This window comes from Streptomyces echinatus, assembly GCF_014203595.1.
GTDB lineage: Bacteria > Actinomycetota > Actinomycetes > Streptomycetales > Streptomycetaceae > Streptomyces > Streptomyces echinatus.
The window spans coordinates 509705-566904 of the sequence record NZ_JACHJK010000004.1; the positions used below are offsets into that span (position 1 = coordinate 509705).

The 57200-nt window shown below is 71.6% G+C and carries 52 protein-coding genes and 1 pseudogene (2 of these 53 running past the window's edge); 29 read left to right on the forward strand and 24 right to left on the reverse strand.

All coding sequences use genetic code 11. The features are described from left to right. The 5 genes and pseudogenes from FHS34_RS14835 to FHS34_RS14855 all read left to right on the forward strand — a co-directional run. Positions 1 to 197: the 3' portion of a hypothetical protein gene (locus FHS34_RS14835; protein ID WP_184965173.1), read on the forward strand. It extends 148 nt beyond the left edge of the window; 197 of the gene's 345 nt are visible here — the last part of the coding sequence; its start codon lies off the left edge, out of view; it ends in the stop codon at positions 195 to 197. A gap of 285 nt (positions 198 to 482) precedes the next feature. Continuing rightward, on the forward strand, positions 483 to 1727 hold the full coding sequence (locus FHS34_RS14840) for a L,D-transpeptidase (protein WP_184965175.1): 1245 nt from the start codon (positions 483 to 485) through the stop codon (positions 1725 to 1727). 347 nt (positions 1728 to 2074) lie between these two features. Continuing rightward, a pseudogene (locus FHS34_RS42570) lies at positions 2075 to 2692 on the forward strand (ABC transporter ATP-binding protein); the annotation flags it as partial. A 241-nt stretch (positions 2693 to 2933) separates the two neighbouring features. Then, positions 2934 to 6233, forward strand: a complete 3300-nt coding sequence (locus tag FHS34_RS14850; protein ID WP_184965177.1) for a S8 family peptidase — start codon at positions 2934 to 2936, stop codon at positions 6231 to 6233. 82 nt (positions 6234 to 6315) lie between these two features. Continuing rightward, positions 6316 to 7086, forward strand: coding sequence for a group II truncated hemoglobin (locus FHS34_RS14855; RefSeq protein WP_184965179.1), 771 nt, complete (start codon positions 6316 to 6318; stop codon positions 7084 to 7086). A 9-nt stretch (positions 7087 to 7095) separates the two neighbouring features. Here the strand turns inward: FHS34_RS14855 and FHS34_RS14860 are convergent, their stop codons facing one another. After that, positions 7096 to 8007, reverse strand: a complete 912-nt coding sequence (locus tag FHS34_RS14860) for a helix-turn-helix domain-containing protein (RefSeq protein WP_184965181.1) — start codon at positions 8005 to 8007, stop codon at positions 7096 to 7098. A gap of 170 nt (positions 8008 to 8177) precedes the next feature. Here FHS34_RS14860 and FHS34_RS14865 point away from each other — a divergent pair, with 170 nt between their 5' ends. Next, complete coding sequence (locus FHS34_RS14865; protein WP_184965183.1) at positions 8178 to 9221, forward strand: NAD(P)-dependent alcohol dehydrogenase; 1044 nt, start codon at positions 8178 to 8180, stop codon at positions 9219 to 9221. A gap of 116 nt (positions 9222 to 9337) precedes the next feature. Here FHS34_RS14865 and FHS34_RS14870 read toward each other — a convergent pair whose 3' ends face one another. Then, on the reverse strand, positions 9338 to 10060 hold the full coding sequence (locus FHS34_RS14870; RefSeq protein ID WP_184965185.1) for a type 1 glutamine amidotransferase family protein: 723 nt from the start codon (positions 10058 to 10060) through the stop codon (positions 9338 to 9340). Between the two features lie 240 nt (positions 10061 to 10300). Here FHS34_RS14870 and FHS34_RS43450 point away from each other — a divergent pair, with 240 nt between their 5' ends. Further along, the gene (locus FHS34_RS43450) at positions 10301 to 10423 is read left to right on the forward strand and encodes a hypothetical protein (RefSeq protein ID WP_280528489.1); all 123 of its coding nucleotides are present in this window, start codon (positions 10301 to 10303) and stop codon (positions 10421 to 10423) included. 45 nt (positions 10424 to 10468) lie between these two features. On the opposite strand, the gene FHS34_RS14875 is transcribed toward FHS34_RS43450, so the two are convergent. Next, on the reverse strand, positions 10469 to 10717 hold the full coding sequence (locus FHS34_RS14875) for a hypothetical protein (RefSeq protein WP_313149132.1): 249 nt from the start codon (positions 10715 to 10717) through the stop codon (positions 10469 to 10471). A gap of 170 nt (positions 10718 to 10887) precedes the next feature. Beyond that, positions 10888 to 12006, reverse strand: a complete 1119-nt coding sequence (locus FHS34_RS14880) for a hypothetical protein (RefSeq protein ID WP_184965187.1) — start codon at positions 12004 to 12006, stop codon at positions 10888 to 10890. A gap of 163 nt (positions 12007 to 12169) precedes the next feature. Between FHS34_RS14880 and FHS34_RS14885 the strand changes: the two genes are divergently transcribed. Then, positions 12170 to 13324, forward strand: a complete 1155-nt coding sequence (locus FHS34_RS14885) for a cystathionine gamma-synthase (protein ID WP_184965195.1) — start codon at positions 12170 to 12172, stop codon at positions 13322 to 13324. Between the two features lie 13 nt (positions 13325 to 13337). Here FHS34_RS14885 and FHS34_RS14890 read toward each other — a convergent pair whose 3' ends face one another. From FHS34_RS14890 to FHS34_RS14900, 3 genes are all read right to left on the reverse strand, one after another. Continuing rightward, positions 13338 to 13586 (reverse strand): hypothetical protein, encoded by a 249-nt coding sequence (locus tag FHS34_RS14890; RefSeq protein ID WP_184965336.1) that lies wholly within the window; start codon positions 13584 to 13586, stop codon positions 13338 to 13340. Between the two features lie 163 nt (positions 13587 to 13749). After that, positions 13750 to 14253: a sigma factor-like helix-turn-helix DNA-binding protein gene (locus FHS34_RS14895; RefSeq protein WP_184965197.1), complete on the reverse strand. Its 504-nt coding sequence runs from the start codon at positions 14251 to 14253 to the stop codon at positions 13750 to 13752. A 130-nt stretch (positions 14254 to 14383) separates the two neighbouring features. Then, on the reverse strand, positions 14384 to 14890 hold the full coding sequence (locus FHS34_RS14900) for a MarR family winged helix-turn-helix transcriptional regulator (RefSeq protein ID WP_184965338.1): 507 nt from the start codon (positions 14888 to 14890) through the stop codon (positions 14384 to 14386). Between the two features lie 162 nt (positions 14891 to 15052). Here FHS34_RS14900 and ilvA point away from each other — a divergent pair, with 162 nt between their 5' ends. Beyond that, positions 15053 to 16282 (forward strand): threonine ammonia-lyase, encoded by a 1230-nt coding sequence (gene ilvA / locus FHS34_RS14905; protein WP_184965199.1) that lies wholly within the window; start codon positions 15053 to 15055, stop codon positions 16280 to 16282. Positions 16283 to 16741: 459 nt separating this feature from the next. Here ilvA and greA read toward each other — a convergent pair whose 3' ends face one another. After that, positions 16742 to 17242: a transcription elongation factor GreA gene (gene greA / locus FHS34_RS14910; RefSeq protein ID WP_184965201.1), complete on the reverse strand. Its 501-nt coding sequence runs from the start codon at positions 17240 to 17242 to the stop codon at positions 16742 to 16744. Positions 17243 to 17432: 190 nt separating this feature from the next. After that, positions 17433 to 17831 carry a DUF4307 domain-containing protein gene (locus tag FHS34_RS14915; RefSeq protein WP_184965203.1) on the reverse strand — a complete coding sequence of 133 codons (399 nt, stop codon included), beginning with the start codon at positions 17829 to 17831 and terminating at the stop codon, positions 17433 to 17435. A gap of 154 nt (positions 17832 to 17985) precedes the next feature. On the opposite strand from FHS34_RS14915, the gene mca reads away from it, so the two are divergent. Both mca and FHS34_RS14925 read left to right on the forward strand, forming a co-directional pair. Beyond that, a complete protein-coding gene (gene mca, locus FHS34_RS14920; protein ID WP_184965205.1) occupies positions 17986 to 18867 on the forward strand; it encodes a mycothiol conjugate amidase Mca in 882 nt (293 codons plus the stop codon). Further along, a complete protein-coding gene (locus FHS34_RS14925) occupies positions 18860 to 19108 on the forward strand; it encodes a hypothetical protein (protein WP_184965207.1) in 249 nt (82 codons plus the stop codon). Before mca ends, FHS34_RS14925 begins: the two co-directional genes overlap by 8 nt. Before the next feature lie 9 nt (positions 19109 to 19117). On the opposite strand, the gene FHS34_RS14930 is transcribed toward FHS34_RS14925, so the two are convergent. Beyond that, entirely contained in the window at positions 19118 to 22321 is a 3204-nt protein-coding gene (locus tag FHS34_RS14930; RefSeq protein ID WP_184965209.1) for a tetratricopeptide repeat protein, read from the reverse strand. Between the two features lie 155 nt (positions 22322 to 22476). Then, a complete protein-coding gene (locus tag FHS34_RS14935; RefSeq protein WP_221508892.1) occupies positions 22477 to 22863 on the reverse strand; it encodes a hypothetical protein in 387 nt (128 codons plus the stop codon). A gap of 167 nt (positions 22864 to 23030) precedes the next feature. Here FHS34_RS14935 and FHS34_RS14940 point away from each other — a divergent pair, with 167 nt between their 5' ends. The 3 genes from FHS34_RS14940 to FHS34_RS14950 all read left to right on the forward strand — a co-directional run bounded on the left by FHS34_RS14940 (position 23031) and on the right by FHS34_RS14950 (position 26539). Further along, on the forward strand, positions 23031 to 23657 hold the full coding sequence (locus FHS34_RS14940) for an ArsR/SmtB family transcription factor (protein ID WP_184965211.1): 627 nt from the start codon (positions 23031 to 23033) through the stop codon (positions 23655 to 23657). A gap of 123 nt (positions 23658 to 23780) precedes the next feature. Continuing rightward, positions 23781 to 24470: a hypothetical protein gene (locus FHS34_RS14945; protein WP_184965213.1), complete on the forward strand. Its 690-nt coding sequence runs from the start codon at positions 23781 to 23783 to the stop codon at positions 24468 to 24470. A gap of 35 nt (positions 24471 to 24505) precedes the next feature. Continuing rightward, a complete protein-coding gene (locus FHS34_RS14950; protein ID WP_184965215.1) occupies positions 24506 to 26539 on the forward strand; it encodes a thioredoxin domain-containing protein in 2034 nt (677 codons plus the stop codon). An 88-nt stretch (positions 26540 to 26627) separates the two neighbouring features. On the opposite strand, the gene FHS34_RS14955 is transcribed toward FHS34_RS14950, so the two are convergent. Both FHS34_RS14955 and FHS34_RS14960 read right to left on the reverse strand, forming a co-directional pair. Beyond that, complete coding sequence (locus FHS34_RS14955) at positions 26628 to 27845, reverse strand: glycosyltransferase (protein ID WP_184965217.1); 1218 nt, start codon at positions 27843 to 27845, stop codon at positions 26628 to 26630. Beyond that, complete coding sequence (locus FHS34_RS14960; protein WP_184965342.1) at positions 27842 to 29068, reverse strand: glycosyltransferase family 2 protein; 1227 nt, start codon at positions 29066 to 29068, stop codon at positions 27842 to 27844. The genes FHS34_RS14955 and FHS34_RS14960 overlap by 4 nt, the downstream gene beginning before the upstream one ends. Before the next feature lie 464 nt (positions 29069 to 29532). Between FHS34_RS14960 and FHS34_RS14965 the strand changes: the two genes are divergently transcribed. Further along, positions 29533 to 31014, forward strand: coding sequence for an ArnT family glycosyltransferase (locus FHS34_RS14965; protein WP_184965219.1), 1482 nt, complete (start codon positions 29533 to 29535; stop codon positions 31012 to 31014). Positions 31015 to 31050: 36 nt separating this feature from the next. Beyond that, positions 31051 to 33573 (forward strand): galactose oxidase early set domain-containing protein, encoded by a 2523-nt coding sequence (locus FHS34_RS14970; RefSeq protein WP_245002256.1) that lies wholly within the window; start codon positions 31051 to 31053, stop codon positions 33571 to 33573. Between the two features lie 140 nt (positions 33574 to 33713). Here the strand turns inward: FHS34_RS14970 and FHS34_RS14975 are convergent, their stop codons facing one another. The 4 genes from FHS34_RS14975 to trhA form a co-directional block, all read right to left on the reverse strand. Continuing rightward, positions 33714 to 34445, reverse strand: coding sequence for a Mut7-C RNAse domain-containing protein (locus FHS34_RS14975; protein WP_184965221.1), 732 nt, complete (start codon positions 34443 to 34445; stop codon positions 33714 to 33716). Between the two features lie 33 nt (positions 34446 to 34478). After that, on the reverse strand, positions 34479 to 35111 hold the full coding sequence (locus FHS34_RS14980; RefSeq protein ID WP_446697025.1) for a TetR/AcrR family transcriptional regulator: 633 nt from the start codon (positions 35109 to 35111) through the stop codon (positions 34479 to 34481). Between the two features lie 5 nt (positions 35112 to 35116). Next, on the reverse strand, positions 35117 to 36688 hold the full coding sequence (locus tag FHS34_RS14985; RefSeq protein WP_184965225.1) for a DHA2 family efflux MFS transporter permease subunit: 1572 nt from the start codon (positions 36686 to 36688) through the stop codon (positions 35117 to 35119). A 135-nt stretch (positions 36689 to 36823) separates the two neighbouring features. Next, positions 36824 to 37537, reverse strand: coding sequence for a PAQR family membrane homeostasis protein TrhA (gene trhA / locus FHS34_RS14990; RefSeq protein WP_184965234.1), 714 nt, complete (start codon positions 37535 to 37537; stop codon positions 36824 to 36826). Positions 37538 to 37905: 368 nt separating this feature from the next. Between trhA and FHS34_RS14995 the strand changes: the two genes are divergently transcribed. Then, positions 37906 to 39729, forward strand: a complete 1824-nt coding sequence (locus tag FHS34_RS14995; protein ID WP_184965236.1) for a phosphoenolpyruvate carboxykinase (GTP) — start codon at positions 37906 to 37908, stop codon at positions 39727 to 39729. 261 nt (positions 39730 to 39990) lie between these two features. After that, positions 39991 to 41049, forward strand: a complete 1059-nt coding sequence (locus FHS34_RS15000; protein ID WP_184965238.1) for a glycosyltransferase family 2 protein — start codon at positions 39991 to 39993, stop codon at positions 41047 to 41049. Between the two features lie 36 nt (positions 41050 to 41085). Here the strand turns inward: FHS34_RS15000 and FHS34_RS15005 are convergent, their stop codons facing one another. Beyond that, complete coding sequence (locus FHS34_RS15005; RefSeq protein WP_184965240.1) at positions 41086 to 42390, reverse strand: putative hexosyltransferase; 1305 nt, start codon at positions 42388 to 42390, stop codon at positions 41086 to 41088. A gap of 113 nt (positions 42391 to 42503) precedes the next feature. Between FHS34_RS15005 and rfbA the strand changes: the two genes are divergently transcribed. The 5 genes from rfbA to rfbD all read left to right on the forward strand — a co-directional run bounded on the left by rfbA (position 42504) and on the right by rfbD (position 47056). Beyond that, a complete protein-coding gene (rfbA, locus tag FHS34_RS15010) occupies positions 42504 to 43424 on the forward strand; it encodes a glucose-1-phosphate thymidylyltransferase RfbA (RefSeq protein WP_184965242.1) in 921 nt (306 codons plus the stop codon). 52 nt (positions 43425 to 43476) lie between these two features. Further along, positions 43477 to 44067, forward strand: coding sequence for a dTDP-4-dehydrorhamnose 3,5-epimerase family protein (locus FHS34_RS15015; protein WP_184965243.1), 591 nt, complete (start codon positions 43477 to 43479; stop codon positions 44065 to 44067). A 213-nt stretch (positions 44068 to 44280) separates the two neighbouring features. Continuing rightward, positions 44281 to 45054 carry a hypothetical protein gene (locus tag FHS34_RS15020; protein WP_184965245.1) on the forward strand — a complete coding sequence of 258 codons (774 nt, stop codon included), beginning with the start codon at positions 44281 to 44283 and terminating at the stop codon, positions 45052 to 45054. A gap of 122 nt (positions 45055 to 45176) precedes the next feature. Continuing rightward, entirely contained in the window at positions 45177 to 46151 is a 975-nt protein-coding gene (gene rfbB, locus FHS34_RS15025) for a dTDP-glucose 4,6-dehydratase (RefSeq protein ID WP_184965247.1), read from the forward strand. Continuing rightward, positions 46148 to 47056 carry a dTDP-4-dehydrorhamnose reductase gene (gene rfbD / locus FHS34_RS15030; RefSeq protein WP_184965249.1) on the forward strand — a complete coding sequence of 303 codons (909 nt, stop codon included), beginning with the start codon at positions 46148 to 46150 and terminating at the stop codon, positions 47054 to 47056. The genes rfbB and rfbD overlap by 4 nt, the downstream gene beginning before the upstream one ends. Before the next feature lie 58 nt (positions 47057 to 47114). On the opposite strand, the gene FHS34_RS15035 is transcribed toward rfbD, so the two are convergent. Both FHS34_RS15035 and FHS34_RS15040 read right to left on the reverse strand, forming a co-directional pair. Beyond that, positions 47115 to 48389: a glycosyltransferase gene (locus FHS34_RS15035; RefSeq protein ID WP_184965251.1), complete on the reverse strand. Its 1275-nt coding sequence runs from the start codon at positions 48387 to 48389 to the stop codon at positions 47115 to 47117. Then, on the reverse strand, positions 48386 to 48907 hold the full coding sequence (locus FHS34_RS15040) for a tetratricopeptide repeat protein (protein ID WP_184965253.1): 522 nt from the start codon (positions 48905 to 48907) through the stop codon (positions 48386 to 48388). The genes FHS34_RS15035 and FHS34_RS15040 overlap by 4 nt, the downstream gene beginning before the upstream one ends. A 353-nt stretch (positions 48908 to 49260) precedes the next feature. Between FHS34_RS15040 and FHS34_RS15045 the strand changes: the two genes are divergently transcribed. After that, a complete protein-coding gene (locus FHS34_RS15045; RefSeq protein ID WP_184965255.1) occupies positions 49261 to 50376 on the forward strand; it encodes a glycosyltransferase in 1116 nt (371 codons plus the stop codon). A gap of 40 nt (positions 50377 to 50416) precedes the next feature. On the opposite strand, the gene FHS34_RS15050 is transcribed toward FHS34_RS15045, so the two are convergent. After that, on the reverse strand, positions 50417 to 51016 hold the full coding sequence (locus FHS34_RS15050) for a tetratricopeptide repeat protein (RefSeq protein WP_184965256.1): 600 nt from the start codon (positions 51014 to 51016) through the stop codon (positions 50417 to 50419). Between the two features lie 167 nt (positions 51017 to 51183). Here FHS34_RS15050 and FHS34_RS15055 point away from each other — a divergent pair, with 167 nt between their 5' ends. Then, on the forward strand, positions 51184 to 52302 hold the full coding sequence (locus tag FHS34_RS15055; protein WP_221508893.1) for a glycosyltransferase: 1119 nt from the start codon (positions 51184 to 51186) through the stop codon (positions 52300 to 52302). Positions 52303 to 52423: 121 nt separating this feature from the next. On the opposite strand, the gene FHS34_RS42575 is transcribed toward FHS34_RS15055, so the two are convergent. After that, entirely contained in the window at positions 52424 to 52759 is a 336-nt protein-coding gene (locus tag FHS34_RS42575; RefSeq protein WP_280528492.1) for an SDR family oxidoreductase, read from the reverse strand. Here FHS34_RS42575 and FHS34_RS42580 point away from each other — a divergent pair. Beyond that, the gene (locus FHS34_RS42580; RefSeq protein ID WP_313149144.1) at positions 52649 to 53149 is read left to right on the forward strand and encodes an MmyB family transcriptional regulator; all 501 of its coding nucleotides are present in this window, start codon (positions 52649 to 52651) and stop codon (positions 53147 to 53149) included. The two genes, FHS34_RS42575 and FHS34_RS42580, sit on opposite strands and share 111 nt — an antisense overlap. A gap of 123 nt (positions 53150 to 53272) precedes the next feature. Here the strand turns inward: FHS34_RS42580 and FHS34_RS15070 are convergent, their stop codons facing one another. Next, positions 53273 to 53692, reverse strand: a complete 420-nt coding sequence (locus tag FHS34_RS15070; protein WP_184965264.1) for an SCO4983 family protein — start codon at positions 53690 to 53692, stop codon at positions 53273 to 53275. A gap of 89 nt (positions 53693 to 53781) precedes the next feature. Beyond that, entirely contained in the window at positions 53782 to 54993 is a 1212-nt protein-coding gene (locus FHS34_RS15075) for a pyridoxal phosphate-dependent aminotransferase (RefSeq protein ID WP_184965266.1), read from the reverse strand. Positions 54994 to 55119: 126 nt separating this feature from the next. Between FHS34_RS15075 and FHS34_RS15080 the strand changes: the two genes are divergently transcribed. From FHS34_RS15080 to FHS34_RS15090, 3 genes are all read left to right on the forward strand, one after another. Then, entirely contained in the window at positions 55120 to 55821 is a 702-nt protein-coding gene (locus tag FHS34_RS15080) for a hypothetical protein (RefSeq protein WP_184965268.1), read from the forward strand. A gap of 445 nt (positions 55822 to 56266) precedes the next feature. Further along, positions 56267 to 56737: a LiaF domain-containing protein gene (locus tag FHS34_RS15085; RefSeq protein WP_184965270.1), complete on the forward strand. Its 471-nt coding sequence runs from the start codon at positions 56267 to 56269 to the stop codon at positions 56735 to 56737. A 142-nt stretch (positions 56738 to 56879) separates the two neighbouring features. Then, positions 56880 to 57200: the beginning of a S1 family peptidase gene (locus tag FHS34_RS15090; RefSeq protein WP_184965272.1), read on the forward strand. The gene runs 537 nt beyond the window's last position; only the first 321 of its 858 coding nucleotides appear in the window; it begins with the start codon at positions 56880 to 56882; its stop codon lies off the right edge, out of view.

Below are 57200 nucleotides of genomic sequence, written 5' to 3' on the forward strand. Positions count from 1 at the left end.
GCGCTGTGACGGAAGACACCGCGGAGGCCCTGGCGTATCTCGTGGATCCGTTCGACCTGGTCAGTGACGTGCCCGGGGTGGAGCTCCAGCAGGCGTCCTGGTCCAGTGAGCGGATCGACTACGACCCCGACTCGCCCGACTGGGAACTGGACGAGGATGATGGGGTCGACGACGAGGAAGAGGACGGCATCGGCTGAGCGTCCCGGGGCACCCATGACCCCGGACGGCAACCGCCGTCCGGGGTTTCGTCGTCCCAGGGGGGCGCACGGCCGAATCCCGCAGCACACGCACCATCAGCACCCCGCGCGGACCGCTTTCCGGCGGATGTGGGGTGGCTCACAGTCACGGACCGGCGGTCCGGGAACGTGGGATGGCCCACAGGGGCATGGAGCGTGGAAAGGGACGACCCGGCCGTAGCGTTGAAGGTTCTCGGCGGGGGACCCTCGGGGTTATCGCGACTCGGCAACGATGGAGAGGCATTGATGACGGACAGTAGGCGGCGCAGGAACCTGATGGCCGCGTCGGCTCTGCTCGGCGGTGTTCTGCTGCTCACGGGCTGTTCCGGCGGCGACGCCGACGCCTCGGGCGGCGGCGACACCTCGCAGGCGAAGGTCGACGAGGCGGCGGCCAAGAAGTCGTCGGAGGCGCAGATCACGATCACGCCCAAGGACGGCTCCAACAACGCGTCGATCAACAACGCCGCCGGTGTCACGGTGAGCAAGGGCACGCTCACGGACGTCACGATGACCAGCCAGGACGGCAAGTCCGTCGCCGGTCAGCTGTCCGCCGACAAGAAGAGCTGGAAGCCCAGCGTTCAGCTGGAGCGCTCCACCACCTACAAGCTCGCGGCGGAGGCCAAGGACTCCGAGGGCCGCATAGCCCACGAGAACGCCTCCTTCACCACGGTCTCCCCGGCCAACAGCTTCATCGGCACCTTCAACCCGGACAACGGCGCCAAGGTCGGCGTCGGCATGCCGGTGTCGATCAACTTCGACAAGGCGATCACCAACAAGACCGCCGTGCAGAAGGGCATCACGGTCAGCACCAGCAGCGGCCAGGAGGTCGCCTGCCACTGGTTCAACGCCAACCGCATGGACTGCCGTCCGGAGACGTACTGGAAGGAAGGCTCCACCGTCACCCTGAAGCTGGCGCTCGACGGGGTCGAGGGTGCCAGCGGCGTCTACGGCGTCCAGCAGAAGACGGTCACCTTCCAGATCGGCCGCAACCAGGTCACCTACGTCGACGCGAAGACCAAGCAGATGAAGGTCACGCAGGACGGCAAGGTCGTCAAGACCATCCCGATCTCCGCCGGCTCGCCCGAGAACAAGACGTACGAGGGCCAGATGGTGATCTCCGAGAAGTTCAAGCAGACCCGCATGAACGGCGCGACGGTCGGCTTCACGGACGACGACGGCAAGGGCGAGTACGACATCAAGGACGTGCCGCACGCCATGCGCCTGACCAACTCCGGCACCTTCATCCACGGCAACTACTGGGGCGCGCCGTCGGTGTTCGGCAACGTCAACACCAGCCACGGCTGTGTCGGCCTGCAGGACAAGAAGGGCGCCAAGGACTCCAGCACGCCGGCGGCCTGGTTCTACGACAACACCCTGATCGGTGACGTCGTGGTCGTCATGAACACCGGCGACAAGACCGTGGCGCCGGACAACGGCCTCAACGGCTGGAACATGGACTGGGCGCAGTGGAAGGCCGGTTCGGCCGTCTGACGCCCCCTCCCACCCGATCCGATGCCGCCCCCAGGGGCGGCATCGGCGTTTCCGGGGCCGGCTCCGGCCTTCTCATCCTTCTCTTATGTCGGCCTTATGGTGTCATCACGGTCCGTCCCTGGCTTGCGGGCCATGTTCTTCACCTGTCTGAGGCGCGAACTGCGCCGCCGCAGACAGGCGGCCCTCGTCGTCGCCTCCGGACTCGCGTGGGCATAGCGCTGGTCATCGTGGTCGATTCCGTGTCCAACGGCATGGGGAAGGCACAGGACAAGGTCCCCCTCTGCTCGGAGCCGTCGTCGTCGCCGCGCGCGTCGAACTGGAAGCGGGGCCGCTGGGCGTCGCCGGTGGACGCCGACGCCGTCTTGGTGACCGCGCCTCGCGGTGGCGGGCGGCCTGATCGCCGGCGCCTTCGGCGGCTGGCGGGCCTCCCGGCTCCGCCCGGCGGACGCCCTGAGGCGGGTGGAGTAGCGGCCACCTGACGGCCCGGCAGCCGAACACGACGCGCCGACAACCCGAACCGATCCCGGAGCCACCATGTACGAACTGAAGAACGTCACCAAGCGCTACCCCCGGGGCAACGTCGAGACGGCCCTCGTACCGCTCGGCATCAAGGTGAAGGAGCGCCGCGAACTCGCCGCGAACTCGCCGCGGACGCGCTGACGTCCGTCGGCCTCGGCGAGCGCCTCGGCCACCTGCCCGGCGAGATGTCCGGCGGGCAGCAGCAGCGCGTCGCCATCGCCCGGGCCGTGGTGAAGAAGCCCAAGGTGCTGCTGGCCGACGAGCCGACCGGCAACCTCGACGAGGGCACCCGGGACGAGATCATGGACGCCCTCGAACGCCTGTGGCCGGAGCACGGGCTGACCTTCATCATGGTCACCCACGACTCCGCGCTGGCGAAGAAGGCACCCCGCCTCGCCACCCTGCGCAGGGGAAGGATCACGGTGACGGAGAACGCCGGCGCCTGACCTCGTGTAACTCCTCCTAAACACACACCACTTCGCGGTTTCGCAACGGTGTCCCCGCCGAGGCGCAACAGTTTTCGGACGCGCTCTCCCACCGTTCTCTCATCTATTGAGCCGTGTGATCGCCCCCCGGCATACTTCGTGATCCTGGGGGTGGCGCGCAGCTGTGCGAGTCCACCCCCGTCCGGGTGAACGGGGAATTCGCCCGGTACCTCATCTCCAGGGGGAGAACTTGCGCAGACAAGTGAAAAGAGCAGCTGCGGCCGGCGTGGCGACGGCCGCAGCGGTCGCCCTCGCAGCGGGTATGACCAGCCCGGCGTCGGCGAAACCCGCAACCGCCCCGGCGGCTGCCTCCGCACTCACCGCCAAGCAGCACGTCACCCTGATCACCGGCGACCGCGTCGCCCTCGACGCCAAGGGCCGCGTCGTCGGCCTGCAGCGGGCCGAAGGCCGCGAGCACATACCCTTCCAGGTCCGCAAGGCCGCCGGGCACACGCTGGTCATCCCCGCCGACGCGGCCCGCCTGGTCGCCTCCGGCACGCTCGACCAGCGCCTGTTCGACGTCACCGAGCTGAACAAGGCCACCACCCGCAAGGCCCAGAAGAACGGCCTGAAGGTGATCGTCGGCTACCGCGGCGCCGCCACGGCCGCCAAGGCCGACGTCCGGGACGCGGGCACCCTGCGCCGCAGCCTGAAGGCGCTCAACGCCGACGCCGTGCAGGCTCCCGCCAGGGACACCGCCGAGCTGTGGAACGCGGTGACCGACGGAGACACCACCGCCTCCGGCATCGCGCACGTCTGGCTCGACGGCGTCCGCACGGCCAGCCTCGACAAGTCCGTGCCGCAGATCGGCGCCCCCACCGCCTGGAAGGCCGGCTACACCGGCAAGGGCGTGAAGGTCGCCGTCCTCGACACCGGTGTCGACACCAGCCACCCGGACCTCAAGGACCAGGTGGTCGACTCCAAGAACTTCACCCCCGCCGCCGACGCCACCGACCACTTCGGGCACGGCACACACGTCGCCTCCATCGTGGCGGGCACCGGCGCCAAGTCGGGCGGCAAGTACAAGGGTGTGGCCCCGGACGCCAAGCTCCTCAACGGCAAGGTCCTGGACGACTCCGGCTCCGGCGACGACTCCGGCATCATCGCCGGCATGGAGTGGGCGGCCGCGCAGGGCGCCTCCGTCATCAACCTGAGCCTCGGCGGCTCCGACACCCCCGGGGTCGACCCGCTGGAGGCCGAGGTCAACAAGCTGTCCGCCGAGAAGGGCGTCCTGTTCGCGATCGCCGCGGGCAACGACGGCCCCCAGGCGATCGATTCGCCGGGCAGCGCGGACGCCGCGCTCACCGTCGGCGCCGTCGACAAGAAGGACAAGCTCGCCGACTTCTCCTCCACCGGCCCGCGCGCCGGCGACGGCGCCGTCAAGCCGGACGTCACCGCGCCCGGCGTGGACATCACCGCCGCCGCGGCCAAGGGCAGCGTCATCGACCAGGAGGTCGGCGAGAAGCCCGAGGGCTACCTGACCATCTCCGGCACCTCGATGGCCACCCCGCACGTCGCGGGCGCCGCCGCCATCCTGAAGCAGGAGCACCCCGACTGGGGCTACACCGAGCTCAAGGGCGCCCTGACCGGCTCCACCAAGGCCGGCAAGTACACCCCCTTCCAGCAGGGTTCGGGCCGCATCCAGGTCGACAAGGCCATCAAGCAGTCGATCGTCGCCGACCCGGTGTCGGTGAGCTTCGGCGTGCAGCAGTGGCCGCACACCGACGACAAGCCGGTCACCCGGAAGCTGACGTACCGCAACCTCGGCGACCAGGACGTCACGCTCACCCTGGGCAGCACCGCCACCAACCCCAGGGGCGCGGCGGCCCCCGCGGGCTTCTTCGCGCTCGGCGCGACGAAGGTGACCGTCCCGGCGCACGGCAGGGCCGCGGTCGGCCTCACCGTCGACACCAAGCTGGGCGGCACCGTCGACGGCGCCTACTCCGCGTACGTGACGGCGACGGGCGGCGGCCAGACGGTCCGCACGGCCGCGGCGGTGGAGCGCGAGGTGGAGTCGTACGCCGTCACGCTGAAGTTCATCGGCCGCGACGGCAAGCCGGCCCCGTACTACGGCGCCGACCTCACCGGGGTGGCCGGCCTGGCCAACGGTGCCGGGTTCCACCCGTACGACAAGTCCGGCACGGTGAAGGTGCGCGCGCCCAAGGGCACGTACATCCTCAACACCGCCGTCTACCGTGACCCGGAGGACGCCACCAAGGGCGTCGACTGGATCGCGCAGCCGAAGCTGACCATCGGCAAGAAGCAGACGATCACCGTCGACGCGCGCAGGGCCAGGCCGGTCGACGTCACCGTCCCGGCCACGGGCCTGAAGCCGCAGTTCGCCTCGCCCGGCTTCGACGTCACGATCGGCGACGGCGAGTACGGCTACGGCTGGTTCCTCGACACGTACAAGAATTTCCGCACCGCCCACCTGGGCCCGCAGCTGCCCGCGGGAACCCTGCGGCAGCAGTGGGACGCCCACTGGACCAAGGGCACGGGCGAGCAGTACGACGTCACCTCCGGCGGCCCGGTCAAGCAGCTGGCCACCGGCTACACCAAGCACTACAGGGCGGCCGATCTGGCCACGGTGAAGGTCCGCATGGGCGCGGCGGCGCACGGCAAGAAGGGCGCGCTCGACGCGTTCGGCTGGCTGCCCGGCACCTCCGGCGCCTCCTCGTTCGCGGTCCCGCAGCCGCTGCCCGGCACCCGCACCCTCCACCTGTCCGCCACGGGCGGGGTGCAGTGGGAGCTGTCGTTCTCGCAGGAGGGCGGGGTGGACCCGGACGGCTTCCCGGTCGCCGACGCCGGCTACGCCCTCGGCCAGTTCGCCTTCAAGGCCGGCCGGACCTACACCAGGACCGTCAACACCGCGGTCTTCGGTCCGCGCATCGGCGGGGACTTCGGTCTCTTCCGCGACGGCGACGAGATCTCCGGTTCGCTGCCGCTGTTCGCCGACTCCGCCGGGAACGCCGGGTACTCGGACCTCACCTCGGTGACCACCACGCTGTACCGCAACGGCACCAAGGTCGGCTCCAACGACGACCCGCTGGCGGGCGACCAGCCCTTCAAGGTCCCGGCCGGTGACGCCGCGTACCGGCTGACCACCTCGGTCAAGCGGTCCGCGAAGGTGGCCGAGGCCTCCACCCGGATCGACGCGTCCTGGACGTTCCGCTCCCGGCAGTCGTCGAACGGCGTCGTCCGGCTGCCGGCCTCCACCCTGCGCTTCGGCGCCACGACCGGCCTGGACAGCCGGGTCCCGGCCGGCCGGAAGGTCACCTTCCCGGTCACCGTGGAGGGCGCGGCCGCGGGCCGCAACCTGAAGTCCCTCGCCGTCTACGTCTCCTACGACGGCCGGAACTTCACGAAGGTGGACGTCCGCGGCGGCAGGATCACCGTGAAGAACCCGGCGAAGAACAAGGCCGTCTCGTTCCGCGCCAGGATCACCGACAAGTCGGGCAACACGTCGACGATCACGATCCACGACGCGTACTACGGCAAGTGAGCCGCCGTACCTGAATAGGCCATGAGCGAACGGCCCGTCGGAGGAGCAGCTTCCGGCGGGCCGTTCGTGCTTGTGTGCTCCCATGACGGCTCACACGGTCGAGTACATCCGTTACCGCGTTCCCGAGCAGCAGTCGGCGGAGTTCCTGGCCGCCTACACCCGAGCCGCGGCCCAGCTGGCCGCGGCCCCCCAATGCGTCGACTACGAACTGGCCCGCTGCGAGGAGGAGCCCGAGTCCTTCATCCTGCGGATCACCTGGACGTCCATAGCGGACCACCTGGAGGGCTTCCGCCGGTCGGAACTGTTTCCGCCGTTCCTCGCCGAGGTCAGGCCGTACGTGGAGCGGATCGAGGAGATGCGCCACTACCGGCCCACGCCCGTGCGGGGCACGGGAGCGGCGGTCCCGACCCTCTACGACTGGGCGGGCGGCGACGCGGCCTTCTCCCGGCTGACCTCGATCTTCTACGACAAGGTGGTCAAGGACGACCTCCTCGCCCCGCTCTTCGCCGGACTGCCTCCCGAACACGCGGAGCACGTCGCCCTCTGGCTGGGCGAGGTCTTCGGCGGCCCGGCCCGCTACTCCGAGAACCAGGGCGGCCACGGGCACATGGTCGCCAAGCACATGGGCCGCGACATCGGCGAGGCCCAGCGCCGCCGGTGGGTGGACCTGATCCAGGACGCCGCCGACGAGGCGGGCCTGCCGACGGACGCGGAGTTCCGCTCGGCGTTCCTGGCCTACGTGGAGTGGGGCACACGGCTCGCCGTGTACTTCTCCGGCCCGGACGCCCAGCCGCCCGCCGAGCAGCCGGTGCCGAAGTGGAACTGGGGGGCGATGCCGCCGTACCAGGGGTGACGCGCGCGGTCAGACCGACGGCACGGACCGGGTCGCGTCCGTGCCCCAGCTGGCCAGCAGCCGCAGGGACTCGGCGGACGGCGAGTCCGGTTCGGCGTGATAGGTCACCAGGGACTGGTCCGAGCCGTCGGTCAGCCGGAAACTCTCGAAGTTCAGGGCGAGATCGCCCACCAGGGGATGGCGCATCCGCTTGACGCCGTGGCTCTTCTCCTTGACGTCGTGCGTGGCCCACAGCCGGCGGAACTCCTCGCTCTTGACGGAGAGCTCACCCACCAGCGCCGACAGACGCGCGTCGTCCGGATCGCGGCCCGCGTCCATGCGCAGGGCGCACACGATGTCGATCGCCTTCTGCTCCCAGTCGACGAAGAGGTCACGGTAGTCCGGGCGGAGGAAGGTCAGCCGCGCCCAGTTCCGCTCGGCGGGCGGCAGCTCCGCCCAGTCACCGAAGAGGGCCGCCGCCGTCCGGTTCCAGGCGAGGATCTCCGCCCGCCGGCCCACGATGTACGCGGGTACGCCGTCCAGGGACGCCAGCAGCTGCCGCAGCGCCGGCCGCACCTGCTGCTGCCGGGCCACCGGCTTCTTCGTGTGCGCCTTCGGCTTGGCCAGGTGGGTGAGATGCGCGTGCTCGGCGTCCGTCAGCCGCAGCGCCCGGGCGATCGAGTCCAGCACCTCCGCCGAGACGTTCCGGCCGTTGCCCTGTTCGAGCCGGGTGTAGTAGGCCACCGACACCCCGGCCAGCTGCGCCAGCTCCTCGCGGCGCAGCCCCGGCACCCGCCGGTGCCGCCCGAAGGCGGCCAGCCCCACGTCCTCGGGCTTCAGCCGGGCCCGCCGGCTGCGCAGGAACTCGCTCAGCTCCGCCCGCCGGTCCAGGGGCCGGCCGGTGGCCACCGCCGCGCCCGCTTCCTCGTCCCTGCCGTCCATGCGTCCAGTATTCCCGTTCGTACGCACAGCAGCCTGACCTCGCTGGTGGTAGGCACGGCGGTCGTACGCAAACCCGTGGACTGGGTGGCGGTCGCCGATCGGATGCACGCTGGACAAGTGCCCGGCGGAAGGCAGCCGGGCGCGACCCCCCTTGCTAGGAGAACCCCGGCATGACCACTGTTGCTGCTTACGCCGCGCCCGCACCGAAGGCCCCGCTGGAGCGGACCACCATCGAGCGGCGCGCGGTCGGCGAATTCGACGTCCTGATCGACATCAAGTTCGCCGGTATCTGCCACTCCGACATCCACCAGGCCCAGGACGGCTGGCGCCCCGGCATCTTCCCCATGGTCCCGGGCCACGAGATCGCGGGTGTGGTGGCCGAGGTCGGCCCCGGCGTGACCAGGTTCGCCGTCGGTGACCGGGTGGGAGTCGGCTGCATGGTCGACTCCTGCCGCGACTGCGACAACTGCCGGGCCGGCCTGGAGCAGTACTGCCTCAAGGGCGGCCCGACCTGGACCTACAACGACACCGGCAAGGACGGTGAGCCCACCTACGGCGGCTACTCCGAGAACGTCGTCGTCGACGAGAACTTCGTCGTCCGCGTCCCCGAGGGGCTGTCCCTGGACGTGGCCGCGCCGCTGCTGTGCGCGGGCATCACCACGTACTCGCCCCTGAAGCACTGGAACGCCGGCCCCGGCAAGAAGGTCGCCGTCGTCGGCCTCGGCGGTCTCGGCCACATGGGAGTCAAGATCGCGCACGCGCTCGGCGCCGAGGTCACCGTCCTGTCGCAGTCCCTGCGCAAGAAGGACGACGGGCTCCGGCTGGGCGCCGACCACTACTACGCCACCGGCGACCCGGAGACCTTCGAGGAGCTGGCGGGCACGTTCGACATCATCCTGAACACCGTCTCGGCGCCGCTCGACTTCTCCGCGTACGTGGCCCTGCTGCGCACGGACGGCACTATGGTGAACGTCGGCCTGCCCGAGGAGCCGGTGCAGATCGTGCTCCAGTCGCTGTTCGGCCACCGCCGCAGCATGAGCAGCTCCGGCATCGGCGGCATCGCCGAGACCCAGGAGATGCTGGACTTCTGCGCCGAGCACCGGCTGGGCGCGGAGATCGAGCTGATCCGCGCGGACCAGATCAACGAGGCGTACGAGCGGGTGCAGGCCAGTGATGTGCGGTACCGGTTCGTGATCGACACGGCCACGATCTGATCGATGGCCGGGGGGGGCGCGCAGTGCGGCCTGGGCGTGTGTCCCGGGTGCGGGTGCGTCGTGGTTGTTCGCGCAGTTCCCCGCGCCCCTTTGGGGGCGCGGGCGGTGGCCCGGGTTTACACGGGCCAGGTTTCTCCGGGGGCGTAGGCGCGTACCGTGACGCTGTTGCCGGGGTGGGGGCGTACGACATGGACGCGGCCCGCACCGGACACCCGGGCCCTGCCGTCTTCCACGACGAGCAGGGTGTTCTCGTCCACGGCCGCCCCGTACGGCACGTCTCCCCGTCCGACCGCCGCGACCAGCCGGGCCAGCGTCCCCCACTGCGCCGCGTGCACGTCCACCGCGAACGGGACCAGCCCGAGCCCCGCCCGTACCTCGACCTCCGCCAGGTCCTCCCCGGTCTCCTCCGGGCACACCGGGACCCCGTCCACCAGCCATCCGCCGACCACGGCCCGCCGCGCGGCGACGGCGGCCCCGGCGGAGAAGCCCGCGTACGGCACCCCCCGCTCGGCCAGCAGCCCCGGCAGCCGGTCCAGGCAGCCCGCGAGCACGTCCTGGTACGCGGGCGTGAGCCCACCGCAGACCAGCAGCCCGTCGATCCCGTCCAGCGCGGCCTCGGGCTCGAACCGACCGCCGAGCGGCACCGGCAAGGGCACCGGCGCGCACGACGGCCCGGCCTTCCGCAGCACCGTCGCGTACCGCTCGAACTGCGCGGCCCCGTCCCCCTCGTCGACGAGCAGACACCCGACCCGCCGCTCGCCGCGCAACACCCGCAGGAACGGTTCGTACACCTCGGCGCGGTCCCAGCCACCACCGATCAGGAACGTACGGCTGCCCATGCCCTCCCCTTCGACCCCGGTCCACTCGCCGGGCGAATCTACGCGGCGGGCGCCGTCCCCGTCGCCCGAATTAGCGGCTGCCGACGGCCCGGGAACGCGGCCGCGGGGCGGCTCGGCCGGCAGGCGGAACAGCTCGGCCGCGGTGCCGCCGAGCACCCGGTCGCGTACGAACCCGACGAACCGGTCCGGGTCGTCGCCTCCCTGCTGCCGTGCACCACGGACACGGAGACGGGCACCGCCTTGGCGGCCTGCCCGGGCGTCCCCGAGGCCCTGCGCCGCCGCCTGGCCGAGCTGGAGGAGAAGGCCGGCCGCCTGGAGACCGAACGAACGGAACTGCGCCGCCTGCTCACCGGACCGTCCTGACCCGCCGTCATCGGATCGGTCCGTTCATACTCGGGGGAGGGCTGGTCAGGCGTTCTGGATCGCCGCCGGCGGCAGCAGCGCGCGCAGCCGCTCGGTGTCGGGGTGGTCGGCGACCGCCGCTTCCACGGCAGCCTCCAGCGCGGTCTCGGGGCCGTCGTCCTCGGTCTCCGAGCCCCAGCCGGGCAGCCGCACCGTCGCCGGGCGGGCCCAGGAGAACTCCCAGTGCAGCAGCGAACGGGAGCTGAACTCGGCCAGCACCATCGTGCGCAGCGAGCGGTGCAGCCCGGGCCGCACGAACTGCCGGAAGGCCCGTCCCTTCGCGGCGGCCGCCTCCTCGGTCAGGGGCAGCCGCTCCGCCAGCCGCCACAGCCGGCCGTCGTCGGCCCTTCCTGCCCCGCCGGCCCGTCAGGTCAGCCCGTCCTGTCGGCCCGTCCGATCAAGCCCGTCCCGCCGGCCCCGTCCGGTCAGCCGGGGAGGGTGGCCGGGCTGCCGCCGTTGGCCTCGTAACCGGCGACCGCCAGCGCGCGGTGGAGGGCGAAGGCGGCGGCCGGGTCCAAGGACAGGGTCCACGGCAGCGCGCCGACGTGCCCGTCGACGTGTATCAGCTGGTCCATGGTCTCCGCCCAGCGTTCGGCGCGGACCAGGAAGTAGATCAGCAGGTGCCGGACGTGCGGCAGCGTCGGGTCGTCGGGATCCGCGGCGTGCGACGCGTGCAGCGCGCCGTGGATCGCCTTGGTGACGACCTCGCTCCGGTAGAAACTCGCGACCAGGTTCACCTCCGGGAGGTGCTCGAACACCGCGAACAGCGGCAGCGCGGCGAGCAGCGAACCCCGCGGGGCGCGGGCCGCGGCGGCCTCGGCGAAGGAGTACGCCTGTTCCCGCGAGCCGTGCCACTTCTCGCACCAGTAGTGCAGCGCGGCCAGATGCGCGCCCATGTGCTGAGGGGCGCGGTCCAGGATTTTCAGCCACAGTTGCTCGAACTCGTCCCGTGAGTAGCCCAGTCCCCGGGCGATGGAGAGCTCTATGACGTACGGCACCGGGTCGCCGGGAGCCAGCAGGGCCGCCTCCCCGCAGGCCGTCCGGGCCTCCTCCATGATGATCCGGAAGTCGTCCGTGCCCGGCGTGGCCGTCCGCCAGGCCTGCTGCACCAGGAACTCGGCATGCACGGCCGCGCCGCCCGCGTCCTTGGGCTGCTCGGCCCGCCACACCCGCAGCCACTGGCCGCCCGGCGTCTCGTGCACCCCGCCGGGCCGTTGCTGGAGCTCCAGCGCGGCGGCTCCGGCGAAGGCCTGCACCCGCTGCCAGCGCGTCTCGCCCTCGGACTCGGTGCCCGCCAGCAGCTGGGCGGCGGCCCGGTAGTCCTGGGTGCGCTGCACCAGATCCAGGACGTCCAGCAGGTCCTGGTCCGGGCCGGGCAGACGCACGTCCAGCTCCTCCTGGCGCACGAAGCCGTAGGCCGCCGGGTCGGCGGCGTCCGGGTGTCCCGGGGGAACCTGCTCGATCCCGCCCCGCCTGCGCCGGAAGACCGGGAGCAGGACGAGGCTCAGCATGAGCAGCGCCATCAGCAGCCAGAGAATCGCCATGCGTCAAGCGAACCAGACGCCGACGGCAATTGGCGAACCCCGTCCCCGGCCTGTGGACAACTCACGATCAGGGCATGACAGACGGACGGCGGCCGATGCAGAACATGACGAGCGGCTCATTGCGGACGTCAGGAAGCTGCCGGGCGCACTACGCTCGGTGCACATGAGCGACAGGCATATCAGCGAACACTTCGAGACCCTCGCGATCCACGCGGGCAACACCGCGGATCCCCTCACCGGCGCGGTCGTCCCGCCGATCTACCAGGTCTCGACCTATAAGCAGGACGGCGTCGGAGGGCTGCGCGGCGGCTACGAGTACAGCCGCAGTGCCAACCCGACCCGTACCGCCCTGGAGGAGAACCTCGCCGCGCTGGAGGGCGGCCGTCGCGGCCTCGCCTTCGCGTCCGGTCTCGCGGCCGAGGACACACTGCTGCGTACGCTGCTCACCCCCGGCGACCACGTGGTGATCCCGAACGACGCCTACGGCGGCACCTTCCGGCTCTTCGCCAAGGTGGCCACCCGCTGGGGGGTCGAGTGGTCGGTCGCCGACACCAGCGACCCGGCCGCCGTCCGGGCCGCGATCACCCCGAAGACCAAGGCCGTCTGGGTGGAGACGCCTTCCAACCCGCTGCTCGGCATCACCGACATCGCCGCCGTCGCGCAGGTCGCCCACGAGGCGGGCGCCAAGCTCGTGGTCGACAACACCTTCGCCACGCCCTACCTGCAGCAGCCGCTGTCGCTCGGCGCGGACGTCGTCCTCCACTCGCTGACCAAGTACATGGGCGGCCACTCGGACGTCGTCGGCGGCGCGCTGATCGTCAGCGACCAGGCTCTCGGCGAGGAACTGGCGTACCACCAGAACGCGATGGGCGCCGTCGCCGGCCCCTTCGACTCCTGGCTGGTGCTGCGCGGCACCAAGACCCTCGCGGTGCGCATGGACCGGCACAGCGAGAACGCCACGAAGATCGCCGACATGCTGACCCGGCACGCGCGCGTGACCAGCGTGTGCTACCCGGGGCTGCCCGACCACCCCGGCCACGACGTCGCCGTCAAGCAGATGAGGGCGTTCGGCGGCATGGTGTCGTTCCGCGTCGAGGGCGGCGAGGAGGCCGCGATCGAGGTGTGCAACCGCGCCAAGATCTTCACTCTCGGCGAGTCCCTCGGCGGTGTCGAGTCCCTCATCGAGCACCCCGGCCGGATGACGCACGCCTCCGTCGCGGGCTCCCTGCTGGAGGTCCCGTCCGACCTGGTGCGCCTGTCGGTCGGCATCGAGAACGTCGACGACCTGCTGGAGGACCTCAAGCAGGCCCTCGGCTGACAGCCGGCCGTACTCACCAGCCGGTGATCGGTGGAGTCGTCTGCGAGGGCGGCTCCACCCACGGCCGCGCCTCGGCCGCCCACACGGCGAACGCGACGGCCGCCAGGCACGCCAGCAGCCACAGCACCCGGCGCAGGAGCAGCCGCTGCCGCAGCAGCCGGTCCCCGCGGCGCACCGCGTCGCCGCACAGCTCGGGAGGCACCGGTGCCACGGCCCCCTCCATGATCCGCCGTACCGCGGCCTCCCGCTCGCCCCGCTTCACCACGGCCGCCCGGTTCTGCCCTCGCCCGCCCGGCCGGCGGCGCCGGTGCCGCACCGCCCGCGCGCGGGTGGTGCCACCGGGCGGGGCGACGGGGTCGTTCCGCCGGTTCGCCGGTCGCCGGAGCTGCCCTCGCGGGGCGGCGGGGCGGGTGCGTCGGCGCGCCTCATGAGGGCGCCACCCTTCTGCCGACCGGACGGGGCGGCGTCTGCCGGGCGGGGTGCAGCACGGTGGCCGTCGCCCGGTCGCAGAGGGTGTGGACACGTTCCGCGGGCAGGCCGAGCAGGGCCGCCGCCTGTTCCTCGGCCACCCCCTCGTACAGCCGCAGTACGAGGACCAGCCGTTCCCGCGGCGTGAGCGCGGCCAGCGGGCTGCGCGGATCCGGCCGGGCACGGCCGAAGGCGCCGTACCGGTGCCAGGTGCTGCGCGCGAAGCGGGTGGCGAGGAACTGGCGGGCGCAGTCGTACGGGTCCTCGCCGCGCAGCCGGTCCCAGCGCGCGTAGGTATGGGCGAGCGCGAGCGTCAGCAGGCGCCGCGCGCGCGGGTTGGCGTCCGGTGCCTCCGCGGTGAGCAGGGTGGCCGCGTGCAGCAGGCGCCCGGCCGCGCCCGCGACGAACGCCTCGAACTCCCGGGCCCGGCGGGCACCGCGGGCCGACTGCCGATCACGCACCGCGCCTCCCCCCCGACGGGGCCGTGTCCGGACCCGGTCTCAGACGGGGTCCTGTCCGGACCCGGTCTCATATGAGGCCAGCGGCGGGCCCGGGGTCAAGACTCCGGACCTCTCCCGTGCGGTGCGTGACTCAGGAGGCCGGCGGCTGCTCCGTCGCCGGAACGCCCTGCACCGACATCCGCGCCGAGAGCGCGTGGTTGAAGCGGGTGAGGAGCGTGCAGAACTGTTCGCGCTCCTCCGGCGCCCAGTCGTGTGTCAGCTCCGCCATGAGCTGACGCCGGGAGGAGCGCACCTCTTCCAGCCGGGCGGCACCGCGCGGCGACAGCTGGAGGACCACGGCCCGCCCGTCCTCCGGGTGCGAGGTGCGCTTGACCAGCCCGGTGTCGACCAGCGGAGCCACCTGACGGGTGACCGTGGAGGAGTCGATGCCCATGCTCGCGGCGAGTGCCTTGACGCCCATCGGGCCTTCGTTGTCGAGGCGGTTGAGCAGCAGGTAGGCGGCACGGTCCATGGAGTTGCGCACCTGGCCGACACCGCCGAGCCGCGTCTGTTCGGCACGGCGGGCGAACACCGCGACCTCGTGCTGGAGGGTGTCGAGAAGACCGGGGTCACCGACGGTCGTCATGTCCATCGACATTTCAGGTGTTGTGGGCATGGCCGGAGGCTCGCTTCATGAAGGGCTGCTGGGTTGGGGGACAGGGTACGCGGCCCGGCGCCGGGCCGTACCGGCGCTGCGCAAACCGGTCTCGCTGCTTGGTCACACCCGTCGTGCGCAAACGTGAACTGCGATGCTGGAGGCATGAGCTACCGCACGGCCGACTCCTTGCGTTCCGTCACCCTCGACGACGTGCGCGGCGCCCAGAAGATGCTCTCGGGCGTTGCACGGGTGACGGCGATGGAGGGCAGCCGGTACCTCTCCCAGCTGGTCGGCGCACCGGTGCACCTGAAGTGCGAGAACCTGCAGCGGACCGGTTCGTTCAAGCTGCGCGGCGCCTATGTGCGGATCTCCGGGCTGCTGCCGGAGGAGCGGGCGGCCGGAGTGGTGGCCGCGAGCGCGGGCAACCACGCGCAGGGGGTGGCGCTGGCCTCCTCGCTGCTCGGCGTGCACTCCACGGTGTTCATGCCCAAGGGCGCGCCGCTGCCGAAGATCAGCGCGACCCGGGAGTACGGCGCCGAGGTGCGTCTGCACGGCCAGGTGGTCGACGAGACGCTGGCCGCCGCCCAGGAGTACGCGGCCGAGACCGGTGCCGTGTTCATCCACCCCTTCGACCACCCGGACGTGATCGCCGGCCAGGGCACGGTCGGCCTGGAGATCCTGGAGCAGTGCCCGGAGGTGCGCACGGTCGTCGTCGGCATGGGCGGCGGCGGACTCGCGGCCGGCATCGCGGTGGCGGTGAAGGCGATCCACCCCGACGTCCGGATCGTCGGCGTACAGGCGGAGGGCGCCGCCTGCTACCCGCCCTCGCTGGCCGCCGGGCACCCGGTGTCGCTGCGGAACCCGGCGACGATGGCCGACGGCATCAAGGTGGGGCGGCCGGGCGTGGTGCCGTTCGGGATCGTCGGTGAGCTGGTCGACGAGGTGCGTACGGTCAGCGAGGACCAGCTGTCGGCCGCGCTGCTGCTCTGCCTGGAGCGGGCCAAGCTGGTCGTGGAGCCGGCCGGGGCGAGCCCGGTCGCCGCGCTGCTGGCCGCGCCGGACGCCTTCGAGGGCCCGGTCGTCGCGGTCCTCTCCGGCGGCAACGTCGACCCGGTGCTGATGCAGCGCGTGCTGCGGCACGGCATGGCCGCGCAGGGCCGCTACCTGGCCGTACGGCTGCGGCTGACGGACCGGCCGGGTGCGCTCGCCACGCTCCTCGGGGTGCTGTCGGCGGTCGACGCCAACGTCCTCGACGTGAGCCATGTCCGCACCGATCCCCGGCTCGGGCTCACCGAGGCCGAGGTGGAGCTGCACCTGGAGACGAAGGGGCCGGTGCACTGCGTCGAGGTCGGCCGGGCCCTGCGGGACGCCGGCTACACGGTCATCGACTGACCCTGGGCCCCACCGCCCCCCGGAGCACGCTGTCGGCACCCGTTCGAGTGAGATGTATTGAGAGACGCGATACATCGCGTTATGGTTTTCCTGTGCGACAGACCGCCCGTCCGCCGCGTACCTGTATCCGTATCTGTATGCGTATCCGTGTTCGCGTTCGGGTCCGTGAGAGCGAGGGGCGCGGGTGCGGCAAAGACGGGCGGCGGCGGGCGCGCGGACCTAGCCTTTTGCGGGAAATCCCCGCACCGACATCCCCGATGACGTGGAGACAGACATGTCAGGCGCGTTGATCTACTCGGTCCTGATCATCGTGGTCTTCCGCACCCTCGCGGTGCGCAAGTACCGCTCGGCGACCGCCTGACGCCCGGATCTCCCGCCCGCGCGACGGTCTCCTGGGACGACAAAGCCCCCGGCGGCCCTCAGGGGCCGCAGGGGGCGGGGAAGCGAACCGGGGAAGGATCAGCCCACGTAGGGCTCGGCCTTCAGGATCCGCACAGAGGCCTTCTTGCCGTTCGGCAGCTCGTACTCCGCGTCCTCGCCGACCTTGTGGCCGGTGACGCCGGCGCCGAGCGGGGACTGCGGCGAGTACGTCTCGATGTCGGCGCTCGCGTACTCGCGCGAGGCGAGCAGGAACGTCAGCGTGTCGTCCTCGTCACCGTCGAAGGCGATCGTGACGACCATGCCCGGCGCGACGGCACCGTCCGCGGAGGCCGGAGCTTCGCCCACCTGGGCGTTCTCCAGCAGCTGGGTCAGCTGGCGCACACGCAGCTCCTGCTTTCCCTGCTCCTCCTTGGCCGCGTGGTACCCGCCGTTCTCGCGCAGGTCGCCCTCCTCACGCGCGGCCGCGATCTTGGCGGCGATCTCCGTGCGCGCAGGACCAGTAAGGTACGCAAGCTCGTCCCTGAGCTTGTTGTACGCCTCCTGGGTCAGCCAGGTGACGTTCTCGCTGGTCTGGGTCACAGGGTGCTCCTCGTCGGTACTGGGAATACAAAGCATCGCCCTACCCAGAAGAATGTTCCCTCTCGGGTGGGCGAAACCACGAGCCTAACAATTCACGGGCGGAAGGGGGAGGACATAAGCCACGGGAATCACATCAACGCAGGTCGGAGCCTACGCATTCCGGGCGGACGCGGGGAGTGTCCGCCGGCCGTCAGCCGGTGTGGCAGCCCAGCAGCTGCGCGGTCGTGCCCCGCGCGGTCGTACGGAGCGTGACGACCCGGTCGATCCGCGTGGCCGAGCCCGTGAAACGGAAGTCGGCCCGGCCCACCTCGGCGCCGTCGGAGGACTGGGAGCGCAGGGTGCAGTAGCCGGAGGCGCCGGAGTCCTTGTGGACCTCCAGATGGACCTCGACCGCGTCGTCCGACGCCTTGAAGGCGATGACCTGGGCGCTGATCTCGTTCTCGGCGACATAGTGGTAGGCGAAGTAGCCGATCCCGGCGAGCAGTGCCGCGCCCAGCACGGAGCCGGCGATCTTGAGCTTGCGGTCGGCGCGCTCGTCCGAGGGGCGGCCGTAGCGGCCCTCGGGCAGCCGCGTGCTCGCGGTACTCATGATCGTCCTCTCCGCGGAATTATTCGCCCCCCGATTCGGTCACTATAGAAGCCCCCGCCCGCCGTTCGACCGCCACCCCTCAACGACGTCCCTCCGGGACGGCATCATTGAATGCCCCATCAACCCGGGGCGCCGACTTACCGAGGATTGAGTCTTGACTGACCAGTTGCGACTGATGGCCGTTCACGCGCACCCCGACGACGAGTCGAGCAAGGGCGCGGCCACCATGGCCAAGTACGTGTCCGAGGGGGTGGACGTGCTGGTGGTGACCTGCACCGGCGGAGAGCGTGGGTCCATCCTCAATCCCAAGCTGCAGGGCGACGCGTACATCGAGGAGCACATCCACGAGGTACGCAAGAAGGAGATGGACGAGGCCCGCGAGATCCTCGGCGTCGAGCAGGAGTGGCTCGGCTTCGTCGACTCCGGCCTGCCGGAGGGCGACCCGCTGCCGCCGCTGCCCGAGGGCTGCTTCGCCCTGGAGGACGTCGACAAGGCGGCCGGTGAGCTGGTGCGCAAGATCCGCTCCTTCCGCCCGCAGGTGATCACCACCTACGACGAGAACGGCGGCTACCCCCACCCCGACCACATCATGACCCACAAGATCTCCATGGTGGCGTTCGAGGGCGCGGCGGACACCGAGAAGTACCCGGAGGCCGAGTTCGGGCCCGCCTACCAGCCGCGGAAGCTCTACTACAACCAGGGCTTCAACCGCCCCCGCACCGAGGCGCTGCACCAGGCCATGCTCGACCGCGGCCTGGAGTCCCCGTACGGGGACTGGCTCAAGCGGTGGGACGAGATGGTGCGCTCGGAGCGCACGCTGACCACCCACGTCCCCTGCGCGGACTTCTTCGAGATCCGCGACAAGGCGCTGATCGCCCACGCCACGCAGATCGACCCGGACGGCGGCTGGTTCAAGGTGCCGCTGGAGCTGCAGAGGGAGGTCTGGCCGACCGAGGAGTACGAGCTGGCGAAGTCCCTCGTCGATACGTCCATCCCCGAGGACGACCTCTTCGCGGGCATCCGGGACAATGCCTGACATGAGCGCAAGCGTGAGCCTGGCAGTGACGCATCTCGTCCCCCTCGCCGAAGAGGTGGACAAGAACAAGGTCACCCCCGGTGTCCTCGGCTTCATCGTCTTCGCGGTGATGGCCCTGGCCGTGTGGGGTCTGATGAAGTCGATGAGCAAGCACATGCAGAAGGTCGACTTCAAGGAGTCCCCGGACGCCGAGGGGGAGCCGGCCGGCAAGAAGGCCGACTCCACGGCACAGGGGGGCTGACGCCCAAGGTCACCGCCCCGCCGGTACCGCCACTCCCATCACCTCCCGGGCGTGGCGGTCCGGTGTCATGCGCAGCCGCCAGGCCTGCCAGCCGGCCTCCAGCCGGATCCCCCGCTCCAGCAGCAGCGCGTACGCCGAGACGTAGTCGTCCAGCTTCTCGTCCCGCAGCGGATGCGTGGTCCGGGCCAGCTGGGCCAGCTCCTCCTGGGCGACCGCCGTGCCCACCTCCACCCCGCCCGGTGCCGCGTACGGCAGGAGGGTGCAGCGCAGGAAGCGGGCCCAGTCCTCGCCGCGCCGGTCGCCGTAGGAGGCGAACAGGGTGAGCGCCTCGTCGCACAGCGCCAGCGCCTGCTGGGTCCGGGCGTTGCCCGCGTCCACCACGGCCAGCTCCAGACAGGTCCAGGCCTCGCCGTGGGCGACGCCGATCCGCTGGAAGTCGGCCCGCGCGTCCACCAGCAGCTGACGGGCGAAGCCCGAGTTGCGCAGCGAACCCGTCTGCGCGGCCCGCTGGTCCCGGGTCGCCCGCGCCGAGTGATGCCGGGCGCAGGCCAGGCCGTACACGTCACGCATCCGGGAGAACATCGTCCGGGACCGCTCCAGGTCGCGTACCGCCAGGTCCAGCTCGCCGGTCTCCTCCAGCGCCTGCCCCAGGTAGTACAGCGTCCACGCCTCACCGCGCACGTCCTCGTTGTCCCGGTGCCGGGCGACCGCCTGGCGCAGGGCGTCCACGGCGGCGGAGGGCTCGCCGGCCACCAGCCGGGCCCGGGCCAGCTGGGTCAGTGCCCACGCCTCCCCGCGGGCGTCGTGCGTCCGGCCGTACCGCTCCAGGGCGGCCCGCAGCTCCGTCTCCGCGCGCGGTACGTCCCCCAGCCGCAGCGCCAGCTGGCCCAGCTGGAAGTGCGCCCACGCCTCGCCGTGCACCGAGCCGCCCTCGCGGTGCAGCACCAGGGAGCGGGTGAGCAGGTCCTGCGCCTCCGCCAGCCGGGCCCGGTCCCGCTGGACCGCCGCCAGCGCGTGCATCGTCCACGCCCGGTCCGTCGCCAGCTCCGGCGCGGCCTGCAGGTCCAGGGACTCCTGGAGCTTCGCGGCGGCCTCGGTGAGGTTGCCCTGGTGGTGCAGCGTGATCCCGAGTGAGGTCAGCGCGCGGGCCGCCCCCGCGTCGTGATGGGCCTCCCGGTACAGGTCGACGACCGAGGCCAGCGTGGCGCGCGCCTTGTCCAGCTCACCCAGCTGCCGGGCCGCGATACCGGTACGCCACTGCACCGAGCGCACCAGCAGCCCCTGGTCCACCGACTGCGCCAGCTCGCTGATCTCGCCGAGCCGGTACAGGTCGCCGCGCAGCAGGCAGTAGTCGCACAGCGCGCCGAGCAGATTGAGCACCGCCGCCTGGTCCACTCCCTCCGCGTGCCGCAGGGCCGCCGTGATGAAGCTGGACTCGTCGTCGAGCCAGCGCAGCGCCTCGTCGAGCGAGGGGAAGCCGTGCGAGCCGAACTGGTTCGACCGCGTCGACATGTTCCCGTCGACCAGGCGCAGCACCGAGTCGGCCAGCTCCGCGTAGTTCACGATCAGCCGCTCCTGCGCCGCAGTGCGCTCGGCCGGGTCCTCCTCGTCCAGCAGCCGGGCGTGCGCGAAGGCCCGCACCAGATCGTGCAGCCGGTAGCGGCTGCCGCGCACATGGTCGAGCAGCCCGGCCCGGGCGAGCGCCACCAGATGCCGGGTGGCCTCCGCCTCGTCGGTGGCGAGCAGCGCGGCCGCCGCCGCCGCGCCCAGCGAGGCCCGGCCGGCCAGGGCGAGCCTGCGCAGCAGCCGGCGCGTGGGCTCCGGCTGGTCGGTGTAGCGCAGCCACAGCGCCCGCTCCACCGGCTCCACCGGGCCGTACGCGCCCAGGTCCGTGGCCAGCTGCCGCGGTGAGCGCGGGCCGAGCCCGGAGCCCGCGATCCGCAGCGCCAGCGGCAGCCCGCCGCACAGCCGGCGGACCTCGTCGGCGGAATCGGCGTCGTACGGCCCCGACGTGTCCTCGGCCGTCAGGGTCAGCAGCTCCTCGGCGCCCGCCGTGTCCAGCGCCCGCACCGGCAGCTCGTGCACCCAGGCCCGCAGGTCCGCGGGAAGGCCGAGGGGCGTCCGGCTGGTCACCAGCACCAGGCTGTCGGACCGCTCCGGGACCAGGGAGCACACCTGCGCCGGGTCCGAGACGTCGTCCAGCACGATCGTCACCGGCAGACCGGTCAGATGCCGGTGATACAGCTCGCCGAGCCGTTCGACCTGCTGGTCAGGGGAGGAGCGCTCCCGGAACAGCAGCTGTTCACGGGGCGCGCCCAGCCGGTTCAGCAGGTGCAGCAGGGCGTCCCGGGTGGTCAGTGGTGCCTCCTCGCGGCTGCCGCCGCGCAGGTCCACCACGACGGCGCCCCTGAAGTGGTCCCGCAGCTCGTGCGCCGCGCGCACGGCGAGCGTGGTCCGGCCGGAGCCGGGCTCGCCGTGCAGCACGACCACCGTCGGGCGCGTCTCGGTGGCCGCCCGGGCCGCCTGCGCCCACTGCCTGATCCGCCCCAGCTCCGCCCGGCGTCCCGCGAACGGTCCGTCGGCCTCCGGCAGATGACCGAAGGACTGCTCCAGCACCGAACGTCTGCGGGCCGCCGCGCTCTTGTCCGTGCCGCGCAGTGCGGGGCCGCCGGTCTTCTTCGCCCCGGTGGAGGCGCCGATCACCCGCTGCTGGTCGAGGAACGGGCGGATGCCCCGCACCTCCAGCGCGGTCAGCCACTGCAGCCGCAGCTGCTCCGCGCCACCGGGCTGGCCGGCCGCGCCCGCGCGGTGGTGAACGGCGGGCAGATGCGCGCCGGCCACCTTCACCACGGTGGCCGCGGCACCCACCGCGGCCGCGGTGACGCCCGCGCCGACGGCCGGTCCGGCACCCGTGCCCAGCGAGAGGTCGGCGACAGCGGCGGCGACGGCGGCGACGGCCGCCACCAGCAGGGCCGTTCCGGCACCGGCGCGCGCGTACCGCTGTCCGAAGGTCAGCCGCCCGGCCTCCGCCTCGTCCAGGGCGTGCGTATAGGCCTCGTACTCCTCACCGGCCGCGCCGGCCATCGCGTCCAGGGCGCCGCGCGCCCGCGACAGCAGCAGCTGACCGTCGATCCGCCCGCCCGAACGCCGTACCTCCTCCTCCACGGCCCGCACCAGCAGCCGCTCGGCCTCCGCCCGATGGCCGTCCCGCATGTCACGTCCCCCTCCGGCGGCAACTCCTTTGCGTACGAGTGTCCTTCGGGAAGGGGCGGCAGCGCGAGGGGCTGACGATCGGCGGGATGTGGGAGAAGTGTGGCGACATGCCGAGGACGCGTCGGCGGCGTCCGGCGCCGGCCGGTGCGGCCGGACTACCGGCACTCCGTGCGCCGGTGTCCCTCGGACAGCGCCACCCCAGCGCAGACACCCGCCACCACCCCCTCCGCCACCGCGCAGGCCAGCGCCTGGAGGAGGGCCGGGCCCGAGTGGGCGGTGGTTATGTCCAGCCAGGCGTCCAGGACCGCCACCGATGCCGTCGCCGAGGCCGTGAGGCGGGCGCGGGCGTCGCCACGCAGGCCCAGCAGGGCCGTCGCGGCACAGCCCGTCGCCAGGAGGACGTCCAGGCCGATCCACGCCAGTGACCAGTGGTGGACACGGGCCGTGCCCGGCAGGGTCACCGCCAGCACCGCCATCCACGGCACCAGCAGCGCCGCCGACGCCCCCAGCAGAATCAGCGTCCACTTCCGCCACCCGGACATGCCCATCCCGTGCCCCCGCCCCGTCGTCCGTCGTCCGTCGTCCCGCGCCCGGCGGTCCGATCCACTGCCATCACCCTAGACCGCAGAGAAATCTCTGCAAAGAAAAATCGGCAGATCTCAGGGTCGTCTCAGGGAGACTCGGGGTCTCTCAGGGTTACCGTGACCCCATGACCGACGGCCTGCCCGAGATGACCAGCCTGGAGCGCACCGCTCTCTACAAGTCCCTCGGCAACCCCCTGCGCCGCCGGATGCTGGAGTACCTCGGCCGGCACGGCGAGGCGAACTCCACCGTCCTCGCCCGCGAGCTGGGCGAGAGCTCCGGCACCACCAGCTACCACCTGCGCAAACTCGCCGAGCAGCGGCTCATCGAGGAGATCCCGGAGAAGTCCGGCGGCCGGGAACGCTGGTGGCGCGTGCTGCCCTTCCGGCACACCACGCCCGACCCGGCCGGCATGGCCCCGGAGGAGTACGCGGCGGCCGTGGAACTGGCCAACCTGAAGATCGAGTTCGACTCCGCCCTCTACCGCCGCGCCCACATGGAGTACCGCGGCCCGGAGGGCTGGTCCCAGGTCCAGCGCCACCAGACCTGGATGACCAGGGAGGAACTGCTCGCCTTCATGCGGGAGTACCACGCCCTGCTGGACCGGTACAGCCACCCGCGCGAGGAGGCCCCGGAGGACGCACGCTCACTGCTGGTGCGCTTCTACGCCGTCCCCGAGCCCCTGGGGGACCGGAACGAGGAGCGGAACGCGGACCGGAACGCGGACCGGAACGGCGAACCGGCGGCGGGCTGACCCCGGCCGGGAAGGCACGCGAGTCGCTGTGGAGGCCCGTCGGTGTGGCCATCGTGATGCCGGCGTCGACGGCACAGACAGCCATCGACGGCACAGGCAGCAGAAGGACAGACGGGGGAGCACATGTCCGCGGACAACGGCGCGTTCACGGGTACGCCGCCGGGACCACAGCCGCCACACCAGCCGCACCAGCCGCGCTGGGCCTGGTGGGTCGTCGGCATCGTGATCCCGCTGGTCGGAATCATCGTCACCGTCCTGGTGAGCCGGCCGGACTCGTCCGGCGACAAGAGCGTGGCGCAGGCGCCCGCACAGTCCTCCGCCGCGGCCGGCTCCACCGACGCGCACCGGTCCTCCGGCACGGACGGGTCCTCCGGCGCGAACCCGGCCGCCGACCAGCCGTCCACGGAGCCGGGCAAGGGCGCCCAGGCGGCGAAGGCGGCGTTCGGACCCGAGGTCTTCCGGGCCGACACGACCAACTCCGGGTCGTACATCGATTTCGACACGGCCGAGCCGCTCGTGGTGGCCAACTCCACCCCCAAGGGCGCGGACGTCATCATCAGCGCGTCGACCGGCGGCGCTCCGGACCTGTTCGTGCCGGACTCCCGCATGGCGCTCGCCCCGCCGGCCGGCTCCGGCGCCGCGCCGACGGCCGAGGAGTGCGCCGAGAGCGTGGAGCGCAACGCCACCTACACCCTGCCGGCGACCCGCGGCGACTTCTGCCTGACGACCACGGAGGGCCGCACCGTCCACCTCAAGGTCCTCACCGCCCCGCCCGCCGGCCTGGCGAAACTCGAGGTCACCGTCTGGGCCTGACGTCCGGCGCGCGGCTACTGCGGCAGGATGGGAACATGCCGAATCGACTGGCCCATGAGACGTCCCCGTATCTGCTCCAGCACGCCGACAACCCCGTCGACTGGTGGCCGTGGTCGACCGAGGCTTTCGACGAGGCCCGCAGGGCGAACAAACCCGTGCTGCTGAGCGTCGGGTACAGCAGCTGCCACTGGTGTCACGTCATGGCCCACGAGTCCTTCGAGGACCGGGCCACCGCCGACTTCCTCAACGAGCACTTCGTCAGCGTCAAGGTCGACCGCGAGGAGCGTCCCGACGTGGACGCCGTCTACATGGAGGCCGTCCAGGCCGCCACCGGGCAGGGCGGCTGGCCCATGACGGTGTTCCTCACCCCGGACGCGGAGCCCTTCTACTTCGGCACCTACTTCCCGCCCGCCCCGCGCCACGGCATGCCCTCCTTCCAGCAGGTCCTGGAGGGCGTCCGGCAGGCGTGGAGCACCCGGCACGACGAGGTCTCCGAGGTCGCCGGGAAGATCGTGCGCGATCTCTCCCAGCGGGAGATCGTCCGCCAGGCCGCCGAGGCCCCCGGCGAGCAGGACCTGGCGCAGGCCCTGCTCGGGCTCACCCGCGAGTACGACCCGCAGCGCGGCGGATTCGGCGGCGCGCCCAAGTTCCCGCCGTCCATGGTGCTGGAGTTCCTGCTGCGCCATCACGCGCGCACCGGCGCCGAGGGCGCCCTGCAGATGGCCCAGGACACCTGTGAGCGGATGGCCCGCGGAGGGCTGTACGACCAGCTCGGCGGCGGGTTCGCCCGGTACTCCGTCGACCGCGACTGGATCGTGCCGCACTTCGAGAAGATGCTGTACGACAACGCCCTGCTCTGCCGGGTGTACGCCCACCTGTGGCGGGTCACCGGCTCCGACCTCGCCCGGCGGGTCGCGCTGGAGACCGCCGACTTCATGGTCCGCGAACTGCGCACCCCGGAGGGCGGTTTCGCCTCCGCGCTCGACGCCGACAGCGACGACGGCACCGGCCGGCACGTGGAGGGGGCGTACTACGTCTGGACGCCCGGACAGCTGCGCGAGGTCCTCGGCGACGACGCCGAACTCGCCGCCCAGTACTTCGGCGTGACGGACGAGGGCACCTTCGAGCACGGCCAGTCGGTCCTTCAGCTCCCGCAGACGGAAGGCGTGTTCGACGCCGAGAAGATCGCCTCCGTCAGGAGCCGGCTGCTGACCGAGCGGGACGGGCGGCCCGCACCCGGCCGGGACGACAAGGTCGTCGCCGCCTGGAACGGCCTCGCGATCGCGGCGCTCGCCGAGACCGGCGCCTACTTCGACCGGCCCGACCTGACCGAGGCCGCCCTCGGCGCCGCCGACCTGCTCGTCCGCGCCCACCTGGACGAACACGGGCGGCTCGCGCGCACCAGCAAGGACGGCCGCGTCGGCCCCAACGCCGGCGTCCTGGAGGACTACGCCGACGTCGCCGAGGGCTTCCTCGCGCTCGCCTCCGTGACCGGGGAGGGCGTCTGGCTCGACTTCGCCGGACTGCTCCTCGACCATGTGCTCGCCCGCTTCACCGACCCGGAGGACGGCTCCCTGTACGACACCGCCTCCGACGCCGAGCAGCTCATCCGCCGGCCCCAGGACCCCACCGACAACGCCGCACCCTCCGGCTGGACCGCCGCGGCCGGCGCGCTGCTGGGTTATGCCGCGCACACCGGCTCCGCGCCGCACCGGACCGCGGCCGAGCGGGCGCTGGGCGTCGTGAAGACGCTCGGTCCGCGCGTGCCCCGGTTCATCGGCTGGGGCCTCGCCGTCGCCGAGGCACTGCTCGACGGGCCGCGTGAGGTGGCCGTCGTCGGACCGGCCCTGGAGGACGAGCGGACGGCCGCCCTGCACCGTACGGCCCTTCTGGGCGTCGCCCCGGGCGCGGTCGTCGCCTGCGGCACCCCCGGCAGCGACGAGTTCCCGCTCCTCGCCGACCGCACCCTCGTCGACGGCGCACCGACCGCGTACGTCTGCCGCGGCTTCGTCTGCGATCTGCCGGTGACGGACCCGGCGGCCCTGCGGGCCGGACTGTCGGACTCCTGACCGGCCCGCCCGCCCGGTCCGCGCCGACCGGACCGGGCAGGCGGCGGAACCGGGCAGGCACGCGAGACAGGGCAGGCGGCGGGACGGGTCAGCCCAGCGGGTCCGGCACCGCGCCCGGCACCGCCTCCACGGCGCCCGGCACCGCCGCCACCGCGCCCGGGACGGCCACGGGAGCCGTCGTACGGCCGCGCAGCCGCCGGTACAGCCAGCGGTCCACGACCAGGAAGCGGGCCGTGAAGACGATCGCCATGCCGAGCGCCGTCGCCGGCAGCGGAGACATGCCCGCGCCCGCGATGAGCAGCGCGGCGAGCGGGATCCGGGCCACCAGATCCGCGTTGCCGACGCCCGCGAAGGTGAGCAGCCGTAGCGAACGCCGGTGATGGCGCCGCTGGTTGCGGTAGACGAAGGAGTCGATCAGCGCGAAGTTCCACAGCAGCCCGGCCTGGTTGGCGATGATCTCGGCCGGTGCGTAGGGCAGTCCGGGAGCCGTCACGGTCAGCAGCCACAGCAGGGCGAGGTTGGGGACGAAGCCGGACAGGCCGACCAGCCCGAACACGACCGCGCGGGCCCGTGGATCGGCGGTACGCAGGGTGATGAGGTGCCGCAGGAAGCGCAGCCCCTCCGTCGGCGTGGACTTGGACGTGCCCGCGTGCCGCTCGCCGAAGGCGTACGGCACCTCGGCGATCCCCCGCGGCCGGCACCGTACCGCCAGTTCCAGCAGGATCTTGTAGCCGAGCGGCTGCAGGCCCTCGTCCTCGGTGGCCGCCCGGTCCACCGCCGTACGGCGGATGGCGAAGAAGCCGCTCATCGGGTCGGTGAGTCCGCCGAGGGCCCGCGGGAACAGGGCCTTGGCCAGCAGGGTCGAGGAGCTGGACACCAGCCTGCGGTAACCGCCGGCCAGGCCGCCGCGGTCGCCGCCGGCGGCGTAGCGGGTGGCCACGACCAGTTCGGCGCCCGTCGCCTCCCCTCGCGCGACCAGCTCGAAGATCAGCTCCGGCGGGTGCTGGAGGTCGGCGTCCATGACGACGATCCAGGGCGCCGAGCCACGGGCGAACCCCTCCACCACCGCCCCGCCGAGCCCGCCGACGGGCTCCGGCCGGTGGTGCGGGACCACCGGGAAGGGGAAGCGCGCCGCCTCCTTCTCGATCACCGCGCAGGTGTCGTCGGTGGAGTCGTCGGCGAAGACCACCTCGGCGCGGATGCCGTCCGGGACGGCGGCGGCGATGCGGGTGAGCAGGGCGTGGATGTTGTCCGCTTCGTCGAACGTCGGGACGACGATCGACACCTGGGCGGGCAGCGCCGTCACCGGGCCTCCTGGGGCTGCGGGGGCTGCACGGGCAGATGGGCGCCGACGTGGGAGGTCAGCTCCCAGTCGTGCCGCCCGGTGTACTCCCGCCACACGGCGCGCAGCGCGGCGGCGGCCAGCACGACCGCGTAGACCGGCCCGCCGGCGATGAGCTTGACGTAGTGCCGGACGCCGATGCGGAAGCCGTACTCCTTGCCGAAGTCGTGCAGCGCCACGGCCTCGAAGACCACCATGGCGGCCATCGGGATCATGGGCAGCCAGGCGAACAGCGAGAACGGCAGCGGCACGCCGCCGATCAGGGCCGCCAGGATGCCGAGCGGGATCATCACGCCGGTCGCGGCCTGCACGAACGGGGTGCTCAGCGTGTAGCGGGCGAGCAGCCGCTGGCCGACGCCGGGCAGCCGGCGCCACTCGCCCTTGCGCAGTACCTGGAGGAAGCCCTGGTTCCAGCGGGTGCGCTGTTTGTAGAGGCCCTTGAGGGAGTCGGGTGTCTCCTCGCGGGTGACCAGCGCGGAGTGGTAGGCGACGACGACCTTGGCGCCGCCGCTGGACAGCCGTACGCCCAGATCGCAGTCCTCGGCCAGGCAGTTGCCGTCCCAGCCGCCGGTGGCGCGCAGCAGCTCGGAGCGGACGAAGACGGTGTTGCCGCCGAGCGGGATGAAGCCCTTGCGCGCGTGCAGGTGCAGCCGGCTGCGGAACCAGAAGAAGTACTCCAGGCAGTTGCGCAGGCTGTACCAGCTGCTCTCGTAGTTGATCAGCTGTACGCCGCCCTGGACGACGTCGGCGTCCTCGCGCCGGAAGGCGAAGTCGACGTGTTCGAGCAGCTCGGGGTGGACGACGTCCTCGGCGTCGAAGACCCCGATGACCTGGCCCAGGGCGTGCGGCAGGGCGGTGTTGAGGGCGCGCGGCTTGTTCTTCACCTCGTGGGTGTCGACGACCGTGCGGACCTTCTCGGGGTGTTCCTGTGCGAGCTGCTCGGCGATGGCGGCGGTGCCCGGGTCGTCGTGGCCGACGATCACCAGGATCTCGTAGGACGGATGGTCGATGCGGAGCATCTGTTCGACGGTGTGCCGCAGGACGGCCTCCTCGTGCCGGGCCGGGACCAGCAGCGAGAAGGACAGGCCGGGCCTGCCGTCGGGCTCGGCGAACGCCGTGGACTGCAGTGTCTCCGGGGTGCGCCAGGCATGGAGCATCCACCACAGCGTGACGCCGGCGGCGATCATCAGTACGACCGAATCTATGAACAGGACAGCGGAGACCACGAATTCCCCCCTCGGTTCCCTGGTCTTCCCCGTGCTCACCAAGTGGAACGCGATCATTCGGGCCCGACTCAAACCCCCCGGTTCCCCCCGGGCCCTGTGGACGGTACTTCCCCCCGTCTTCCGGGGAGATTTCCCGCGTGATCGGAAAACGATCGCGGCGAGCTTTCCAATGAAGCTAGCAGGTTCCGCATTTCTCCGGCAATGCGGCCGTCGCGCACGAGCGGAATTTTATGTTCCGCACATGTGCTGGGTCGACCTGTGCCATCATGCTGCAGCCTGCCCGATTTCTCAGGGGTTTCATGGGGGAGGTCCCTGAGGCGTGTCGGGCCATAAGTGGGGGTGGGGGATTCCGCATGGAGACTGCCGTTGTTCTCCGACCGGCGGCCGACAATTCACAAGAGGAACGGCCCGCAGCGCGCCGCACATTGTTTCGAGCGGATTATTTCTGGGTTGCGCCGGTAATCATCATCGCACTCGCGATACGCGCGCGGGGAATCGGTAAATACCCGTTCCCGAACGACGACGAGGGCACCTATCTCGCGCAGGCCTGGGCCGTCCGGCACGGCGAACTCGCGCACTACACCTACTGGTACGACCACCCGCCGCTCGGCTGGATACAGCTCTCCGCGGTCTCCTGGCTGCCCGACCTGATCCGGCCGGACCTGCCCACCTTCGTCCAGGGCCGGCTCGCCATGCTCCCGGTGGCCGCCGTGACCTGCGTCCTCCTCTACGTCGTCGGCCGCCGCCTGGGCCTCGCCCGGCCCACCGCCGCGGGCGCCGTCCTGCTCTACGCGCTCTCACCGCTCGCGGTGGTCCTGCACCGGCAGATCTACCTGGACAACTTCGCCGTCCTGTGGGCGCTCGCCGCGTTCGCCTTCGCGCTCTCGCCGCGCCGCCACCTGTGGCACCACGTCGCGGCCGGCATGTCCTTCGCGCTCGCCGTCCTCTCCAAGGAGACCATCGGCGTGCTGCTGCCGGTGCTGCTGGTGGCGATGTGGCAGGGCAGCCACCCCAGCACCCGCAAGTTCTCGCTGGCCGGCTTTTTCTCCGGGTTCGTGCTGACCGGTCTGTTCTATCCGCTGTACGCGCTGCTCAAGGGCGAACTGCTGCCCGGCGCCGGCCATGTCTCGCTGCTCGGCACGCTCACGTTCCAGCTCGGCGGGCGCGAGGGCAGCGGCTCCGCCTTCCAGGCCGGCACCGACGCCCACCGGCTGTTCGCCGACTGGCTCACCCGCGACCCGTACCTGCTGGTCGGCGGTGCCGTCGCCGCGCTGTGCGCGCTGCCGGTCCGCCGGCTGCGGCCCGCCGCGCTCGGCGTCCTGGTGCTCGCCCTGGTCGCGCTCCGGCCGGGCGGATACCTGCCGCAGATGTACATCGCGCAGGTGCTGCCCTTCCTCGCGCTGACCCTCGCCGGGCTCGTCCAGGTCTTGATCGAGCGGCTGCCCGGCCGGCCCCGGCTGCGGCCCGCCGCCGCACTCGCCGCGGTCCTCGCCGCCGTGGCGGTCGCCGGCCCGGCCTGGTACGACCAGGACCGGCTCGCCACCACCGCCGACGACAACCGCGTCTACCGCGACGCCGCCCGCTGGCTGCGCGAGACGGACACCGGCGACCGCGACAAGGTCCGCCTGGTCACCGACGGCGTGCTCTGGCTGGACGCCGTCGACGCCGGATACCGGCCCGGCACCGGCGTCATCTGGCACTACAAGCTGGACCAGGACCCTGCCGTCACCAAGACGCTGCCGCACGGCTGGAAGGACATCGACTACGTGGTGTCCACACCCGCCCTGCGCGGCGAACGCGAGCATCTGCCCACACTGCGGGCCCTGTTCGCGCACGGCACGCCGGTCGCCACCTTCGGGGAGGGCGGCGGCCGGATCGACATCCTGCGGATCGGCCGCGCCGGCTGACCGGAGGACCCGCCACCGATCGAGGGGGGACCCGCCATGCCGTACACCGTCATGCCCTGCCGCTCACGCAGGCCGCACCGCCCGGGCAGACCGCCCAGAGCCCGGCCGACCCGGACCCGCCTGCTGCTGACCGCCCTGCTGCTGTTCACCGCGGCGCTCGGCCTCGGCCCGCTCGGCGCACAGCGCGCCACCGCCGCGAGCAACCTGGTCAAGAACCCGGGCCTGGAGATCCTCGACGGACCGTCACAGTTCCCGCAGTGCTTCGAGAAGTCCGGCTGGGGCGACAACGACTTCTCCTTCACCGTCACCGGCGACGCCCACAGCGGCAGCCGCGCCGTCCGCATCCAGCTGACCCGGCGCGGCGACGGTGACCGCAAGACGATGATGCTGGAGAACTCCTGCGCCCCGCGGGTCACTCCCGACCACCAGTACGACCTGTCTTTCTGGTACCAGTCCACGACACCGAACGTGGCGTTCACCCTGTTCCGGCACGACACCGCCCAGGGCTGGGTCTACTGGACCGACCTCAAGACCCTTCCCCAGTCGGCCGCCTGGACCCGCACCGAGGTGCGCACCCCGGTCATCCCGCCGAACACCGACCAGATCACCTGGGGCGGCGCCCTGTACGGCGTCGGCACCCTCACCACCGACGACTACGCGATGACCGACGCCACCGTCCTCGCCGACCCGGACCCCTGCACGACGGGCGGCACCGGGCCGGAGTGCCGGGGCAGGTGGACCGTGCAGTCCACCGACTCCCCGGTGCGCGCGATCCACTCGGTGCTGCTGCACACCGGCAAGGTGCTGCTGATCGCCGGCTCCGGCAACGACCGGGACGCCTTCGCGGCCGGCACGTTCAAGACCAGCCTGTTCGACCCGGCGACCGGCACCTACACCGCCGTCCCGACCCCGGAGGACTTCTTCTGCGCCGGTCACGTCCAGCTCCCCGACGGCCGGGTGCTGGTGGTCGGCGGCAACAAGGACTACGCCTCCGCGGACGGCAGCGTCGGCTACAAGGGCCTGAGGACGAGCTACATCTTCGACCCGGCCCAGAACAAGTACGTCCGGGCCAACGACATGCTGGCCGGCCACTGGTACCCGTCCGCCACCGAGATGGGCAACGGTGACGTCATCGCGCTCGGCGGCCTCGGCGAGGACTCCGCGGGCACGGTCGTCAACGAGCACTTCTCCTACGCCCAGAACAAGTGGCTGCCGATGGGCGAGGCCAAGCAGGCCTGGTCCTTCTGGGGGCTGTACCCGTCGATGATCCTGCTCCAGGACGGCCGCCTGTTCTACACCGGCAGCCATGTCTTCGGCGGCGGCCTGCCCGGCACCGGCTCCTCCGTCTACGACTACGGCGCCGGGACCATCAGCGAGGTGCCCGGACTGCGCAGGAAGGACGAGCGCGACCAGTCGATGTCGGTGCTGCTGCCGCCCGCCCAGGACCAGAGGGTCCTCACCATGGGCGGCGGCAACCACACCGTCTCGCCGGACGCCCACCGGCTGACCGACCTGATCGACATGAAGGCCGCCTCCCCGCAGTACGTCGCCGGGCCCGACCTGCCGCAGGGCCGTTACGCCGACGGCAGCCCGCAGACCGGCACCCAGGGCAAGGTCTACGTCTCCGCGGTGATCCTGCCCGACGGCAAGGTCCTGGAGACCGGCGGCGCCCTGCACACCTACCGCGAGGACCCCGTCTTCGAGGCGTCCCTGTACGACCCGGCCACCAACGTCTTCCAGGCGGGCCTGGCCACCGACCCGGTCCCGCGGACCTACCACTCCTCCTCCACGCTGCTGCCGGACGGCCGCGTGCTCAGCATCGGCAACAACCCCGGTGACGGCTCCTTCGACCAGCGCGTGTCGATCTACCAGCCGCCGTACCTGTTCAAGGGCGACCGGCCGCAGATCACCTCGCTCGCGAGCACCCGCTGGACGTACGGCACCGCGCAGCGCATCACCGTCGACAAGCCGGTGGTGAAGGCGTCCCTGATCCGCCCGGCCGCCGTCACCCACTCCTCCGACCCCAACCAGCGCTACGTCGACCTGCCGATGACCGTCGACGGCAACACCGTCGACCTCAGTCTGACCAGCAACCCGAACCTGGCGCCGCCCGGCTGGTACATGCTGTCGGTGGTCGACGCGAACGGTGTGCCGTCGGTGTCCAAGTGGGTGCGCGTCGGCTCCGAGGGCCAGGTCGCCGCGGCCCGCGTGCAGTCCTTCGCCGACGAACTGAAGGTGACGGACGCGGGTGCCACCAGCGGTACGGCCGGCATGGACGACATGAGCGGCATGGACGGCATGGACGGCATGGCGCACGGGTCGGCGCACCGGCACCACGGCGTGAAGATGGCCGAGGGCTACGACGGCTGCGACCACGCCTACGGCCGGATCAACCAGTGCGTGCCGTGGACGTTCCCGAAGACGAAGCAGGCCGACCGGTGCGCCTGGCTGCTCGCGAAGGGCTTCGGCCGCCTGGAGGTGCACGGCCGCGACCGGCACCACCTGGACCGGAACAAGGACGGCATCGCCTGCGGGAAGGGGGACGTCAGGCGAAGCTGAGGATGAAAGGCGGCCGGCACCGGCTGGGCGCCCCACTGGACCAGCACGGCCCCGAGCCTGGCGCCCGTCCACCGGGCTCGGGGCCGTGTTCATGCCGCCAGTCAACCCCAGGGCCGGCCTCCGGTGATCGGCCGCCCCGCTCAGCCGTCCTGGGGCCGCATGCTCAACGCCCGCTCCACGACCGCCTCCAGCTGCTCGTGGTGGGCGCCCTTCCAGTACGCGCGTCCGCAGGCGGTGCACTGGGCGAAGACGTCGTACGACCGCTGGGTGCCGCCCTTGAGCTGGTCGGCGACCTCCTCCTTGGTGGCCTCCCGCAGCAGGCCGTTGCAGGCGGTGCAGCGGGTCCACGGGCGCAGTTCGGGGGCGAACCGGTCCAGCACGTCCTGGAGCTGGTCGTCGGGCCGGGTGCTGTAGACGAACGCGCCGGCCCACAGTTCCCGGCGGCGCAGCAGGCCCCGGTCGCGGCTGAGCATCACCCGCTTCTCGGCCGCGGAGCGGGCGGCGAGCGCCGGGTCGCCGATGTCCGTCGACTCGTACGCCGTGTCCACACCGAGCAGCCGCAGCCGGCGGGCCAGCGTGCCGAGGTGGACGTCGAGGAGGAAGCGGAGGGGGGCGCCGGGGACCCGCTGCGGGCGCTCCACGGCACGGACCGAGACGTGCTCGCCCGCGCTCGGGATGTGCGAGACGGGCACCTCGCGGTCGTCCACGACCAGCGCGCCGACCTCGGTCAGCGGTACCCCGAGGGACTCGATGACATGACCGAGCGTCGAGGCGCCGTCCGTGGCCAGCGCCGTGGCGCCGCCGCGACGGGCGGCCGGCACGAACAGATGGAGGGCGGGGGCGACTTCGACGTGGATCTCGGGTCCGTTCACCCCGTCAGGATGTCACGGACGGTGCCATGGGCCTCAGGGCTTTTCCGGGCCGAGGCCGTGCTCCATGACGTCCAGGGCCCGCTCCATGAGGTCCCGCAGTCCGCCCTCGAAGTCGTTCTCCGCCCAGTACATGGAGACCTCCATCATGCCGCCGATGAGGGCCATCGCGCTGACGCGCACCTCCAGGCTCTCCGGGTCGCGGCCCGTGCGCTCGGCGAGGGCCTCGCGGAGCAGGCGTCCGGTCTGCGTCATGCTCTCGAAGTACCGGGAGCGGACGGCGGGGACCTGGACCCCGAGGTGCGCCCGCAGCCGGAGCACCTCGGGATCCTCCCGCTCGCTCAGGTCGAGGGCCGTGCGCATCACGTGCCGGAGGGCGTCCATCCACGGCTCGTCCGCGGGCCGGGCGCGCAGTTCCGCCAGGATCAGGGGGTCGTACTCGTCCGTGAGGACGATGTCCTCCTTGGTCGGGAAGTAGCGGAAGACGGTCGACGGCGACACCTCGGCCCGCTCGGCGATCTGCTCGATCGTCGTGGCGTCGTACCCCTGCTCCTTGATCAGCGCGTAGGTCGCGGTGCGGATCGCCTCACGGGTCTTGATCTTCTTGCGTTCCCGCAGTCCGAGTCGCGGGCGGTCGGCGGGGGAGTACGGGGACTGTGCGGCCGTCATGCGGGTCATTGTCCGGCATCGGTCCCCGGCGTGACCATCCGCGGGGCCCGCCCCGGCTCGCTCGCGGCGGCGGGCGCGGGGCCCGGCAGGAACGCGGCGGCCAGCAGGGCCGAGACGAGGGCCGCGGCGCCGCACACCAGCAGGACCAGGCCCATGCCGTGGACGTACGCGCCGTCGGCGGAGGCCGCGAGGCGGGCCCGGCCCGTCTCCCCGGCCACGAGGTGCGCGGCGACGACGGAGTCCCGGGCGGTGTCCGCGAGAGCGGCGGGCAGTCCGGTCACGTCCAGCCGGTCGCGGAAGGCACCGGACAGCAGGCTGCCGAGCAGGGCGATGCCGATCGCGCCGCCGACCTGGCGCAGGGTCATGAGGAGTCCCGATCCGCTGCCCGCGCGGTCCCTCGGCAGGGTGGCGAGCGCCCCCGACATGGCCGGTACCAGCGCGAAGCCGAAGCCGACGCCGGCGAAGGAGAGCCACAGCGCGGTGAAGCCGTAGCCGGAGCCGGCCGTCGTGCGGCTGCCGAGGAACGCGGCGAACGCGAGCACCGCGAGTCCGGCGCTGACCGTGGCGCGCGCGCCGAACCGCTGGGTGGTGAGCGGCGCCCCGCGCGTGGCGACCATCAGACCGCCGATCATCGGCAGCAGCCGGACGCCGGTGCCGAGGGCGTCGTTGCCGAGCACGGCCTGGAGGTACTGCGGCAGCACGAACAGCAGGCCGGACAGGACGAACATGACCAGGGTCGCGGCGACCGTGTTGAGCAGGAAGCCGCGGTGGCCGAGCAGGGTCATGTCGAGCATGGGGCGCTCCGTCCGGCGCTCGCGCAGCACCAGCGAGGCGATCAGGATTACGGCCGCGGCGAGCAGGGAGAGCACCAGCGGGTCGCTCCAGCCGCGGTCGGGAGCCTCGATGATCGCGTAGACGAGGGCGCCGAGACCGGCCGCGGTGCAGGCGGTGGAGACGAGGTCGACCCTGGGGGAGGCCGGGTCCTTGGTCTCGGGGAGCAGGAAGACGCAGGCCGCTGTGCCGATCGCCGCCATGGGCACGTTGACCAGGAAGACCGAGCCCCACCAGAAGTGGTTGAGCAGCCAGCCGCCGATGACCGGGCCGAGCGGGAGGCCGAGCGCCGAGACGGTCGAGATGATGCTGACCGCCCTGGTGCGCTCGTCCGGGCCGAACAGCGAGGGCAGGACGGACAGGGCGAGCGGGGTGACCAGCGCCGCGCCGACGCCCATGACCGCGCGGGCGGTGATGACCGCGTCCACGTCCCCGGCCACGGCGCCCACCAGCGAGCCCGCGAGGAAGATCCCGAGCCCGGTGATCAGCATCAGCCGTCGCCCGAACCGGTCGCCGAGCAGCCCCGCCGGGAGCATCAGCGCGGCGAACACGACGATGTACGCGTCCGCCATCCACTGCTGCTGACCGGTGGTCGCGCCCAGTTGCCCGGCCATCGTCGGCAGGGCCACGTTGAGGATCGTCGTGTCGAAACCGAGCACCAGCATGCTCGCGACCAGGGCCCCGAGGGCCCACCAGCGGCGGGAGGGGCCGCGCCGCGTCTCATCGTCCAGAGTGACAGTCGTCATGAAATGAAAGTAACTCTCAAAATCATGAGACTGTCAATGGGTGCTCGATGTCAGATGGCTCGGTGAAGTGGCCCGCAACGCGGAAGCGGCCACGACTCGGAGGAGTCGTGGCCGCTGAGGGGCGGTGGGAGGGGGTTACGCGTGCTGGTAGGCCACCAGCGAGATGCCGACGTAGTGGACGACGAAGGCGGCGAGCGTGAAGGTGTGGAAGACCTCGTGGAAGCCGAACCAGCGCGGTGACGGGTTCGGGCGCTTGATGCCGTAGACCACGCCGCCGGCGCTGTAGAGCAGACCGCCGACGACCACCAGGACCAGGACGGCGATGCCGCCCGTGCGCAGGAAGTCGGGCAGGAAGAAGACGGCGGCCCAGCCCATCGCGATGTAGCAGGGCGTGTAGAGCCAGCGCGGGGCGCCGACCCAGAAGACGCGGAAGACGATGCCGGCCGCGGCGGCGGCCCAGATGCCCCACAGCAGCCACTGACCCTTGCCGCCGGGCAGGAGCAGCAGGGTCAGCGGTGTGTAGGTGCCCGCGATGATCAGGAAGATGTTGGCGTGATCCAGGCGGCGCAGCACGCCGTCCATCCGGGGGCTCCAGTTGCCCCGGTGGTACAGCGCGCTGACGCCGAAGAGGAGGCAGGCCGTCAGGACGTAGATGCCGCAGGCGACGCGGCCTCTGGTCGAGTCGGCGAGGGCGGTGAGCACGAGGCCCGCGATGAGCACGGCCGGGAACATGCCGAGGTGCAGCCAGCCGCGCAGTCGGGGCTTGACCGGATGCGGCAACGAGTGCGCCTTGGGACCGCGGCCGGCGGCCGGCGGGTCCAGGGGCGCGTCGGGGGCGGACGCAGTCATGCGCCGCATCGTACCTACGGAACCGTAGGTAGCGGATCAGTCCCGCCGTGAAGTGTCCCTCAAGTGGCCATCGTCTCACGGGAGACCGGCGGTCCGACCGCAAAAAGTCCTTCAGGCGAACTCAACGTGCACGTAAAGGGACATAGGGGTACCCAGGGAGGATGCGAAAACCGTGGCCTTCCTCACGTCGCTCACCTGTGAGGCCCTCTGGACATATGGGCACACACGACGGATGATCAAATGAGTGCGGTCGGCACCGGATGAGCGCCACAGTCGAACGACTGCGAAGCATCCGGGCCGCAGCCCCCACGGGGCCCCAAAAGGAAAAATCCCTCACCAGGGCAAAAATCCCTCACTTAGGAGCAATCGTGGCGCGCGACAACGCGGCTCCCACCGGCGTCCCCACCAACCACCAGGAACTGATCTCGTGGGTCAACGAGATCGCCGAACTGACGCAGCCGGACAGCGTGGTCTGGTGTGACGGCTCCGAGGCCGAGTACGAGCGGCTGTCCGAGGAACTGGTCGCCAAGGGAACGTTCAAGAAGCTCGACCCGATCAAGCGCCCGCACTCCTACTACGCGGCCTCCGACCCGACCGACGTCGCGCGCGTCGAGGACCGGACCTTCATCTGCTCCGAGAAGGAGGAGGACGCGGGCCCGACCAACCACTGGAAGGCCCCCGCCGAGATGCGGGAGATCTTCGCCGGTGAGAAGGGCCTGTTCCGGGGCTCGATGCGGGGCCGCACCATGTACGTCGTCCCGTTCTGCATGGGCCCGCTCGGCTCCCCGCTGTCCGCGCTCGGCGTGGAGATCACCGACTCCGCGTACGTCGCCGTCTCCATGCGCACGATGACGCGCATGGGCCAGGCCGTGCTGGACGAGCTCGGCGAGGACGGCTTCTTCGTGAAGGCCGTGCACACCCTCGGCGCCCCGCTGGAGGAGGGCGAGCAGGACGTCGCGTGGCCGTGCAACTCCACCAAGTACATCTCGCACTTCCCCGAGGACCGCGAGATCTGGTCCTTCGGCTCCGGCTACGGCGGCAACGCGCTGCTCGGCAAGAAGTGCTACGCCCTGCGCATCGCCTCCGTCATGGCCCGTGACGAGGGCTGGCTGGCCGAGCACATGCTGGTCCTGAAGCTGACCCCGCCGCAGGGCGAGGCCAAGTACGTCGCCGCCGCGTTCCCGTCCGCCTGTGGCAAGACCAACCTCGCCATGCTGGAGCCCACGATCTCCGGCTGGACGGTGGAGACCATCGGTGACGACATCGCCTGGATGCGCTTCGGCGAGGACGGCCAGCTGTACGCGATCAACCCCGAGGCCGGCTTCTTCGGCGTCGCGCCCGGCACCGGTGAGCACACCAACGCCAACGCCATGAAGACCCTCTGGGGCAACGCGGTCTTCACCAACGTCGCGCTCACCGACGACGGCGACGTCTGGTGGGAGGGCATGACCGAGGAGTCCCCGGCCCACCTGACGGACTGGAAGGGCAACGACTGGACGCCGGCGTCCGAGACCCCGGCCGCCCACCCCAATGCCCGCTTCACCGTGCCGGCCTCGCAGTGCCCGATCATCGCGCCCGAGTGGGAGGACCCCAAGGGCGTGCCGATCTCGGCGATCCTCTTCGGTGGCCGCCGCGCCACCGCGGTGCCGCTGGTGACGGAGTCCTTCGACTGGAACCACGGGGTGTTCCTGGGCGCCAACGTGGCCTCCGAGAAGACCGCCGCGGCCGAGGGCAAGGTCGGCGAGCTGCGCCGCGACCCGTTCGCGATGCTGCCCTTCTGCGGCTACAACATGGGTGACTACATGGCCCACTGGATCGACGTCGCCAAGGACAAGGACCAGTCCAAGCTGCCGAAGATCTACTACGTCAACTGGTTCCGCAAGAACGACCAGGGCAAGTTCGTCTGGCCGGGCTTCGGCGAGAACTCCCGCGTCCTGAAGTGGATCGTGGAGCGCCTGGACGGCAAGGCCGAGGGCGTCGAGACCCCGATCGGTGTGCTGCCGACCAAGGATGCCCTCGACACGAACGGTCTCGAACTGGCCGACTCGGACCTGGAGTTCCTGCTCACGGTGGACAAGGAGGTCTGGCGCGAGGAGGCCGCCCTGGTCCCCGAGCACCTCAACACCTTCGGCGACCACACCCCGCAGGAGCTGTGGGACCAGTACCGGGCGCTGGTGGAGCGCCTGGGCTGAGCCCGCTCACAGACTCCGCGGCCGGCTTGGATGTGCCCTGACCAGCGATCGTCACGGCCGGCCGCGGTGACAGCACCGGACGAGGGCCCGGCGCCCGCACCGTACGAAGGCGTACGGGCGGCCCCGGGCCCTTTCCCATGCGCACGGGTCCCCGGCGTGTGTCTGCACACGTGAAAAATGCCCCGAATTGTACTGTATGGGCATGAATCAGACGCTGTGTTGCGTCACCCGAACCGCTCCGGAATGGACTGGGGACCACGAATGACCGATGTCCGCCACGACGCGACCGACCTGATCGGGGCGCCGGTCGAGCTGTCGGTCGTGATTCCGATGTTCAACGAGGAAGAGGCGCTGCCGGCGCTGGTGGCACGGCTGCGGCCGGTGCTGGACGGGACGGGCGAGACGTACGAGGTCGTCGCGGTGGACGACGGCTCCGCGGACCGGACGGCCGGACAACTGGAGGACCTGAGGGCCGTCTGGCCCCAGTTGCGGGTGGTGCGGCTGGCCCGCAACAGCGGACACCAGGCCGCCCTGACCGCCGGCCTGCACCACGCCCGCGGCCGCTACGCCGCGAGCCTCGACGCCGACCTCCAGGACCCCCCGGAGAAGATCCCGGAGATGCTCGCCCTGGCGCGGTCGCGGCGGCTGGACATCGTCTACGGCGTACGCGTCAACCGCGCCACCGACACCGGCTTCAAGCGCCGCACCGCGGGTGCCTACTACTGGCTCGTGCGCCGGCTGGTCGGCAGCCATGTCCCCGCCCAGGCCGGCGACTTCCGCCTGCTGTCGCGCAACGTACTCGACGCGCTGAGGGCCCTGCCCGACCAGCCGCAGGTGTACCGGCTCCTCGTGCCCTGGTTCGGCTTCCCCAGTGGGGAGGTCGCCTACCACCGTGACGCGCGCGTCGCCGGTGACACCAAGTACCCGCTGCGCAAGATGGTCCTGCTGGCGGTCGACAGCGTCATCGGCTTCTCCGTCGCCCCGCTCCGGCTGGCCACCTGGCTCGGCTCGCTCGCCTTCCTGGTCTGCCTCGCCGTGATCACGTACACCCTGGCCGTGTACGCGGCGGGCGCCACGACCCCCGGCTGGACCTCCCTGATCATCGCCGTTCTCTTCGTCGGCGCGGTCCAGCTGATCTGTCTGGGGGTGCTCGGCGAGTACCTCGGCCGCGTCTACACGGCCGTCCAGCAGCGCCCCACCTACTACGTCGCCGAGGACACCGGCACAGCGGCCGCCCCCATGGCGGGCATCGCGTGGCCCGGACCGCGACGCGGCCGGGACAGCACGCTGGACTCCCTCGGCGGGCCGGCCGGCCCCTGAGGCCGGCCCCCGCCGTCCGCCCCGGGGGAGCGGCCGCTACGCGCGAGCCGGCTCGGCCGTGCTCCTGCCGGGGCTGGTGCCGGGATCCGTCCCGGGAGCGGCTTGGCCGGGCACGTTCGGCGTCCCGGCCCCGTGGCGGAACTCATGGACCGTCGCCCGCAGCACGGCGATCAGCGCCAGCAGCATCAGCGCGCCGTGCGCGGGCATCGACAGATACGGGTTCAGGGCCGCGGAGTTGCACTTCAGGTAGCTGCCGAACGAAGCGAGCTGCACCAGCACCGGGGCGTACCAGAGCTGCCGGGGCAGCCGGAAGGCGGTCACCACCGTCAGCACCTCCGCCGAGTAGAAGTAGCGCTCGTGCATCGAGGGCAGCAGGAACGGCACCACGATCGCGCTGCAGGTGGCCAGCAGCAGGATCCGGGTGTCCGTCAGTCCCCGCGCGGCCGGCCCGGCGTTCGGCACGCCGGGCCGGCCGCGCCGCAGGGACCACACCGCCAGTCCGGTCAGGAGCGACACGAGCGCACCGGCGACCAGAACGCCCGCGTGGGACACGGCCTCGGTGTCACCGGGCACCGACACGAACTGGTAGACGGTCGGCGCGAAGAGGGTGAGGGAGTGGTACTCGTCGGCCTGGCGGGTGTACACCGTCAGCAGCCACCCCGGGTCGGCGCCGAGCGCGAGGGCCGGAACGTCGAGGGCGAGGTAGGCCGCCGGAACGGCGAGCAGGCACCGCCACGGCACCCGCCGCACCAGCACGAGGACGAGCAGGAACGGGAAGAGGAACACGGCCTGGAGCTTGAACGCCAGGGCGATCCCGAAGAACGCGCACGCCCACCACGGCCGCCGGCGGAGCACGTGGTGGATCCCGCCGGCCAGGAAGGCCACGTAGATGGCGTCGCACTGCGCCAGCCAGGCGCCGTTGGTGACGACCGTGGGCAGGAAGAGCACCACCGCGGCCGAGCCGATGGCTGCCCAGGAGGACGTGGGCCGGAGCACGGAGACGATCCGGAAGGTGAAGTAGGCGAGGAGCAGATCGAACAGGACCGACATCCACTTGATGCCCGCCAGCGGCGGCAGCGGCACATGGGTCAGCGCGGCCAGCAGGTAGAGGTAGGGCACGTTGTAGTCCGAGAAGCCGGTGTCGGCGAGGGCGTGGAAACCGCCGTGGCCCGCGATGTGCCGGTACCAGGGTCCGAGGAAGAGCTGGTAGTCGTACGACTCGCTGGGCACCAGGAACGTACGGGCCAGGAGGGCCAGGACCACCGCGGTGTAGGCGGCCAGCGTCGGCACCGTCAGGACGGTCGCGCGCCGGGGCGGGTCCGTGGCGGCTGTGTCGGACATGCGGGCTCCGTTCGGGTAGCGCTCGATCGCGACCAGTATGTCCAAAACGCCCGAGTTCAGAGGTAGGCGCGCAAAAAGGGGGCATTCATTGGCAATTCGCCTATGGTGTCGCCATGCGCGGAATTCTCCTGGCCGGGGGCACCGGCTCGCGACTGTGGCCACTGACCCGCTCGGTGTCGAAGCAGCTGCTGCCCGTCTTCGACAAACCGATGGTGTATTACCCGCTTTCCACACTGGTGATGGCCGGTGTCAGTGAAGTTCTGATCGTCACCACCCCTGAAGACCAGTACCAGTTCCGGCGCTTGCTCGGCGATGGCAGCCAACTGGGCCTGCGCCTCGCGTACATGACGCAGGAAACCCCGAAGGGAATCGCCGAGGCGTTCCTCCTCGGCGCCGACTTCGTCGACGGCCGGCCGGTCGCACTGATCCTCGGCGACAACATCTTCCACGGCAGCGGCCTCGGCACACGGCTGGCCCGCAGCGGCGACCCCGTGGGCGGCAAGGTGTTCGCCTACCAGGTCGCCAACCCGTCCGCCTACGGCGTGGTGGAGTTCGACGACTCGGGCCGGGCCCTGTCCATCGAGGAGAAGCCGGCCCGGCCCCGCTCCCGGTACGCCGTGCCCGGACTGTACTTCTACGACCACCGCGCCGTGGACATCGCCCGCGGCCTGCGGCCCAGCGCCCGGGGCGAACTGGAGATCACCGACCTCAACCGCGTCTATCTGGAGGCGGGGGAGCTGCAGGTCACCCGGCTCGACCGGGGCACCGCGTGGCTGGACACCGGGACCTTCGCCTCCATGATGCAGGCATCGGAGTTCGTCCGGGTGATCGAGGAGCGCCAGGGCCTGAAGGTCGGCTGCGTCGAGGAGGCCGTCTGGCGGGCCGGACTGATCGACGACGACCGGCTCAGGGACCTGGCCCGGCCGCTGCTCAGGAGCGGATACGGCGACTACCTGCTGGGGCTGCTGGAGGACGCCGCGCCCCTCGTCCCCCCACGCCGGGGTGCGGACGTCCCGAAGGCGCGACGGCAGTGACGGGCTGGGCAGTGACGGGCTGGGCCGCGGCCGCGCGAGGAGAGGAGATCCGGTGAGGCCCCTCGGCATCGAAGGCGCGTGGGTGGACACCCCCAGGGTGTTCACGGACGGCAGGGGCCGGTTCCACGAGTGGTTCAAGGGCGGGACCTTCCGGGACTCGGTCGGCCAGGGATTCTCGCTCGCCCAGGCCAACTGCTCCCGCTCCGCACGCGGCACGCTCCGCGGCATCCATTACGCGGCGGTCCCGCCGGGCCAGGCCAAGTACGTCACGTGCGTCGGCGGCGCCGTCCTCGACGTGGTGGTCGATCTCCGCGTCGGCTCACCGGGGTTCGGGACCTGGGAGGCGGTCCGGCTCGACGACGCCACCCACACGTGCGTCTATCTCTCCGAGGGGCTGGGCCATGCCTTCATGGCGCTGGAGGACGACTCCACCGTCGTCTACCTGTGCTCCGAGGGGTACGCGCCGGAGCGCGAGTACGGGATCGACCCCCTCGACCCGGCGCTGGCCATCGACTGGCCCGAGGACCTCGTCCCCCGACTGTCCGGCAAGGACGCCGCCGCGCCCACGCTTCAGGAGGCGGGGCGCCGGGGCCTGCTGCCGTCCTACGAAAAGTGCGCCGCATACAGAAAAAGCCTCGAATGAAAGCCGACACTCCGTGCTTTGGGTGTTATGGGGGACGGATTGAGGCCGCACGAGTGGTACTCGCCGAACGGCGCGAGCCGAATTCTATTCGTTCATACCCGGAGCGTGCAAATTGATGTCGTACGCGGCCGACGCCCCGAGACGCGCATAGGGAAAGCGCACGGAGTGCGCGTGCTTGCAGTCGGCTCCCGCTCACTCCCAAGGAAGGTTCCCTTGAGCCGTAGAACGATCCGAAATTCGCGCCTGAAGTCCGCCGTGATGGTGGGTACGGGTGCGCTCGCCGTTGCGCTCAACGTGCTTCCGGGCACGGTGGCCGCCGCCGACGCGATCGACCGGCGCAGCGCCGGCCGTGAGGTGGAGGAGTACGGTCCGGCAGACCTGAACGCGGCGATCGCCGACGCGATCGCCCGGGCCGCCTACGAGAACGTGGCTCTGAAGCAGGGTGCGTACAGCCCCGGCTACGACGACAACGACCACTACGGCCCCCAGGGACCCCAGGGACACGAGGGCAAGCCGGGCAAGCCGGGCAAGCCCGGCAAGCAGGGTCCGCAGGGTCCGCAGGGTCCGCAGGGCGCCCAGGGCGCTCAGGGCGCGCAGGGTGCCGGCGGTACCGGTACGCAGGGTCCGCAGGGTGCACAGGGCGCGCAGGGTGCGCAGGGTGCCGGCGGTACCGGTACGCAGGGTCCGCAGGGTGCACAGGGTGCACAGGGCGCGCAGGGTGCTCAGGGTGCGCAGGGCGCCCAGGGTGCCGGCCTGAGCACCTACGTCAGGACCGCGGGAGTCAGCCAGGGCACGCAGGCGACCGTCTTCTGCGACACCGGTGACATCGCCACCGGCGGTGGCTTCGAGGCGGGCAACGGTTCCCCGGGCAGGAGCGTCCCGGTTCCCACGGTGAACGGTGCCACGCCGATCGGGTGGCAGGCCACCCAGACCGGCCAGGGCAACGGCATCACCGCCTGGGTGGTCTGTGCCAACGTGACGCCGTAACTTCTGGCGCGGCATTTTCATCCGCCCATCCGGGAATGAGAGATGGTGCCCCGGGACTCCGGTCCTGCGGGCACCGCCTCCATTTCCGGGCGGGCAACCTGAGAGGAACCCACCGGAGAACCATGCGCATCCTTGTGACCGGCGCCGCCGGATTCATTGGCTCGGAATACGTCCGTCGGCGGCTGGACTCGGATCCGGCGACGCGCATCACCGTTCTCGACAAACTCACCTATTCGGGGGTCGAGGAGAATCTCGCGCCGGTGAGGCGACACCCGGGCCACACCTTCGTCCGCGGCGACATCTGCGACCCGGACGTGGTCGACCAGGTCATGGCCGGCCAGGACGCCGTCGTCCACTTCGCCGCCGAGTCCCACGTGGACCGGTCCATCGACGGCGCGGAACCGTTCGTCCGCACCAATGTGCTGGGCACCCAGGTGCTCCTCGACGCGGCCCTGCGCCACCGCGTCGGCCGCTTCGTGCACGTCTCGACCGACGAGGTGTACGGCTCGATCGCCGAGGGCTCCTGGACCGAAGGCCGGCCCCTGGCCCCGAACTCCCCGTACTCCGCGTCGAAGGCCGGCTCCGACCTGCTGGCGCTCGCCCACCACCGCACCCACGGCCTGGACGTGGTGGTCACCCGCTGCACCAACAACTACGGGCCGTACCAGTTCCCCGAGAAGGTCATCCCGCTCTTCATCACCAACCTCCTCGACGGCGGGACGGTCCCCCTGTACGGGGACGGCCGCAACACGCGCGACTGGCTGCACGTCTCGGACCACTGCCGGGGCATCGACCTGGTCCTGCACGGCGGCCGGGCGGGAGAGGTCTACCACATCGGCGGCGGGACCGAGCTGACCAACCACAAGCTCACCGGGCTGCTGCTGGACGCCGTCGGCGCCGGCTGGGACCGGGTCGAGCACGTGGCGGACCGCAAGGGGCACGACCTGCGCTACTCGCTGGACGACGGCAAGATCCGCGAGGAGCTCGGCTATGCCCCGCGGGTGTCCTTCACCGAGGGCCTGGCCGCCACCGTCGACTGGTACCGGACGCACCGCTCCTGGTGGGAGCCGCTGAAGCGGAGGGCGGCGCTGCGATGACCACGAGCTGGCTGGTGACCGGCGCGCACGGCCTCCTCGGCCGGGACGTCCTGGCCGAACTCGCCACCGACCCGGACGCGGTGGTGACGGGACTGGGCCGGGACGGGCTCGACATCACCGACCCGGCGGCCGTCCGGGCGGCCGCCGCCGGTCACCAGGTGATCGTGAACTGTGCCGCCTGGACCGACGTGGACGGCGCCGAGCGGTCCGAGGCGGCGGCCACCGCCGTGAACGGCACGGGCGTCCGCCATCTCGCGCGGGCCTGCGCCGACAGCGGCGCCCTGCTGCTGCACGTCTCCACCGACTACGTGTTCCCGGGCGACGCCCGCCTCCCGTACCCCGAGGACGCTCCGACCGGACCCGTCAACGCCTACGGGCGCGGCAAGCTGGCAGGCGAACGGGCCGTCGCCGAACTGCTCCCGCGCACCGGCTACACCGTGCGCACCGCCTGGCTCTACGGCCCCCACGGCCCGAACTTCGTGGCCACCGTGCTCGGCCTCGCCGCCCGGCGCGCGACGCTGGACGTGGTGGCCGACCAGTACGGCCAGCCGACCTGGTCCCGGGCGCTGGCGCGGCAGCTGGCCGCCCTCGGCCGACGCGCGCTGACCGGACGGGCACCGGCGGGCGTCTACCACGGCACCTCGTCCGGCCGGACCACCTGGTGCGGCCTCGCGCGGGAGACCTTCCGGCTCAGCGGTCTCGACCCCGAGCGGATCCGCCCGGTCGGCTCGGACAAGTTCCCGCGGCCGGCCCCGCGCCCGGCGTTCGGCGTACTCGGCCACGACAACTGGCGGCGGGCGGGCCTGCCGCCGCTGCCGCAGTGGGAGGACCAGCTGGCCTCGGCCCTGACGGCGCCCGCCTTCGCGGCCCTGGCCGAGGCGGCGCGGGGGACGCGGCGTCCCTGAACGCGTGAGGCGCCCCGCGGGACCGGAGTCCCGCGGGGCGCCTCGTCCGCCGTGACCGCTAGACCAGCAGGGGGCCGCCGCACCGAGCGGCGCCCTCCTTCATCGCGATGAGGTTGGCGACCACGTACGAGATGTTGTTCTGGGAGTGCCACTCGCTCGGGAAGCAGGTCACCAGCCGGGACGACTGGAACCTGGCCTCCAGGTCCGGCACGTAAGCGCGGTACTGGTTGTCCGTGTAGTACCAGAACGAGTTCTCGTTGTAGTAGGCGACGTGCGTCGGGTCCTGGTACGCGCCGCGGCCGTCGGAGCTGGGCGTCATGGTGAGGAGCATGCCGCCGGGGGCGAGCAGCCGGTAGAGCTCGTTGATCAGCGGCACCTTCTGGGGCACGTACTCCAGGAAGTCCACCGCCCGCATCAGCCCGACGGAGTCGTCGGGCAGGTCGAGCTTCCCGGGCAGGGTCGCGACGATGTCGACGCCCTTGCCCGGCCGCTGGTCCACGCCGAGGTATCCCGGCGGCTTGCGGAGGGCGGCACCGAGGTCCAGCGCGAGCAGCCCGCGCCGGTGGGTCCAGGCAAGGGCGTTGGCCTCGATGTACTTGTCGTACAGGGCGACCGTCTCGCGCTGGATGTGGGCGTTGATCTCCGGGTCGCGCTGGGTGTTGTCCTTGTGCATGCGCTGCAGGTAGAGACACCGCTGGACGTGGTGGAAGTCCCCGAGGTGGAACAGGCGGCACATCAGGTCCTGGTCGTCCAGGACGGTACGGGACGCGTCGTACCCGCCGGCCTTCTCGTAGGCCTTCTTGCGGAACGCCCGCACATGGTTGGGGGCATACCAGATGTAGGCGACGTTGTGCGGTGTCGGCGGCATGGTCTGGGCCTGGAGCAGCTTGCGGCCGTCGACCCGCACCTCGCTGTACTGCCAGCCGTAGGACTCGTTGAAGCGGGTGTCGTCCCGCTTGCCTTCCGCGGTGATCTGGGCGGTGTTGCTGAAGACGAAGACGGCCTCGGGATGTGCGTCGAACGCCTTGCCGAGCTCCGCCAGACACGCCTTGGCCAGCAGATCGTCGTGGTCCAGCTCCACGAGGATCTCGCCGCGCGCCAGTTCACAGGCCCGGCGCTTGGCCGCTCCGACCCCGGTGACGTCGTCCGCGATCTCCACCCGGATCCGCTCGTCGGGGTACTCCGGCCGCCACCGGGCGCCGTTGTTGAGCAGGACGATCCACTCCCAGTCCGGACAGGTCTGCGCCTGCAGCGTCGCGAGGCACTCGTCCAGATAGCGGGGCCGGTGGCTGGGGGTGAAGACGGAGAACCTCGGTGTCGCCGTCGACGTCATCTGGAACTCCCTGCGTGGCTCGAGGTCGGTGCGGGGCTCACTGCGTCCCGGAACGATTCCGGGACCTGGGACAGGACCTGGTGATCGGCGGCGACCGCCCGGCGGAAAGCCTCCTCGGCCTCGGCGTCACGGTCGTACTTCGCGAGGATCAGGCCCAGTTGCAGCTGCATCACGGATGACTTCGGGCTGGTGGCAACGGCCCGTTTCAGCAGCCCGATGGCCCGGTCGGGCTCGGTCGCCGCGACCAGGTTCGCCTCGCTGTAGAGGGCGGAGGTGAAGGCGGGATCGGTCTTCAGCGCGTTCTCGTAGGCCGAACGGGCCTGCTCCGTCCTGCCGTTCATCTGCTCGATCAGCCCCAGGCGGTACCAGGCGTCCTTGTTCCCCGGGTCCAGTTTCAGCACGCGCCGGTAGATCTCGGCCGCCCCTGCGGAATCCTGTTGCGCCTGACGTTGCAGGCCGGTTCGCAGGAGCGCGTCCGTCTCCTTCGTCTCCTTGCCCCGAGCGCTCTGCCGGGTCACCGACGAGGCCTTGGATTCCGATGGTTCGGCCGACGGGGAATGAACGGCCCATACGGTCACGCCGATTGCGGCCGTCACTGTCCCGGCGAGCCCTGCCCACATTTTCCTGTGTTTCACGTTGTCACATCTCGTGGAATGGTGGAGGACGGATGGATTGGCTTTTCCCAGGTGGCCGTCACCGACGTTACGAGGCGGCCCCGACGGCGCCGCCGTTCGCCAGGCGCTCCAAACCGCAAACCACTCGGATGTACGAGCCGGAAACGGATTTCCCGGACCAGCCTCTTTGCATGGCCGGTAACGGCTGGATACCGTCCCGCATCGGTTGTGTGCCGCTGCCGAGATGGATGTGATCCGTGAAGCGAACGGTCTGTCTGAACATGATCGTGAAGGACGAGGCACCTGTGATCCGGCGTTGTCTCGAATCCGTACGCCCTTTGATCGACACCTGGGTCATCGTCGACACCGGCTCGACCGACGGCACCCAGGACGTGATCCGTGACGTCTACCGCGATCTGCCGGGAGAACTGCACGAAAGGCCCTGGAAGGGGTACGACGGCAGCCGCACCGAGGCGATCGAACTCGCCCGGGACAGCGCGGACTTCCTGTTCTTCATCGACGCCGACGACGTGATGGAGGTGGAGCCCGGATTTCGTATGCCGGAGCTGACCCACGACGCCTACAAGGTCAGCATCCATTACGACGGCTTCGTCTACTGGCGCCCCGGCCTGGTCTCGGCCCGGCTGCCCTGGCGGTACGTCGGAGTTCTGCACGAGTACATCGACTGCGACACACCGTTCACGCTCGGCGCCCTCGAAGGCGCCCGCATGGTCATCGTGGGCGGCGGGGGCCGCCGCAGGAACGAAGGGGTACGGGAGAAGTACCTGCGCGACGCGCGGGTCCTCCAGGAGGGTCTCGCCAAGGAGCCCGGCAACGCCCGCTACGCCTTCTACCTCGCGCAGAGCTGGCGCGACGCGGGAGAGGCGGAGAAGGCGATCGAGGCGTACGACCGGCGGACCACGATGGGCGGCTGGGACGAAGAGGTCTACTGCGCCCACCTGGCGGCCGCGAGGATCGCGGAGGCCATCGACCGGCCGCCGACCGAGGTGATGGACCGCTACCTGCGTGCCTACGAGAGCCTGCCCTCGCGCGCCGAGGCCCTGGCCGACCTCGCGCGGCTGTGCCGCGTCAAGGGGCAGCGCTGGCCCCTCGCCTACATGTACGCACGGCAGGCGGCACGCATCCCGTACCCGGTCGACGGCCTGCTCGTCGAGCCCAGCTGGTACGACTGGCAGACGCTGGACGAACTGGCGGTGGCCGCGTTCTGGGTCGGGGAGTACGAGGAGTCGGCGAGCTGCTCCGAACGTCTGTTGGAAGGAGGCAAGTTGCCCGAGGAGCACCGCGAGCGGGTGAGGCAGAACCTCGAGCTCGCCCGGCAGCGCCTCGGCCCGGGGGAACTCGCGCGGGCCTGAGGAGCGTGAGCCGGAGAGGGTCTCCGGGCGCGGTCCGGACTCAGTCCCGGCTCTCCGGCCCGGGGGACGCCGAATCCCTGAACTCCTCCGGCACTTCGTTGATCAGGGAGGGGTCGATGGCGACGGCCCTTCGGAATGCGACCGCGGCCTTGTCGGCGTCCTCCTTCCGCGCCCAGATGCGTCCGAGATGCAGATGCGCCGTGGCCGCCTTCGGATCGGTGTCGGTCGCACGCTCCAGAAGCGCCACGGCCCGGTCGGGGGCGCTCGTCTCGAACAGAAGCGCCTCGTTGAAGAGGGCCGGCGGGAATGCCGGATCGATCCGCAGGCTCCGTTCATAGGCCGCACGGGCATCGTCCGTGTTTCCGACTTCCTGGGCGACGACCCCGAGGTTGAACCAGGCGAACTTGTTGTCCGGTTCCAGATCCAGTGCACGCTTGTAGGACCGGGCGGCCGCTTTGGGGTCGTGATTCTGGTCCTGAAGAATTCCCTTCTGCAGCAACGCGTCGGCATCCTCGTACGCCGGGGGCGGGGCCTTGGATTCCGAGGAGGCCACGGTCCGGGACTGAATCGCCCACGCCGCGACTACGGTGGCGACAGCGGCCACACCGATAAGACCTGCCAGCAAAGTGTTGTGTTTCACTGTGTCACATCTCGTGGAAGAGTGGATTGCGGATCGAAATGCCTCGCCCCGAACGGCCGCCACCGATGCTAGGGGGACGTTCCGAAGGCGCCGCTCTTCGGCGGGAGTCCGAAACTTGCGAACCACCCGGATGTACGAGTCGTGAAGAGGGTTTTTGCATGGGCCCCGTGAAGCGAACGGTCTGTCTGAACATGATCGTGAAGGACGAGGCACCGGTGATCCGGCGTTGTCTCGAATCCGTACGCCCTTTGGTCGACTCCTGGGTCATCGTCGACACCGGCTCGACCGACGGCACCCAGGACGTGATCCGTGACGTCTACCGCGATCTGCCGGGAGAACTGCACGAAAGGCCCTGGAGGGGATTCGACGGCAGCCGCACCGAGGCGATCGAACTCGCCCGCGACCGCGCGGACTACCTGCTCTTCGTGGACGCCGACGACGCGATGGCGGTGGACCCGGACTTTCGTATGCCGGAGCTGACCCTCGACGCCTACCGGGTCGACGTCAGCAGCGGGCCCGCCCGGTACCGGCGCCGCGCCCTGGTCTCGACCCGGTTGCCCTGGCGGTACGTCGGGGTCCTGCACGAGTACCTCGACTGCGCTGCGCCGTACAGCGTCGGGACGCTCGAAGGGCCCACCCTGGTCATCCTGGGGGGCGGCGGGCGCGGCAGGGGCAAGAGCCGGCGCGAGAAGTACCTGGGAGACGCCGAGATCCTCAGGCGGGGCCTGACCGAGGAGCCGGACAACGCGCGATACGTGTTCTACCTGGCCCAGAGCCTGCGCTTCGCCGACGAGCCCGAGCAGGCGATCGAGGCCTACGACCGCCGGGCGGGCATGGGGGGCTGGGACGAGGAGGTCTACTGCGCCCGCCTGTTCGCCGCACGCCTGGCCGAAGGGCTGGGCCGGCCGCCGGCCGAGGTGATGGGCCGTTACCTCGGCGCGCACGAGAGCCGGCCGGCACGCGCCGAGGCGCTCGGCGAACTCGCGCGCTGGTGCCGCCTCAACGGCGAGCGCTGGCCGCTGGCCTACCTGTTCGCGCGGCAGGCGGCACGCCTGCCGTATCCGGGTGACGACCACCTGTTCGTCGAGCCCGCCTGGTACGAGTGGCAGACGCTGGACGAACTGGCGGTGGCCGCGTTCTGGGTCGGGGAGTACGAGGAATCGAAGGCCTGCGCCGAACGCCTGCTGGCGCGGGGCACGTTGCCCGACGCGCATCGTGAGCGTGTGCTCTGCAATCTCGGCCTCGCCCGGAGCCGGCTGCCCGCGGAGGAACTCGTCGGAACCTGAGACGAACACCCAGGCGGCCGGTCCGGGCCGGACAGGGGGGCGGAGGGCACCGCGATGCCGGCGGAGGGCACCGCGATGGCCGCGAAGAGCACTGTGCCGGCGGCGGAGGGCCCCCTGGCGGTCAGCCGGGATCGCCGAGGAACTCCCCGCCGTCGACGACCGTGGCGGTGACCGCCGGGTTGGCCATCAGGGCGATGACCATCGCCGCGACGTCGTCCGGCTGCCCGGGGTGCGCGATCAGCTGGCGGTTGGCCGGGTGCACGCCGATGCCGCCGGGGCTGACCGCGTTCACCCGGAGCGGGCCGAGTTCGTAGGCGGCGTTGCGGGCCAGGGCCTCGATCGCGCCGTGCAGTGTTCCCCACACCCCGCGTCCGTCCGACGGGCGCCGGCTGCTGGAGCCCGGCAGCAGGGTGACCGACCCGCCGTCCCGCAGCCGCCCGGCGGCCGCCCGGACCAGGCCGGCAGCCGTCCCAACCTGACCCGGATGCTCTTCCTGGACCCGCGCCAGCGGGAGCTGTACCCGGACTTCGACCGCCGGGCCGGGGAGGCGGTGGCCGCGCTGCGGCGGACCGCCGGGCAGTTCCCCGACGACCGGGACCTGCTCGGCCTGATCGGGGAACTCACCGTGCTCAGCGAGGAGTTCGCCGGCCTCTGGGCCGCGCACCCGGTCGGCGAATGCGGCTCCACCGCGGAGCGCTACCACCACCCGCTCGTCGGTCCGCTCACCCTCGGCGAGGAGGTCATGCACCTGGCGGCCGACGCGGGACAGCGCCTGGTCGTGCTCCACGCGGAACCGGACTCGGCGTCCGCCGCGGCACTCCGGCTGCTCGCCGCGTCCGTTCGCTGACGCCGCGCCGGGTCGGGGCGGGTGCCCGCGCCCGGGGAGGGCGGCGGCGGTTCATGGCGCCCGGTCCGCGCGTCGCTGCGGGTGCACGCGGACCGGGGCCGACAGGGGGACCCCTGGACGGGGTCAGTGGGCCGGACTGAGTTCCTTCGGCTCGGACAGCGCGTCACTGTGGGCGTCCATGCGCTCGGCGGCGAGGATCGCCGCGGCCGTGTCCGCGCGCGAGGCGGCGACCACCAGCGCCCGGCCGGCGAGCGCGTGCGCCCGCCGGTTGAGCGCGTCCGGATCGCCCGCCGCGGTCGGGGCCGCACGCAGCGGCGTACGTCCTCCCCGCAGCCGGGTCACCTGCGCCGCGAGGCGCTCGGCGGCCGTGTCCAGGTCGGCGGACGGGGCCAGGGCGCGCAGCTCGTCGGTGACCGCGAGCAGTGCGGCGAGGTGCCCGGCGAGCTGGATGTCCAGCTCCTCCTCGCGCGACCGGTGGGGGAAGTCGGAGGTGGTGCCGGCCATCGTGCTGTGGACCGACTTGGTGCGGATCGGTTCGTACATGGGGGATGGCCTCCTGTGCGCTGACAGGAAGCCATCCTAGCTTAGAATTCGTCTAAAGTTGAGTCGTGTCACGGAGTGAAGTCCGTCGACTACGTTTGGCCGTAACCGTCCAGGAAGGTCCCGATCCGGGTCACCGCGTCGCGCAGATCGCCGACCGTCGGCAGGGTCACCACCCGGAAGTGGTCCGGCTCCGGCCAGTTGAAGCCCGTGCCCTGGACGACCATGATCTTCTCCTGGCGCAGCAGGTCCAGGACCAGCCGCCGGTCGTCCTTGACCTTGAAGACCTGCGGATCCAGGCGCGGGAACAGGTACAGGGCACCCTTCGGCCGTACGCAGCTCACCCCGGGGATCTGGGTCAGCAGCTCGTACGCGGTGTCCATCTGCTCCTTCAGCCGCCCGCCCGGCAGCACCAGGTCGTTGATCGACTGACGGCCGCCGAGCGCGGCGACCACTCCGTGCTGGCCCGGCATGTTGGCGCACAGCCGCATGTTCGCCAGGATCGTCAGGCCCTCGATGTAGGAGTCGGCGTGGGCGCGCGGGCCGGAGATCGACATCCAGCCGACGCGGTAACCGGCCACCCGGTACGCCTTCGACATGCCGTTGAAGGTGAGGGTGAGCAGATCGGGGGCGACCTTCGCGGTCGGGATGTGCGTGGCGCCGTCGTAGAGGATCTTGTCGTAGATCTCGTCCGAGCAGACCAGCAGGTTGTTCCGGCGGGCGATGTCCGTCAGCCCCCTGAGCAGCGCCTCGTCGTAGACGGCTCCCGTGGGGTTGTTCGGGTTGATGACGACGATCGCCTTGGTGCGGTCGGTGACCTTGCGCTCGATGTCGGCGAGGTCGGGCATCCAGTCGGACTGCTCGTCACAGCGGTAGTGCACCGCCGTGCCGCCGGAGAGGGAGACGGCCGCCGTCCACAGCGGATAGTCCGGGGACGGTACGAGGACCTCGTCGCCGTCGTCCAGCAGGCCCTGCATCGCCATCACGATCAGCTCGGAGACGCCGTTGCCGATGAAGACGTGCTCGACGTCCGTCTCGATGCCGAGGGTCTGGTTGTGCATCACGACCGCGCGCCGGGCGGCGAGCAGACCCTTGGCGTCGCCGTAGCCGTGCGCGGTGGAGACGTTGCGGAGGATGTCCTCCAGGATCTCCGGCGGGCACTCGAAGCCGAAGGCGGCCGGGTTGCCGGTGTTGAGCTTGAGGATGCGGTGGCCTGCCGCCTCCAGCCGCATGGCCTCTTCGAGTACCGGTCCCCGGATCTCGTAACAGACGTTGGCGAGCTTGGTCGACTGGATCACCTGCATGTCCGTGAGCTTACGACCCGGTCATGCCCGATGGGCCGTGTTTTCCGCCACGTGAGACACGGAGGTTTGCCCGGAAATCGCTGACAGCTGTCTCGCGGGCCACTTGCGTCCCTACAATCCGCTGGCATGTCCACGGAACAGGAGCACGAGGCGGGGGCGTACGGCATGGACGGAACGGGTGGCACGCCCGGGGTCCGGCCGAACGTGTACCAGCCGTTGCCGTCTCCGGCCCCCGCCTACGACGCGTACGCCGATCCCGCCGCCGCGCACGGCTGGCAGAACGCGTACGACGAGACCCGCGAGCTGCCGCCGGTGCCCTCGGAGCCCGTGCCGCCCGGACCCGGTGAGGGGCGCGCCGCGCTCCGTCGGGCACGGCGGCGCCCGGGTGGCCGCCGGCGGGTGGCCGTCGTCGCCGGCGCCCTCGGGGTGGCCGGAACCGTCGCGGTGATCGCCGGCCTGACCGGAGGGGGTGCCCCGGACGGCTCCCGTCCCGCGGACGGCCGGGTCGCCGGCGGCCCCACGGCCGACGACGACGGCCCGGCCACGTCCGCCCCGGTGGCCACCGTCCCGGCCGCGCCCGCCCCCGCCGTCACCGGCCCGGCCACGTCGGCTCCGGGCGCCCCCGTCCGGTCCGCCGAGGCCTCGCCGTCCGGCACGGCGGGGCTTCCGTCCGGCGGCACGAGCCCGAGCGCCGGTCCCGGGGAGCCGGACGGCAGCCCGTCGGCCCCGGCCACGGCCTCCACCGACCCCACGCCGACGGTGTCGTCCACCGGTCCGACGACGTCCCACCCCGGCCACGGCCACGGCCACGGCAGATGGCCCCGCTGACCCGACGACCGGGCCGCATCGCCTCACCTCGTCAGGGCGACGAGGCGGCCCACCGGCGCGGTTGACGGGATCGTGCGGGTCCTCCCCTGACCGGGGGGCCACGCTGCTCTGCCCGGTTCGCATGCCGGTGCGGCGCCGTGGCAACGAGGCGGCCCACCGGTGCAGTTGACGGGACCATGCGGGTCCTCCCCTGGCCGGAGGGCCGCGCTGGCCTGCCGACCGGGCCGCATGCCGGTGCGGCGCCGTGGCAACGGGGCGACGCGGCGGCCCAGTTGGCGGGCGTGCGAAGGTTGTCCCATGACCGGACAGGCTCGAACTCCCGGCCACGGCGAGCGGGCCACCCCCGCCGTCCGGCCCGGTCACGAGGTGCTGCCCGCCGACGAGGACCGGGGCCGCGTCCTCGAACGGGTGCGGGCCGCCGTGGCGGACGGCCGGCTGCCGCCGGGTGAGTCGGACGGGCCGGCTCGGCCGGGTCCACGCCGCCCGGACGCTGGGCGAGCCGGAGGCCGCCGCGAGCGGGCTGCCCGACCCCGGGCTCCGGGACTCGCCGGCGGTGGACCGCACGCCCACGTCCCGGCTCGCGCTCGGCGTGTTCGGCGGGTGCCGCCGGGACGGCGCGTGGGTGGTTCCGCCCCGGTTCACCGCCTGGTCGATGTGGGGCGGCGGCCGGCTCGACCTGACCGAGGCCCGCTTCGCCGCCCGGGAGACGGTGATCCGGGCGGTGGCGCTGTGGGGCGGCACCGGGATCGTCGTGCCGGACGACATCGACGTCGAGGTCCGGGGGCTCGGTCTGTTCGGCGTGTTCGGCGGGTGCCGGGCCCGCGGGGCGGGGCGGCCGGGGGCGCCGCGCGTCGTGGTGAAGGGCCTCGCCCTGTTCGGCGCCGTGGTCGTCAAGTCCCCGCGGGGCGTGCGCTGATCGCCGCTCGGCACAGGGAAACCCCTATGACCTGACGCGGCTTCTTGTCCCCACCCCCCTCTCCTGTCGACAATGCGCATGACAACCAAGCGGGCGGCCGGAAACCCCTCCGGTCGCCCACGTCGTAAGAGGGGACCCCCACGTGAACAAGCCTCTCCTTGCCGCGCTCTCTTCCCTGGCGATAGCCGGGCTCGGCGCGACCCCGGCGATCGCCGCGCCGCACACCGCGGTCAAGGCCTCCCCGCACGCCCCCCAGGCCGTCAAGGCCACGGTCGACTTCGCCGGCACCGTCTCGCTCAGCAACTGCTCCGGCTCCGTCATCCGCTTCCCCAACTCCGCCGACACCGACCCGGCCCTCGTGCTGACCAACGGCCACTGCCTGGAGACGGGCATGCCGGACGCCGGAGAGGTCATCACCGGCCAGTCCTCCAGCCGTTCCTTCGGCCTGCTGAACTCCGCCGGC

Coding starts and splice junctions, on each gene's coding strand:
- FHS34_RS14840 (WP_184965175.1), top strand. CDS start 483: ATGACGGACAGTAGGCGGCGCAGGAACCTGATGGCCGCGTCGGCTCTG.
- FHS34_RS14855 (WP_184965179.1), top strand. CDS start 6,316: ATGACGGCTCACACGGTCGAGTACATCCGTTACCGCGTTCCCGAGCAG.
- FHS34_RS14860 (WP_184965181.1), bottom strand. CDS start 8,007: ATGGACGGCAGGGACGAGGAAGCGGGCGCGGCGGTGGCCACCGGCCGG.
- FHS34_RS14865 (WP_184965183.1), top strand. CDS start 8,178: ATGACCACTGTTGCTGCTTACGCCGCGCCCGCACCGAAGGCCCCGCTG.
- FHS34_RS14870 (WP_184965185.1), bottom strand. CDS start 10,060: ATGGGCAGCCGTACGTTCCTGATCGGTGGTGGCTGGGACCGCGCCGAG.
- FHS34_RS14880 (WP_184965187.1), bottom strand. CDS start 12,006: ATGGCGATTCTCTGGCTGCTGATGGCGCTGCTCATGCTGAGCCTCGTC.
- FHS34_RS14885 (WP_184965195.1), top strand. CDS start 12,170: ATGAGCGACAGGCATATCAGCGAACACTTCGAGACCCTCGCGATCCAC.
- FHS34_RS14900 (WP_184965338.1), bottom strand. CDS start 14,890: ATGTCGATGGACATGACGACCGTCGGTGACCCCGGTCTTCTCGACACC.
- ilvA (WP_184965199.1), top strand. CDS start 15,053: ATGAGCTACCGCACGGCCGACTCCTTGCGTTCCGTCACCCTCGACGAC.
- FHS34_RS14915 (WP_184965203.1), bottom strand. CDS start 17,831: ATGAGTACCGCGAGCACGCGGCTGCCCGAGGGCCGCTACGGCCGCCCC.
- FHS34_RS14925 (WP_184965207.1), top strand. CDS start 18,860: ATGCCTGACATGAGCGCAAGCGTGAGCCTGGCAGTGACGCATCTCGTC.
- FHS34_RS14930 (WP_184965209.1), bottom strand. CDS start 22,321: ATGCGGGACGGCCATCGGGCGGAGGCCGAGCGGCTGCTGGTGCGGGCC.
- FHS34_RS14935 (WP_221508892.1), bottom strand. CDS start 22,863: ATGTCCGGGTGGCGGAAGTGGACGCTGATTCTGCTGGGGGCGTCGGCG.
- FHS34_RS14940 (WP_184965211.1), top strand. CDS start 23,031: ATGACCGACGGCCTGCCCGAGATGACCAGCCTGGAGCGCACCGCTCTC.
- FHS34_RS14945 (WP_184965213.1), top strand. CDS start 23,781: ATGTCCGCGGACAACGGCGCGTTCACGGGTACGCCGCCGGGACCACAG.
- FHS34_RS14950 (WP_184965215.1), top strand. CDS start 24,506: ATGCCGAATCGACTGGCCCATGAGACGTCCCCGTATCTGCTCCAGCAC.
- FHS34_RS14960 (WP_184965342.1), bottom strand. CDS start 29,068: ATGATCGCCGCCGGCGTCACGCTGTGGTGGATGCTCCATGCCTGGCGC.
- FHS34_RS14970 (WP_245002256.1), top strand. CDS start 31,051: ATGCCGTACACCGTCATGCCCTGCCGCTCACGCAGGCCGCACCGCCCG.
- FHS34_RS14980 (WP_446697025.1), bottom strand. CDS start 35,111: ATGACGGCCGCACAGTCCCCGTACTCCCCCGCCGACCGCCCGCGACTC.
- FHS34_RS14985 (WP_184965225.1), bottom strand. CDS start 36,688: ATGACGACTGTCACTCTGGACGATGAGACGCGGCGCGGCCCCTCCCGC.
- trhA (WP_184965234.1), bottom strand. CDS start 37,537: ATGACTGCGTCCGCCCCCGACGCGCCCCTGGACCCGCCGGCCGCCGGC.
- FHS34_RS15000 (WP_184965238.1), top strand. CDS start 39,991: ATGACCGATGTCCGCCACGACGCGACCGACCTGATCGGGGCGCCGGTC.
- FHS34_RS15005 (WP_184965240.1), bottom strand. CDS start 42,390: ATGTCCGACACAGCCGCCACGGACCCGCCCCGGCGCGCGACCGTCCTG.
- rfbA (WP_184965242.1), top strand. CDS start 42,504: ATGCGCGGAATTCTCCTGGCCGGGGGCACCGGCTCGCGACTGTGGCCA.
- rfbB (WP_184965247.1), top strand. CDS start 45,177: ATGCGCATCCTTGTGACCGGCGCCGCCGGATTCATTGGCTCGGAATAC.
- rfbD (WP_184965249.1), top strand. CDS start 46,148: ATGACCACGAGCTGGCTGGTGACCGGCGCGCACGGCCTCCTCGGCCGG.
- FHS34_RS15035 (WP_184965251.1), bottom strand. CDS start 48,389: ATGACGTCGACGGCGACACCGAGGTTCTCCGTCTTCACCCCCAGCCAC.
- FHS34_RS15070 (WP_184965264.1), bottom strand. CDS start 53,692: ATGTACGAACCGATCCGCACCAAGTCGGTCCACAGCACGATGGCCGGC.
- FHS34_RS15075 (WP_184965266.1), bottom strand. CDS start 54,993: ATGCAGGTGATCCAGTCGACCAAGCTCGCCAACGTCTGTTACGAGATC.
- FHS34_RS15080 (WP_184965268.1), top strand. CDS start 55,120: ATGTCCACGGAACAGGAGCACGAGGCGGGGGCGTACGGCATGGACGGA.